The sequence below is a fragment of the Arthrobacter sp. SAFR-044 genome, assembly GCF_051965175.1.
In the GTDB taxonomy this organism is placed as follows: domain Bacteria; phylum Actinomycetota; class Actinomycetes; order Actinomycetales; family Micrococcaceae; genus Arthrobacter.
The window spans coordinates 170,205-227,875 of record NZ_JBQCMK010000009.1; the positions used below are offsets into that span (position 1 = coordinate 170,205).

Annotated in this window: 44 protein-coding genes (2 of these 44 cut by a window edge); 15 read left to right on the forward strand and 29 right to left on the reverse strand. The window is 67.4% G+C overall.

The features are described from left to right. The 11 genes from ACTHQS_RS15205 to ACTHQS_RS15255 all read right to left on the reverse strand — a co-directional run. Positions 1-1,403: the 5' portion of an ABC transporter ATP-binding protein gene (locus ACTHQS_RS15205; protein ID WP_440170621.1), read on the reverse strand. Its footprint begins 139 nt before the window's first position; 1,403 of the gene's 1,542 nt are visible here — the first part of the coding sequence; its start codon is at positions 1,401-1,403; the stop codon falls past the left edge of the window. An 85-nt stretch (positions 1,404-1,488) separates the two neighbouring features. Next, entirely contained in the window at positions 1,489-2,277 is a 789-nt protein-coding gene (locus ACTHQS_RS15210; RefSeq protein WP_440170496.1) for an energy-coupling factor transporter transmembrane component T, read from the reverse strand. A 10-nt stretch (positions 2,278-2,287) separates the two neighbouring features. Next, positions 2,288-3,199 (reverse strand): ECF transporter S component, encoded by a 912-nt coding sequence (locus ACTHQS_RS15215; RefSeq protein ID WP_440170499.1) that lies wholly within the window; start codon positions 3,197-3,199, stop codon positions 2,288-2,290. Positions 3,200-3,385: 186 nt separating this feature from the next. After that, positions 3,386-4,411: a nucleoside hydrolase gene (locus ACTHQS_RS15220; protein WP_440170500.1), complete on the reverse strand. Its 1,026-nt coding sequence runs from the start codon at positions 4,409-4,411 to the stop codon at positions 3,386-3,388. Between the two features lie 6 nt (positions 4,412-4,417). Next, positions 4,418-5,395 (reverse strand): aldo/keto reductase, encoded by a 978-nt coding sequence (locus ACTHQS_RS15225; protein WP_440170502.1) that lies wholly within the window; start codon positions 5,393-5,395, stop codon positions 4,418-4,420. A gap of 9 nt (positions 5,396-5,404) precedes the next feature. After that, positions 5,405-5,965, reverse strand: a complete 561-nt coding sequence (locus ACTHQS_RS15230) for a hypothetical protein (RefSeq protein ID WP_440170505.1) — start codon at positions 5,963-5,965, stop codon at positions 5,405-5,407. After that, on the reverse strand, positions 5,962-6,582 hold the full coding sequence (locus ACTHQS_RS15235) for a DUF402 domain-containing protein (protein WP_440170507.1): 621 nt from the start codon (positions 6,580-6,582) through the stop codon (positions 5,962-5,964). Before ACTHQS_RS15235 ends, ACTHQS_RS15230 begins: the two co-directional genes overlap by 4 nt. Continuing rightward, positions 6,579-8,552 carry a 1-deoxy-D-xylulose-5-phosphate synthase gene (dxs, locus tag ACTHQS_RS15240; protein ID WP_440170510.1) on the reverse strand — a complete coding sequence of 658 codons (1,974 nt, stop codon included), beginning with the start codon at positions 8,550-8,552 and terminating at the stop codon, positions 6,579-6,581. The genes ACTHQS_RS15235 and dxs overlap by 4 nt, the downstream gene beginning before the upstream one ends. A gap of 144 nt (positions 8,553-8,696) precedes the next feature. Beyond that, positions 8,697-11,522 carry an aconitate hydratase gene (locus ACTHQS_RS15245; protein ID WP_440170513.1) on the reverse strand — a complete coding sequence of 942 codons (2,826 nt, stop codon included), beginning with the start codon at positions 11,520-11,522 and terminating at the stop codon, positions 8,697-8,699. 166 nt (positions 11,523-11,688) lie between these two features. Further along, positions 11,689-13,077 (reverse strand): class I SAM-dependent RNA methyltransferase, encoded by a 1,389-nt coding sequence (locus tag ACTHQS_RS15250; RefSeq protein ID WP_440170516.1) that lies wholly within the window; start codon positions 13,075-13,077, stop codon positions 11,689-11,691. Continuing rightward, complete coding sequence (locus tag ACTHQS_RS15255) at positions 13,074-15,050, reverse strand: APC family permease (protein WP_440170518.1); 1,977 nt, start codon at positions 15,048-15,050, stop codon at positions 13,074-13,076. Before ACTHQS_RS15255 ends, ACTHQS_RS15250 begins: the two co-directional genes overlap by 4 nt. Before the next feature lie 118 nt (positions 15,051-15,168). Here ACTHQS_RS15255 and ACTHQS_RS15260 point away from each other — a divergent pair, with 118 nt between their 5' ends. Together ACTHQS_RS15260 and ACTHQS_RS15265 are read left to right on the forward strand one after the other, a co-directional pair. Continuing rightward, entirely contained in the window at positions 15,169-15,843 is a 675-nt protein-coding gene (locus ACTHQS_RS15260) for a potassium channel family protein (RefSeq protein WP_440170520.1), read from the forward strand. Next, positions 15,840-16,598, forward strand: a complete 759-nt coding sequence (locus ACTHQS_RS15265) for a potassium channel family protein (protein WP_440170523.1) — start codon at positions 15,840-15,842, stop codon at positions 16,596-16,598. Before ACTHQS_RS15260 ends, ACTHQS_RS15265 begins: the two co-directional genes overlap by 4 nt. 118 nt (positions 16,599-16,716) lie before the next feature. On the opposite strand, the gene ACTHQS_RS15270 is transcribed toward ACTHQS_RS15265, so the two are convergent. From ACTHQS_RS15270 to dut, 4 genes are all read right to left on the reverse strand, one after another. Beyond that, the gene (locus tag ACTHQS_RS15270; RefSeq protein ID WP_440170526.1) at positions 16,717-17,487 is read right to left on the reverse strand and encodes a DUF3159 domain-containing protein; all 771 of its coding nucleotides are present in this window, start codon (positions 17,485-17,487) and stop codon (positions 16,717-16,719) included. Next, positions 17,484-17,735 carry a hypothetical protein gene (locus ACTHQS_RS15275; RefSeq protein ID WP_440170528.1) on the reverse strand — a complete coding sequence of 84 codons (252 nt, stop codon included), beginning with the start codon at positions 17,733-17,735 and terminating at the stop codon, positions 17,484-17,486. Before ACTHQS_RS15275 ends, ACTHQS_RS15270 begins: the two co-directional genes overlap by 4 nt. A gap of 100 nt (positions 17,736-17,835) precedes the next feature. Beyond that, positions 17,836-18,549: a DUF3710 domain-containing protein gene (locus ACTHQS_RS15280; protein WP_440170531.1), complete on the reverse strand. Its 714-nt coding sequence runs from the start codon at positions 18,547-18,549 to the stop codon at positions 17,836-17,838. A gap of 108 nt (positions 18,550-18,657) precedes the next feature. Next, positions 18,658-19,176, reverse strand: a complete 519-nt coding sequence (gene dut, locus ACTHQS_RS15285) for a dUTP diphosphatase (protein ID WP_440170533.1) — start codon at positions 19,174-19,176, stop codon at positions 18,658-18,660. Between the two features lie 115 nt (positions 19,177-19,291). On the opposite strand from dut, the gene ACTHQS_RS15290 reads away from it, so the two are divergent. From ACTHQS_RS15290 to ACTHQS_RS15300, 3 genes are all read left to right on the forward strand, one after another. Next, positions 19,292-19,780, forward strand: coding sequence for a DUF3093 domain-containing protein (locus ACTHQS_RS15290; protein ID WP_440170536.1), 489 nt, complete (start codon positions 19,292-19,294; stop codon positions 19,778-19,780). Between the two features lie 129 nt (positions 19,781-19,909). After that, on the forward strand, positions 19,910-21,241 hold the full coding sequence (sepH, locus tag ACTHQS_RS15295; protein WP_440170538.1) for a septation protein SepH: 1,332 nt from the start codon (positions 19,910-19,912) through the stop codon (positions 21,239-21,241). A 129-nt stretch (positions 21,242-21,370) separates the two neighbouring features. Further along, a complete protein-coding gene (locus tag ACTHQS_RS15300; protein WP_440170540.1) occupies positions 21,371-21,955 on the forward strand; it encodes a dihydrofolate reductase family protein in 585 nt (194 codons plus the stop codon). A gap of 111 nt (positions 21,956-22,066) precedes the next feature. On the opposite strand, the gene ACTHQS_RS15305 is transcribed toward ACTHQS_RS15300, so the two are convergent. The 5 genes from ACTHQS_RS15305 to ACTHQS_RS15325 form a co-directional block, all read right to left on the reverse strand. Further along, positions 22,067-23,722 carry a DUF222 domain-containing protein gene (locus ACTHQS_RS15305; protein WP_440170542.1) on the reverse strand — a complete coding sequence of 552 codons (1,656 nt, stop codon included), beginning with the start codon at positions 23,720-23,722 and terminating at the stop codon, positions 22,067-22,069. Positions 23,723-23,819: 97 nt separating this feature from the next. Next, the gene (locus ACTHQS_RS15310; RefSeq protein ID WP_440170545.1) at positions 23,820-24,569 is read right to left on the reverse strand and encodes a thymidine kinase; all 750 of its coding nucleotides are present in this window, start codon (positions 24,567-24,569) and stop codon (positions 23,820-23,822) included. Next, entirely contained in the window at positions 24,562-25,788 is a 1,227-nt protein-coding gene (locus ACTHQS_RS15315) for an alkaline phosphatase family protein (protein ID WP_440170548.1), read from the reverse strand. Before ACTHQS_RS15315 ends, ACTHQS_RS15310 begins: the two co-directional genes overlap by 8 nt. Before the next feature lies 1 nt (position 25,789). Beyond that, entirely contained in the window at positions 25,790-26,533 is a 744-nt protein-coding gene (locus ACTHQS_RS15320; RefSeq protein ID WP_440170551.1) for a DUF5998 family protein, read from the reverse strand. A gap of 41 nt (positions 26,534-26,574) precedes the next feature. After that, a complete protein-coding gene (locus ACTHQS_RS15325) occupies positions 26,575-29,259 on the reverse strand; it encodes a bifunctional acetate--CoA ligase family protein/GNAT family N-acetyltransferase (RefSeq protein WP_440170554.1) in 2,685 nt (894 codons plus the stop codon). A 76-nt stretch (positions 29,260-29,335) separates the two neighbouring features. On the opposite strand from ACTHQS_RS15325, the gene ACTHQS_RS15330 reads away from it, so the two are divergent. Together ACTHQS_RS15330 and ACTHQS_RS15335 are read left to right on the forward strand one after the other, a co-directional pair. Continuing rightward, a complete protein-coding gene (locus ACTHQS_RS15330; RefSeq protein WP_440170556.1) occupies positions 29,336-31,864 on the forward strand; it encodes a DNA gyrase/topoisomerase IV subunit A in 2,529 nt (842 codons plus the stop codon). Positions 31,865-31,904: 40 nt separating this feature from the next. Next, a complete protein-coding gene (locus ACTHQS_RS15335; RefSeq protein WP_440170558.1) occupies positions 31,905-32,423 on the forward strand; it encodes a DinB family protein in 519 nt (172 codons plus the stop codon). A 55-nt stretch (positions 32,424-32,478) separates the two neighbouring features. Here ACTHQS_RS15335 and cydD read toward each other — a convergent pair whose 3' ends face one another. From cydD to ACTHQS_RS15350, 3 genes are read right to left on the reverse strand one after another with little or no spacing between them, the layout of a single operon-like run. After that, a complete protein-coding gene (cydD, locus tag ACTHQS_RS15340; RefSeq protein ID WP_440170560.1) occupies positions 32,479-35,922 on the reverse strand; it encodes a thiol reductant ABC exporter subunit CydD in 3,444 nt (1,147 codons plus the stop codon). A 1-nt stretch (position 35,923) separates the two neighbouring features. Further along, positions 35,924-36,973: a cytochrome d ubiquinol oxidase subunit II gene (gene cydB, locus ACTHQS_RS15345; protein ID WP_440170563.1), complete on the reverse strand. Its 1,050-nt coding sequence runs from the start codon at positions 36,971-36,973 to the stop codon at positions 35,924-35,926. A gap of 33 nt (positions 36,974-37,006) precedes the next feature. Beyond that, entirely contained in the window at positions 37,007-38,605 is a 1,599-nt protein-coding gene (locus ACTHQS_RS15350) for a cytochrome ubiquinol oxidase subunit I (RefSeq protein ID WP_440170566.1), read from the reverse strand. A gap of 259 nt (positions 38,606-38,864) precedes the next feature. Between ACTHQS_RS15350 and ACTHQS_RS15355 the strand changes: the two genes are divergently transcribed. Both ACTHQS_RS15355 and ACTHQS_RS15360 read left to right on the forward strand, forming a co-directional pair. Next, positions 38,865-39,248 (forward strand): BlaI/MecI/CopY family transcriptional regulator, encoded by a 384-nt coding sequence (locus ACTHQS_RS15355; RefSeq protein WP_440170568.1) that lies wholly within the window; start codon positions 38,865-38,867, stop codon positions 39,246-39,248. A 6-nt stretch (positions 39,249-39,254) separates the two neighbouring features. Beyond that, complete coding sequence (locus ACTHQS_RS15360) at positions 39,255-40,247, forward strand: M56 family metallopeptidase (RefSeq protein ID WP_440170570.1); 993 nt, start codon at positions 39,255-39,257, stop codon at positions 40,245-40,247. 41 nt (positions 40,248-40,288) lie between these two features. Here the strand turns inward: ACTHQS_RS15360 and ACTHQS_RS15365 are convergent, their stop codons facing one another. Further along, entirely contained in the window at positions 40,289-42,397 is a 2,109-nt protein-coding gene (locus ACTHQS_RS15365) for a DNA gyrase/topoisomerase IV subunit B (protein ID WP_440170572.1), read from the reverse strand. 256 nt (positions 42,398-42,653) lie between these two features. Here ACTHQS_RS15365 and ACTHQS_RS15370 point away from each other — a divergent pair, with 256 nt between their 5' ends. Further along, positions 42,654-42,875 carry a DUF7455 domain-containing protein gene (locus tag ACTHQS_RS15370; protein ID WP_306633037.1) on the forward strand — a complete coding sequence of 74 codons (222 nt, stop codon included), beginning with the start codon at positions 42,654-42,656 and terminating at the stop codon, positions 42,873-42,875. A gap of 240 nt (positions 42,876-43,115) precedes the next feature. Here ACTHQS_RS15370 and ACTHQS_RS15375 read toward each other — a convergent pair whose 3' ends face one another. The 4 genes from ACTHQS_RS15375 to ACTHQS_RS15390 all read right to left on the reverse strand — a co-directional run bounded on the left by ACTHQS_RS15375 (position 43,116) and on the right by ACTHQS_RS15390 (position 48,461). Further along, positions 43,116-44,432: an RNA polymerase sigma factor gene (locus tag ACTHQS_RS15375; protein ID WP_440170576.1), complete on the reverse strand. Its 1,317-nt coding sequence runs from the start codon at positions 44,430-44,432 to the stop codon at positions 43,116-43,118. Positions 44,433-44,675: 243 nt separating this feature from the next. Beyond that, positions 44,676-46,013 (reverse strand): DUF4192 domain-containing protein, encoded by a 1,338-nt coding sequence (locus ACTHQS_RS15380; protein WP_440170579.1) that lies wholly within the window; start codon positions 46,011-46,013, stop codon positions 44,676-44,678. Positions 46,014-46,124: 111 nt separating this feature from the next. Further along, positions 46,125-47,471 (reverse strand): MFS transporter, encoded by a 1,347-nt coding sequence (locus tag ACTHQS_RS15385; RefSeq protein ID WP_440170582.1) that lies wholly within the window; start codon positions 47,469-47,471, stop codon positions 46,125-46,127. A 51-nt stretch (positions 47,472-47,522) separates the two neighbouring features. Further along, the gene (locus tag ACTHQS_RS15390; RefSeq protein WP_440170584.1) at positions 47,523-48,461 is read right to left on the reverse strand and encodes a proteasome assembly chaperone family protein; all 939 of its coding nucleotides are present in this window, start codon (positions 48,459-48,461) and stop codon (positions 47,523-47,525) included. A 256-nt stretch (positions 48,462-48,717) separates the two neighbouring features. On the opposite strand from ACTHQS_RS15390, the gene ACTHQS_RS15395 reads away from it, so the two are divergent. The 5 genes from ACTHQS_RS15395 to ACTHQS_RS15415 all read left to right on the forward strand — a co-directional run bounded on the left by ACTHQS_RS15395 (position 48,718) and on the right by ACTHQS_RS15415 (position 54,819). Further along, positions 48,718-50,241, forward strand: coding sequence for a leucyl aminopeptidase (locus tag ACTHQS_RS15395; protein ID WP_440170586.1), 1,524 nt, complete (start codon positions 48,718-48,720; stop codon positions 50,239-50,241). A gap of 253 nt (positions 50,242-50,494) precedes the next feature. Then, complete coding sequence (gene lpdA / locus ACTHQS_RS15400) at positions 50,495-51,877, forward strand: dihydrolipoyl dehydrogenase (RefSeq protein WP_440170589.1); 1,383 nt, start codon at positions 50,495-50,497, stop codon at positions 51,875-51,877. Between the two features lie 114 nt (positions 51,878-51,991). Next, positions 51,992-53,752: a 2-oxoglutarate dehydrogenase, E2 component, dihydrolipoamide succinyltransferase gene (gene sucB, locus ACTHQS_RS15405; protein ID WP_440170592.1), complete on the forward strand. Its 1,761-nt coding sequence runs from the start codon at positions 51,992-51,994 to the stop codon at positions 53,750-53,752. A 147-nt stretch (positions 53,753-53,899) separates the two neighbouring features. Then, the gene (locus tag ACTHQS_RS15410; protein WP_440170594.1) at positions 53,900-54,253 is read left to right on the forward strand and encodes a hypothetical protein; all 354 of its coding nucleotides are present in this window, start codon (positions 53,900-53,902) and stop codon (positions 54,251-54,253) included. 137 nt (positions 54,254-54,390) lie between these two features. Next, positions 54,391-54,819: an OsmC family protein gene (locus ACTHQS_RS15415; protein ID WP_440170596.1), complete on the forward strand. Its 429-nt coding sequence runs from the start codon at positions 54,391-54,393 to the stop codon at positions 54,817-54,819. Between the two features lie 81 nt (positions 54,820-54,900). On the opposite strand, the gene ACTHQS_RS15420 is transcribed toward ACTHQS_RS15415, so the two are convergent. Then, positions 54,901-57,671, reverse strand: the 3' portion of a protein-coding gene (locus ACTHQS_RS15420; RefSeq protein WP_440170597.1) for a S41 family peptidase. Its footprint extends 772 nt past the window's final position; only the last 2,771 of its 3,543 coding nucleotides appear in the window; the start codon falls outside the window, past its right edge; the stop codon is at positions 54,901-54,903.

Consider the following 57,671-nt stretch of genomic DNA (forward strand, 5'->3'; position numbering starts at 1 on the left):
AGCCCGTCGCCGTCCAGCGCCACGGTGGGTTCATCCAGGGCCAGGACGGCGGGCCTGCGTGCCAGGACGGTGGCCAGGGCCAGCAGGCGTTGGGCGGAGGCCGGCAGTTCAGCTGGATGTTCTTGGGCTGCATCTGCCAGGCCAACAGCCTGCAGTGCCGCTGCGGCGTGGCCGGCCGCCTTGGCCGGACCGACCAGGCGGTCCAGCCCGAACCCGACTTCCCGCAGCACGGTCTGCTCGAACAGTTGGTCACGGGGCTGCTGGAAGAGCAGGCCCACGGACGCTGCTGTTTCTCCCACCGGGACCCCCGCGATGTTGCCGCCGTGGACCAGGACAGTCCCTGCGGTGGGACGCAGCAGGCCGTTGAAGTGCCGCAGGAGTGTTGATTTCCCTGTCCCGTTGGGGCCGGTGACAGCTACGATTTCCCCCGGATGGACTGCCAGATGGACATCCCGGAGCACCATTGCCCCGCGGCCTGGTCCCGGCTCCTGCCTGCGGCTCCTGCCGCGGCGTACCGGCTTTTCCGGGTATCCAAAGGACACCCCGCGCAGCTCCAGCGCGGCGGGGCCCGTGGACGGCTTCTCCACCCGGGGGCTGGAGGGGCGGGGCGCGGGCGTCACAGCGGCTTCCAGGGCGTCAAGGGCGTCAAGGCGCCGGATGGCCGGCGGCAGGAGACCGGAGCCGGGTCCGAGGTCAGCAGGAGGTCCGCCGGCGGTGAGCGTGCCGTCCGCGAGCACCAGCCACGTGCCGGCCTCCAGCAGCAGCGGGTCAACCGCCTGGTTGAGGATCACGACGGCGGTTCCCTGTTTGAGAAGGTCCCGGACCACAGCGGCAAGATCCCGGGCCCCTGCCGCGTCCAGGGAGGCGAGGGGCTCGTCCATGACCAGCATCGGAGGCCCGGGGATGATTGCGCAGCCGATGGCCAGCCGCCGCAGCTGGCCGCCGGAGAGCCTGGCAGGGTCCTGGTCCAGCTGGCCGTCCAATCCCAGCAGGCCGGCGGTGCGCTCCACGGCGGCTTTCATGCCGGCCCGGTCCATGCCGGTGTTTTCCAGGCCGAACGCGAGTTCCTCTGCCACGGTGGCACGGACGGTGGACAGGACGGCAGCCGGGTCCTGCGGGACGAAGCCTACATGCCGGCCCCACTGTGCGGGATCGATCCGCGGGTCCCCCGTGCCGCCGTCGAATTCAAGCCGTGTACCGGCCAGCTCAAGGAATCCCGCCAGCGTTCCGTGGCCGTTCGGTGGCAGCCAGCCGGCCAGCAGGCGGCCCAGGGTGGACTTGCCACTCCCGGATGCGCCCAGGACGGCTGTGAAGGACCCGGGTGCGAAGGAAACAGTGACACTGTGCAGGGTGGGAGCATCCGCCTCGTGGAAGGTGAAACGCCGTATGCCGGCAGCCAACACAGGCGCGGCTGCATTGCTGTCTTTTCCTGAACTGCCGGCATTCCTGTCACTGCCTGGCTTCTGTGGGCCGCCCGTGACCGTGTGTTCAGCCACTCGCGCCTGCCTGCACAACGCGGAGAACCACTGCTGCGAGGGCCATCACCGCCAGGACGGCCCGCCCTGCCCGCTGGGCGGTGGAATCGGGCACCTCCCGGTAGACGGTCCGCGGCCCGCGGCTCGTCAGTCCACGCGCTTCCAGCGCAGCAGCCCGGGTACCGGCGTCCTCGATGAGGGACAGGACCAGGGGAACAGCCTGCAACCTGAATGCGGCCGCCCTGGAAACCAGGCTCCGGGAGATGACCAGGCCACGCGATTCCTGGGCCTGCCTGATCCGGCGCGCCCGCTCGGCGATGGCCGGCAGCAGGGTCAATGTGGACGCCAGCACGAACGCGAACCGGCCCTGCACGCCGCGGGCAGACAACGCCGCCACAAGGTCCGGGACGTTGGCGCTGAAGGAAAACAGCAGGAGGACCAGGACCACTGCGGCCAGCTGCAGAATGCGTTGCCCGGCGAAGTCCAGGCCCTCCGCCGTGATGCGGGCAGGTCCCCACTCTGCCAGGACTGTCCTTCCTTCCGGGAAGAACAGGCCGTGCAGCACCAGCAGGGACAGGCCAAGCGGGACCAGGACTGCCGCAGCGGCGGGCACCATGCGGCGGGCCGTGCCGGCTGCCAGTGACAGGGCAAGGCACGCCGAGACCACGGCGGCTGACAGCACCCAGCTTGCTGCCGCCGTCGTGATCACCGCCGTACTGCAGGCAGCGGCAAGCGAGGTCAGCGGATTAATCCGCTCCCGCCTGGCAGGGGCCGCGGTCCTGCCCGCCGGGGATGCTGTCACGGTGCCCGGCTCAGCCGTTCAGCGCTGAATCGTTGGCCGGTCCCGAAGCACTCCCCGGGGCAGGCGCCTGCGCTGGAGCGTCGGACCGGACGCCGGCCTGCGTGTTTGCCTGCGTCGCCGGGGCCGGGCTGTTTCCGGCGAGTACCCGGTGGTGCCGGATGAAGGGGAACTGCTGGCGCGCCCGGCGGGGCAAAGCGTAGGCCAGGACGGCGACGATGGTGAACACAATCGCCTTGTCCATGGGGTCGGACAGGAGTGCCTGCTTGGTGATGGCGGCCAGGAGGCTGTCCCCCATGGCCCGGAAGGCGCTGACGATAGCACCGGTGGCCACGCCCGACGTTCCGCCATAGACGAAGGCAGCCACAGGGGCGGACACGACACCGGCGATGATCCCGGTGAGGAAACCCGCAACGGGAGCCAAGTAGAAGCGGCGGAAGAGACCGTACCGTGCGGCGAGCCCTGCCAGGCAGCCGATGAGCGCGGCGCCTGCTGCGAACGGCAGCACGGTGGGGTTGAAGAAGGACCAGACGATGCTGCTGAGGGCGCCTGTGGCCGCACCGGCGGCGGGGCCTGCCAGGACGGCGATCAGCACTGTGCCGATGGCGTCGAGGTAGAACGGAACAAGGGTGCTGCCGACAAACTGGCCCAGCACGATGTTCAGGACCAGCGCCACCGGGATAAGCACCAGGGTGGAGGCCGGAAGGGTTGGCAGCACGGCGACGATCAGCAGGACCGCCCCGGCCAGGAAGCCGGTGAGGGCGATCAGGGCCGAGGCGCTGCCCGGACCTCCGGTGATGTCCGCCGGCTGGTTGAGGACCAGGTAGACGTAGGTGGCGGCGATGGCCAGGGCGCCGAGGATCTCAAGCAGCCGGCGGCGCGCTGGGCGTTCCTGGGACGGAAGCGTCAAAGAGGGCGATGACATGGGGACTGTTCCTTCGGGGTGCAGGCAGTGGCCCGGCAGTACCTGGCCGGGATGTGGCTGCCTATGTCACCTCGGCAGCAGCCGGCGGCAACTGCGCCGGGCCGGTCCGGAACACATTCTACCGGCCATCCTCCGGCAGCGTCCCCTTCAGGATTTTCCTGCCGCGCCGGCCGTGGATCCTGCGCCTTACCCCGTCTTCCGGGCCAGGCGCCCCACGGCGGAGACCAGCTCACCGAAGGCCTGCTCCGGGTCGTTGCCGGACACGATCCGGGCGTTCGGGGGTGCGCCCCAGAGTCCCCGATAGTCTGCCACTGTTGTTCCGACGAGGAGCGGCGAGTCCGTTTCGACGTCAACGGTGGCGGGGCGCGCGGTGTATTCGAGCGTTCCGGCGGCCACCCCCGCGGCAAAGACATCGTGGACGTGCGCCAGGTAGCCCTGGTCGTAGAGCCTGTGGAACTCGAAATAGAAGCGCAGGGCGTCCGAAAGATGCCTGATGAGGGTGTTGTCGGAGGTGCTGCGGCGGCCCTCTGGGTCCTCCGGGAGCACCAGTTCCGGAACGGCGGCGCCCGCAGCCCGCGCCAGCGCCTCCACGTGGGCCGGGTGCAGTTCCATGCGTTCAGTGGTGTCCAGCGAGCAGACGATGGGGAGTTTCTCCAGCGGCCGGCCCCGGTACGCGGCGTAGACCTCCTTGGCCGCGTGCGGATCCACGTGGGTGTTCCACTCGGCGGTGGGGGTGGTGTTGCCCTGATGGTAGAACGCACCTCCCATGATCACCACCTTCGCCAGGAGGTCTGGAAGTTCCGGCTCCTGCCGCAATGCGAGGGCGAAGTTGGTGAGCGGGGCGGTGATGAGTGCGGTCAACTCCCCCGGCCTGGCCCTGGCATGTTCGATCCACAGGTCAACGGCGTTCCGCGGGCTGGGTTCGCCTGACGGTCCAGGCAGCACCGCGTAGCCGATGCCCTGCGGCCCGTGGGTTTCAGGAGTGGTGACCAAGGGAATGGAGAGGGGCTTCCGGGCACCCACAGCAACCTGGACACCCGGGCGGCCGCACAGCTCCAGCAGCGCCAGGGTGTTGCGCGCCACCTGGTCGGCATCAACGTTGCCCGGGGTGGCTGTGACCGCCACGATCTCCGTGTCCGGGAGGGCGGCAAGATAGGCAAGGGCCAGGGCATCATCGATGCCGGTATCGACATCCAGCAGGTAGGCGGGCACGGCTGCCTAGAAGAGTGCCACCTTGGGCACGGACGGGAAGATATCGTCCAGGGCGGCGAGATCTTCCGGGGTGGGGGCCCAGTTGGCCGCTTCCGCGTTCTGCCTGACCTGCTCCGGCCTGGTGGCACCCGCGATGACGCTGGCTACCGAGGACTGGGCGGCGAGCCAGGAGAAGGCCACCTCGATCTCCGTCAGGCCGCGCTCTTTTGCGAAGGCGCTGTACCTGCCCAGCTGGTCCCAGTCGGCGTCGTCCACCATGTTGGTGCGGGTGTGGCTGAGGCGGGACCCTTCGGGAGCATGGCCCGGCGCGTACTTGCCGGTGAGCAGCCCGTTGGCCAGCGGGAAGTACGGCAGGACGCCCAGGCCGAATTCCTCCGCAGCCGGGGTCACCTCCAGCTCGGCGCGCCGGTCCAGGAGGTTGTAGTGGTTCTGCGAGGAAATGAACCGGGCCGTGCCCAGTTCGCGGGCCACGTATTCCGCCTGGGCGATCTGCCAGCCGGAGCGGTTGGAGTGGCCGATGTAGCGGACCTTGCCGCTGCGGACCAGGGTGTCCAGCGCTGCCAGGGTTTCATCGATGGGCGTGAGCGGATCCGGGGTGTGGAACTGGTAAAGGTCGATCCAGTCCGTGCCGAGCCGCCGCAGCGAGGACTCAACCGCCTGGATGATGTACCGCCGGGAACCGCGGGCGCCGAAGTCGGGACCATTGGCGCCCTTGGCGTCCATCCCGAACTTGGTGGCAACCACCACGTCGCCCCGCCGGCCGCCGAGGGCCTTGCCCAGCATGGTTTCGCTGAGTCCCGGTTCCTTGCCGTAGTTGTCCGCCACGTCGAACAGCGTGATGCCGGCATCGATCGCGGCGTTGACCACCGCGTCCGTGGCTTCCTGCGACTCCGTGGCGGTGTTGGCCCGGCCCAGGTTGTTGCAGCCCAGGCCAACTGTGGAGACGGTCAGTCCTGATTTTCCAACGCGGCGGTAACTGGTCACGGACGCCTCCTAAAGGCTGAAGCTGCTGGCGGTCTTGGCGGAATGCTTGAGTTTGAAGTGGTCCGGGTCGCTGTACGGGGCAGCCCCGATGCTGAGCTTGGTGAAGTCGAGGTCCTCGCCGCGGGCGCACACCTTGATGGCGTTGACTGCCTTGTTCACGTCCGGGCACAGGCAGAAGATATTCAGCTTGTAATCGGTGAATTCGGACCGCTCCACGGTTCCCAGGCCCCGCCACGCCAAGTGGCTGATGAGCGCGTACTTGGCCTTCTGCTCAAGGCGGCGGTCCCGGTCGGTGCCTTCCTTGGTCTTGAGGGCGAACTGCGCCACCACCCAGAACTGTTCCTCGTTGGGGACCTCCGCGTATCCGTCCTCCGCGCACTGTGCGGCAAAGGCGTCCAGGAGGCCCTCGGCAGCGCCGGCATCGGGGACATCGGTCTCCTCGGTCTTGCTCTGGTGCCCCACGGCACCGAAGTTCATGACGAACTGGGAGTATTCCTCGTCGAACCAGGCCTCCCGGAACTGGAGGACGCCCTCGTCGTCGCGCTTGTAGACCCTGACAATGCCGCTCATGTGGTGCGTCCTTTGGTAAACCATTCGACGTCGGTGCCGTCGAATGGCGCGTGCTGTGCCTTCACGGCGTGGTAAAGCCCGTCCGCGGCAGCCTGGATGTCCTCGATCAGCCGGTGCGGGTAGTGCATGGAGACGCTGTGCTCCGCGAACTCGTCCTGGTCGTCGATGAAGACGCCGCGGGCCGCGGTGCGGATGACATCAAGGTCCATGTCGATCACATGGAACTCAGTCACGGCGGGCCGGATGTGGGTCCACTCGTGGCCTACCGCCAAGTCGATGTAGACCCGTACTCCGCCGGGGTGGGCTGAGTCGTAGAACGTGGCCACCCAGTCGCCCTGGCGCGGCACCAGCAGGACAGCGTCCGAGCGGGTGTAGAACGCGGCGCCGGGGCGGGAACAGAACTCGTTGGTGCCCTGGAAGATCCACCACCCGTGCTGGTCCTCGCCAAGGTAGCGCCCGGGGACCACCCAGTGGGCCTTGCCGTTCCATTTCCGGTTCCGGGAGACCACCAGCTGGCCCGGCTGCAGCCCGTTGGGGACTCGGGTGGTGGTGGTGTGCAGGACTGCTCCGGACTCCCCCGCAGGGCCGGGGTACTTCAGTTCATCCTCGTCCCTCACAGGATCGGAAGGCTGCCGGTGGTGGGGTGCTGCTGGCCCGGCAAGGGCCGCGCAAACGGAACCTTCGTGCCCAGGACCTGCGCGACGACGTCGTGCGTGATCTGCTGGGCGGTCAGCCCAACGCGCTCCAGCACCTGGTTGCGGGTGCCGTGGTCAAGGAACTCAACCGGCAGGCCCACCTCGTTCAGGGCGGTGTCGACGCCTGCGGCACGCATCTCCTGGCGGATGCGCGAGCCAACGCCGCCCGCACGGACGCCGTCTTCGATGCAGACCACCAGGCGGTGGTGTGAAGCCAGCGCAATGATGGAACGGCGGACAGGAAGGACCCAGCGCGGATCAACCACGGTGGTGCTGATGCCCTGGGCGCCGAGCCGGTTCGAAACGTCGAGGGCCAGTTCGGCCATGGCACCAACGCTGACGATCAGCACGTCGTTTTCCGTGGAGCCCGAAGGCCGGCGGGCGAGGACGTCCACGCCGTCACTGAGGCGTTCCAGTGCCTCGACGGCGGGGCCGACGGACCCCTTGGAGAAACGCACCACACTGGGGGCGTCGCTGATGGCAACGGCCTCGCGGAGTTCCTCCCGGAGCCGGGTGGCGTCACGGGGTGCGGACAGGTGCAGGCCGGGGACGATCTGGACCATGGCCATGTCCCACATGCCGTGGTGGCTGGCGCCGTCCGGGCCGGTGACGCCGGCACGGTCCAGGACGATGGTGACGCCGGCCTTGTGGAGGGCGACGTCCATGAGCAACTGGTCGAAGGCCCGGTTCAGGAACGTTGCGTAGACGGCAACCACCGGGTGCAGGCCGCCAAATGCCATGCCCGCGGCAGCCGTGAGCGCATGCTGTTCGGCAATGCCGACGTCGATGACGCGCTTGGGGTGCTTGGCCGCGAACTTGTGCAGGCCCACCGGGATCAGCATGGCGCCGGTGATGCCGACAATGTCGTCGCGTTCGTCGGCGATGGCGGCGATCTCGTCCGCGAACACGGAGGTCCAGGACTGGGCGCCGCCGGTGCCGGTGGGTTCGCCTGTTTCGGGATCGATGATGCCGACGGCGTGGAACTGGTCGGCTTCGTGGGCGCGGGCCGGAGCGTACCCGTGGCCCTTTTCCGTCATGGCGTGCACGATGACGGGACCGCCGTAGTTCCTGGCCGTGGAGAGCGCGTGCTCCATGGCCTGGAGGTTATGGCCGTCCACCGGGCCGATGTACTTCATGCCGAGGTCCTCGAACATGCCCTGCGGCGCCCACCAGTCCTTGATGCCTTTTTTCATGGCGTGCAGGCTCTTGTAGGTGAATTGCCCCACGGGGCCGCCGTCCTGCAGCTTCTTCTTCCACCAGTCAAGCGCGCCCTCGTACGCCGGGGCGGCGCGGAAGGAGTCGATGGTGGGGCGCAGGGAGGCAAGGTAGTCCGCGAAGCCCCCGACCGTGGGGGCGTAGGACCGGCCGTTGTCGTTGACCACGATGACCACGCGGCGCTTCTTGTCCGCCGCAATGTTGTTGATGGCTTCCCAGGCCATGCCGCCGGTGAGGGCACCATCGCCGATGATGGCCACCACGTGCCGGTCGCCTTCGCCGGTGAGCTGGCGGGCCCGGGAAATGCCGTCAGCCCAGGACAGGGACGACGACGCGTGGGAGCTTTCCACAATGTCGTGTTCCGATTCGGCCCTGTCCGGGTAGCCGGAGAGGCCGCCTTCCTGGCGGAGCGTGCTGAAGTCCTGGCGCCCGGTGAGCAGCTTGTGGACGTAGGACTGGTGGCCTGTGTCAAAGACGATGCTGTCGCGGGGGGATTCGAAGATGCGGTGCACGGCAAGCGTCAGTTCCACGACGCCGAGGTTGGGCCCGAGGTGGCCACCCGTCTGGGAGACGTTCGTGATCAGGAAATCCCTGATCTCCGAAGCCAGCTGTTCCAGCTGTTCCTCGGTCAACTCGTTCAGGTCCTGCGGATTCCGGATGGTGTCCAAGATTCCCAATGACCCCTCCTTCGGGTGGTAGACATGCCGTTTAACTCTAACGCCTCGGTCCGCAGGGCCGGACGTGGCTGCAAAGCCGAAGCCCCGGCTGGTCGGTGACCGGCCGGGGCTTCGGGGAGGTTGGTGCCTGAGCGGCAGTTCCCGCTAGTTCGCGGAGATCTGGCGCAGCACGTACTGCAGGATGCCGCCGTTGCGGTAGTAGTCCGCTTCACCCGGGGTATCGATACGGAGCACGGCGTCGAAGGACTTCGAGGAGCCATCCTCGGCGGTGGCGGTGACCTTCAGGGTCTTGGGCGTGGTGCCCTCGTTAAGGGCGGTGACGCCCTCCACCGAGAAGGTTTCCGTGCCGGTCAGGCCCAGGCTGGCAGCGTTCTCGCCGGCCGGGTACTGCAGCGGCAGGACGCCCATGCCGATGAGGTTGGAGCGGTGGATGCGCTCGTAGCTCTCGGCGATGACGGCCTTGACGCCCAGCAGCGCGGTGCCCTTGGCTGCCCAGTCGCGCGATGATCCGGAACCGTACTCCTTGCCCGCCAGGACCACCAGCGGGGTGCCGGCCGCCTGGTAGTTCTGCGCGGCGTCGTAGACGTATGCCTGCGGACCGTCAGCCTGGGTGAAGTCGCGGGTGAAGCCACCCTCAACGCCGTCCAGGAGCTGGTTCTTGATGCGGATGTTCGCGAACGTGCCGCGGATCATCACTTCGTGGTTGCCACGGCGTGAACCGTAGGAGTTGAAGTCCTTGCGCTCCACGCCGTTGGCCAGCAGGTACTGGCCGGCGGGGGTGTCGGACTTGAAGGAACCGGCCGGGGAGATGTGGTCGGTGGTGACCGAATCGCCGAGCTTCAGGAGCACGCGGGCACCCGAGATGTCCTTGACGGGCTCCGGCTGTGCCTGCATGCCCTCGAAGTACGGGGGCTTCCGGACGTAGGTGGAGTTCGGATCCCAGGCGAAGGTGTCGCCGGCCGGGGTGTCCAGTGCCTTCCAGCGGTCGTCGCCGTCGAAGACGCCTTCGTAGCCCTTGGCGAACATGTCCTTGTCGATCGAGGAATCGATGACCTGCTGGACCTCAACCGGGTTGGGCCAGATGTCCCTCAGGAAGACGTCGTTGCCGGCCTCGTCCTTGCCGAGGGCGTCGGTTTCGAAGTCGAAGTCCATGGAACCGGCCAGGGCGTACGCGATGACCAGCGGCGGGGAGGCCAGGTAGTTCATCTTGACGTCCGGGTTGATGCGGCCTTCGAAGTTGCGGTTGCCCGACAGGACGGCGCTGACGGCGAGGTCGTTGGCCTGGATGGCCTCGGAGATCTCTGCTTCCAGCGGGCCCGAGTTGCCGATACAGGTGGCGCAGCCGTAGCCCACGATGTAGAAGCCGAGCTTCTCCAGGTACGGGGTCAGGCCGGACTTCTCGTAGTAGTCGGTGACTACCTTCGAGCCAGGTGCGACGGAGGTCTTGACCCAGGGCTTGGCGGTGAGGCCCTTTTCGACGGCGTTGCGCGCCAGGACGGCGGCGGCCAGCATGACCGAGGGGTTGGACGTGTTGGTGCAGGACGTGATGGATGCGATGGTCACCGCGCCGTGGTCCAGCTCGAACTCGCGGCCGTCAGCCATCTTGACCGGGACCGGGCTGGTGATGCGTCCTGCGCCGCCGTGGGCTGCGGAGTACTTGGGCGGTTCGCGGTCCGTGTCCGAGACGTGCGTAGCGCCGGAGGTGAAGGACGGGGCGTCGGAGGCCGGGAAGGTCTCCTCCAGGGACTCGTCCAGGGTGCCGGCGTTGGCGTCGTGGGCAACGTAGTTCTTGAGGTCGTGGCGGAACTCGTCCTTGGCCTCGGTCAGTTCGATGCGGTCCTGCGGGCGCTTGGGGCCGGCGATGGACGGAACAACCGTGGACAGGTCCAGTTCCAGGTACTCGGAGAACTTGATGTCGCGGGAAGCATCGTGCCAGAGGCCCTGTTCCTTGGCGTAGGACTCCACGAGGGCCACGTTCTGCTCGGACCGGCCGGTGAGGCGCAGGTAGTCAAGGGTGACGTCGTCGATGGGGAACATGGCAGCGGTGGAGCCGAACTCGGGGCTCATGTTGCCGATGGTGGCGCGGTTGGCCAGCGGCACGGCTGCAACGCCCTCGCCGTAGAACTCCACGAACTTGCCCACCACGCCGTGCTTGCGCAGCATTTCGGTGATGGTCAGCACCACGTCGGTTGCGGTGGCGCCGGCGGGGATGCTGCCGCTGAGCTTGAAGCCCACGACGCGCGGGATGAGCATGGAGACGGGCTGGCCAAGCATGGCAGCCTCGGCTTCGATGCCGCCCACGCCCCAGCCCAGCACGCCCAGGCCGTTGACCATGGTGGTGTGCGAGTCGGTGCCGACGCAGGTGTCAGGGTAGGCGCGGAGCGCACCGTCCACTTCGCGGGTCATCACCGTGCGGGCCAGGTATTCGATGTTGACCTGGTGCACGATGCCGGTTCCCGGCGGAACCACCTTGAAGTCGTCAAACGCGGTCTGGCCCCAGCGCAGGAACTGGTAGCGCTCACCGTTGCGCTGGTATTCGATCTCCATGTTGCGCTCCAGTGCGCCGGAGTTGCCGAAGGCGTCGATCTGCACCGAGTGGTCGATCACCATTTCGGCGGGTGCCAGCGGGTTGACCCGCTTGGGGTCGCCGCCCAGGTCCTTGACCGCTTCACGCATGGTGGCCAGGTCAACCACGCAGGGGACACCGGTGAAGTCCTGCATGATCACGCGCGCCGGCGTGAACTGGATTTCTGTATCGGGTTCCGCATTCGGATCCCAGCCTGCCAAAGCGCGAACGTGATCGGCAGTGATGTTCGCGCCGTCCTCGGTCCTCAGCAGGTTTTCAAGCAATACCTTGAGGCTGAACGGAAGGTTTTCTGCACCTTCAACGGAGTTCAACCGGAAAATTTCGTACTCGGTTCCGGCTACATTAAGTTTGCCTTTTGAACCGAAGCTGTCCACAGTGCTCATCGCAGGACTCCTCTCGCAACAGTTTCATCTTTGTCGCGCGGTTGACCGCCTGCTAGTTAGGAAGCCCTAAGTAGTTCCAGGGCCCGAAAATTTGCACACGGCCGGCCGAGAATTCGGGCGCGACGTGGGACTACCACGGCCATCGTAGTCGAAAACCGTGGCGGCATCATGGAGCCGGAGTCAGCAGTGCCACCGTCTCGAGGTGGTGGGTGTGGGGGTACAGGTCGAAGGCCCGAAGCCCGACGAGCCCCCACCCTGAGCGGCGAAAGTAACCGAGGTCACGTGCGAACGACGCCGGATCACAGGACACATAGGCAATGGCCCGGGGCTGTGACGCAACGAGTTGTCCGACGACGGCCTTCCCGGCTCCGGCCCGGGGCGGGTCAAGGACCAGGGCGTCAAAGTTCCGTGGTTGCTGGCGCAGGACCCGCTCCACGCGCCCCTGGACCACCTCCACCCGCGGTGCGGAGTGCAGGTTCTTCCGGGCATCGCGGCTGGCGCCCGGCGCCCCTTCGACCGAAAGCACGGACCCGGTCCCGCCCACGGCGTCGGCCAGGACGGCGGTGAAAAGCCCGGCGCCCGCGTAGAGGTCGGCGACCACCGCACCGGGGTGGAGGAAGTCCCCCTCCGCCAGGAATTGTGTGACAGCCCCCACAAGTGTCCCGGGCGCGTCGCGGTGGATCTGCCAGAACCCCTCGCCGGTCACCCGGTATTCGTGTCCGGCGGCGGATTCCTGCACCCAGGTGCGTCCCCGGAGCTGCGTAACCGTGGAAGTCAGCGGATCGAATGCCGCCACCGACGCCTCGGCGGACAGTGCCGCGGCGATGGCCCGCAGCCGCTTGTCCTTGGTGCCGGGCGCGGGGGCCAGGAGCACCAGGGGCCGGGAACCGTTGGCCGGCGCGGCCACCTCAACCCGTTCGATGCCCTGCAGGTCCAGGTCCCATAGGCGCAGGGCGTTGATGGCTTCGCTGGCCAGGGGCATCTCGCGCACCGCAACAATGTGGTTGGAGCGGTGGGCGTGCATCCCGAGCCTGCCGCCGGGGGTGACCGAAAAACTGGCCCGCGTGCGCCACCCAAGGCCGCTGCCGCCGTCGTCCTTCTCCCCCACTGCTTCCACTTCGCCTGTCCAGGCGGAGGGCAACTGCTCGAAGCCGGCCAGGCGGGTGAGCTGTTCGGCAACCACCTCCGCTTTCAGGCTGCGCTGCCTGGCAAGGGTGACGTGCCCGAATTCTGCGCCGCCAACGGGAGGGTGGCCGTGGCCCCAGGCGCGCGGGGAATCGGCCACGTGCCAGAAGTGCTCGACGCGGTCGGGGGACGCTTCGAGCACCTCGATGACGTCAGCCCGCCAGAACTTGGCGCCGTCCGCGGCGTCGGTCAGCCTGACCCGGACCTTCTCCCCTGGAATGGCGTGCCTGACAAAGACCACGCGGCCTTCATGGCGCGCCACGCAGTGCCCGCCGTGGGCAACCGGCCCGACGTCGAGCACAGCCTCTTCCCCGGTGTGGCCGGCTTCGTCGGTTGCGGGCTGCGTGGTGGCAGAGCTTCTGGCGGTCACTGGACGTCCTGGAGGTTCTTGGCTTCTTCGGAGGATTTGAGCTGCCAGGGAACGCTGGCCACCATGACTCCCGGTTCGAAGTGCAGCCGGGTCTTGATGCGGAGGGCGGTCTGGTTGTGCACCAGCTGCTCCCACCACTTGCCCACCACGTACTCCGGGATGTAGACCACCACGAGGTCCCGCGGGGAGTCCAGGCGCATCTGCTTGACGTACTCCATGATGGGCGTCACCGTCTCGCGGTAGGGGCTGGCGAGGACGGTCAGCGGCACAGGGATCTCGAGCTTTTCCCAGTCCGCGATGGTGTGTGCCGTCTCGTCCGGATCGATGTCCACCGTGATGGCGTCGAGCCGGGAGGGCCGGGACGCGCGGGCGTAGGCCAGTGCACGCAGCACCGGTTTGCGGACGTGCGACACCAGCAGTACTGCGTGGACCCGGGTGGGCAGCGCGCGCGGCGAGGAGTCCTCGTCCACGGCGAGCTCCTTGGCGACGTTGTCGTAGTGGGCCCGGATGCTCCACATGATCAGGAACAGGATGAACATGGCCAGCAGGGCGATCCAGGCGCCCTGCTGGAACTTGGTGATCAGCACGATGACCAGCACCAGCCCGGTCATGCCGAAACCAATGCTGTTGATGGTCCGCGACTTGATCATCTTGCGCCTGACGGCCTTGTCCTTGGCAAGTTTCAGCTCGCGGCCCCAGTGCCGGATCATGCCAAGCTGGCTGAGGGTGAAGGAGATGAAGACGCCCACGATGTAGAGCTGGATGAGCTTGGTGACGTCCGCATCGAACGAAATGATGAGCACCAGGGCGCCGGCGGCGAGGGCCAGGACGCCGTTGCTGAACGCGAGCCGGTCGCCGCGGGTCCGCAGCTGGCGGGGCAGGTAGCCGTCCTGGGCCAGGATGGAGCCCAGGACCGGGAAGCCGTTGAAGGCGGTGTTGGATGCGAACACCAGGATGACGCCGGTGGCGGCCACCACGATGTAGAAGGGGATGGAACCGGCGCCGAAGATGGTTTGCGCAATCTGGCTGATGGCCGGGTTCTGGATGTAGCCCTCGGGCAGCGGGCTGCCGTTGAGCAGGAATTCCTTCGCGGGGTCCAGCACGATGTGGACCTTGGTGGCGTTGGCCAGGTAGATGATGCCGGCCAGCATGGCGGCGCCGATCACCCCGAGGAGCAGCAGGGTGGTGGCGGCGTTTTTGCTCTTGGGGTGCCGGAAGTTGGGGACGCCGTTGCTGATGGCTTCTACGCCGGTGAGTGCCGCGGCGCCGGAGGAGAAAGCGCGCAGCAGCAGGAAGGCGCCGGCGAGGCCCACGAGGCCCTGGTCGAAGCCCTCTGCGGGGACGATGGTGAAGGCAGCCGACGGCGCCTGCCCCAGCTGCCCCGTGGTGGCCTGGAACACGCCCACCGCCGTCATGCCCAGGATGGACGCCATGAAGATGTAGGTGGGGACGGCGAAGACGCTGCCGGCTTCCTTGATGCCCCGGAGGTTTACCAGGGCAAGGATGACGACGCCGATGGTGGCGATGACGGCCTGCTCACCGTGCAGTGACGGTACAGCCGTGGTGAGGTACGCGGCTGCCGACGACATCGATACGGCCACCGTCAGGACGTAGTCCACCAGAAGGGCCGACGCCACGGTCAGGCCGGCGTACTTGCCCAGGTTCTCGTTGGCAATCTCGTAGTCGCCGCCGCCTGACGGGTACGCGTGCACGTTCTGCCGGTAGGAGGCCACTACGGTCAGCAGCACCACCATCACGGCCAAACCAACCAAGGGCGAAATCGCTACCGCACTGACCCCTGCCAGGGCCAGGGTGAGCAGGATCTCGTCGGGTGCGTAGGCTACGGACGACAGTGCGTCGGACGCGAAGATCGGCAGTGCGATCTTTTTGGGGAGCAGGGTATGGGACAGGCTGTCATTGCGGAAGGGCCTGCCTACCAGCACGCGTTTGACGGCGTTCAGTATTGTCAACACCCCACAAAGCTAGTCTGATTCGCGGAGGATGTCATGACGGGCCCCGGCCACGCCTGCCAGGGGCTATGCCGGTAGAGTTCTAGCTGCACGATCGTGACATAAATACAGAGGAGATACGGTGGCGCATTTCGTGATCATGGGATGTGGCCGGGTGGGGGCAACCCTGGCGCACACACTGGAGGATGCCGGCCATTCGGTGGCCATCATCGACCAGGACGACCGCGCTTTCCGCCGGCTCCGCCAGGGCTTCACCGGCAGGAAGGTCACCGGTGTGGGCTTTGACCGCGACACCCTCAAGCAGGCAGGGGTCGGCGAAGCGTATGCCTTCGCTGCCGTCTCCAGCGGTGACAACTCCAATATTCTTGCCACCCGGGTAGCCCGCGAAACCTTCCATGTCCCGCATGTCGTCGCCAGGATCTATGACCCGGGACGCGCCGAGATCTACCAGCGCCTGGGCATCCCCACGGTGGCCGCCGTCCGCTGGAGCGCGGACCAGGTGTTGCGCCGCATCCTTCCCGAACAGCATCTCGCAGGCGACTTCCGTGAGCCTTCCGGCCGGCTGGTCCTTGCTGAACTGGACCTCGACTCCGGGTGGATCGGACACCGGATCGGCAGCATCGAAAAGGCTGCCGATGTCCGCGTTGCCTACCTCACCCGCTTCGGAGAGGGCCTGCTGCCGGACGCCGGAACGTCCTACCAGGACGGCGACACCGTGCACGCCATGCTGCAGGTGGACCGCAGCGCCCAGATCGCACAGATCCTCGCCAAAGCCCCCGCGAAGGAGAACCATTGAAAGTCGTTATCGTCGGCGCCGGCAGCGTCGGATCGTCCATCGCCAGGGAATTGCTGGCACATAAGCACGAGATCCTCCTCATCGACCTCAAACCCGAGGTGATCGGGCGCAGCGGCCTCCGGGGCGCCCACTGGCTGGTGGGCGACGCCTGTGAGCTTTCCACGCTGCAGGGTGCGAAGGTGGAGGACGCCGACGTCGTGGTATCCGCCACGGGCGACGACAAGGTCAACCTGGTGGTGTCCCTGCTGGCAAAAACGGAGTTCGGCGTTGGCCGCACCGTGGGCCGGGTAAACAATCCGAAGAACGACTGGATGTTCAACGACTCCTGGGGCGTCGACGTCGCCGTCAACACTCCGCAGCTGATGACCGCCCTCGTGGAGGAGGCAGTGGAGATCGGTGACCTTGTCCGCCTGCTGACGCTGCAGACCGGCGTGGCATCACTGGTGGAATTCACCGTGCCCCACGATTCCCACGTCATCGGCATGACCGTCGGTGACATCCACTGGCCCGAGGACGCCACCCTGGTGGCCATCCTGCGGGACCAGGCACCCATCACGCCCAGCCGGGACGACGTCATCGACGGCGGCGACGAGCTCTTCTTCGTGACCACCATCGCCGCCGAGGACGGACTGCGGGAGCTGCTCTCCTCCGCCCCGGGCAGCATCGACACCGGCGAACAGGCTGCGGGTAACGGCCAGCCGGCCACAGCCGGCAGCCACGGCCATGCCCTGGACGACGACGGCTTCGACGGCTAGGCCGGCCGCCGCGCCCAGGGCATAAGCTGCTTGGGCATCAAGCAGCTTGTGCGCCGGGTGGCTGGTGCGTCCGGTAGCTGGTACGTCCGGTAGCTGGTGCGTCAGGCGGCCTGGTTTGTCAGGCGGTGCGGTCCGCGCCGGTTTCAGGGTCGGCCGGAGCCGGCCGGGTCACCAGCCAGGCCACCCATACCCCGAGGATGTACAGGGGTGCGCCCATGATGAGCCGGGTGGTGGCCAGTGCGGCGAGGCCTTCGGTGCCCATGAGGTACAGCGGCACCTGCACGATGAGCCGGAGCGCCAGGACGGCCACGATGATCCAGGTACCCAAGCGGTATGCCTTGACCCGTGCCGGTTCCTTGCGCCACTCAACGCCCTCGTTCCGGATAAAGCCGAACAGGAGCCCCGCCACGGGCCACTTCACCGCGATGGACAGGACCATCGCCAGGATGTAGGCACCGTTGGCAAAGAAGCCGGGAAGATAGAAGTCCTCCGCCTTGCCGGTGGTGTTGGCCAACCAGGCCGAAATGCCGACGCCGGCAACACCCGCCAGCGCCTGGGTCAGGGGGCGCCGCTGGACCAGCCGCACCACCGTGAAGACTGCTGCGGACGCCAGGGCCGCAACCAGGGACAGGGTGAGCTCGCGGGTGATGGTGAAGGCCACCAGGAAGACGAGGCCGGGAACGATGCTCTCGGCGATGCCCTGCACTCCCCCGGCGCTCCGCAGGACGTCCACCCTTCCGTCGTGGGTGCGGTGGAGCCCGGCCTTCGCCGCATACTCAGCGGCCAGCCCGGCCACGGGGGACGTACCCCCGGCCTGCGGCCCGCCCTGCTGTGCGCTCCGGCCGGGGTTCTCGGGGCCGGTTGGCTGTTCGGGCTGGTGCGGGGTCATTCGTTCTCCTGGCGGGACAGTATCTCGTAGCGCGGATTGAAGATGGTAGGGATGTCCTTACCGCGGGCAAGCATCCCCTCGACCCGGATTTCCGCGCCTGCTTCGATGCCCGGCACGCGGCGGCGGCCCAGCCAGACGACACGGAGCCGTGGCGGCCTGCCCTGTCCCGGGCCGGCGGGACGTGCGGCGTCGTCCTCGGAGACGATCGCGCTGAATTCAGCAGTCCGGTCGGCAGGAACAAACGTCACCGATTCAATGTGTCCCTGGCACATGATGCGGCCCCGGTCCGGCAGTTGGCCCAGGGGCGTGATCCCACGCGGTGGCTGCGCGGTCCCCTCCTGCGGGGGCTCAGCCGATCTGGGTAATTTCGGGACCACGTTCGGGCTCCTCCAGGGTGGGCGCGGCGGGCGGAGGAGTGGCTGATGCGTCCTTGGGCAGCCTCAGCTGCAGAAGGTCGCGCGGCGGCATGGGGCTGTCGCCGCGGACCACGATGACCTGCCGGAACAGGGCCTCGAGCGGTTCGGCGGCGGGGCGTTCCAGCGCCGCAGGCCCGCCCAGGACGCCGCGCAGGAACCAGCGGGGGCCGTCAACGCCGATGAAGCGGGCCACCCGATAGCCCTGGCTGCCATCGGGAAGTCCGGCAGGAAGTTTGGCCACCAGTTCGGTACCGAAAGCGCCTTCCACCTCTTCAACCTGGCCGCCTTGCGCCCCGACCGACTGGCCGATCTGTTCGCGGATCTCGTCCCACAGCGTCTCTGTCTTGGGGGCGGCGAAGGCCTGCAGCTGGAGGCTGGAGCCGTTCAGGTCCAGGGTGACTGCCACTACCCGTTGCGTTGCCTCTTCCACCTCGAGTCGGAGCTGGAGGCCCTCACTGGGGGTAATCAGCAGGGCGCCGAGGTCGACGAAGCCGTCACGGCTGCTGATCTCGGCTTCGTCGAAGGGGCCGTCCTGGCGGCGGGCGGCGGTGCCCGGTGTGCCTTCTCCGGCCTCCGCGATCGTCAGCTCTTCGGCTGGCTGCGCCGGCTCATCGTTCTTTGCTTTCCTGCCGAGTCCAAAGACCATGGGTGACTCCTTAATCCTGAAAAAGTGCCAGTTCTGAATGGTGCCGGCGGGAACCGTGGAGGTCCCGCCGTCGTGCGTGCTGGCGTGGCAGCGGGTGCGTCCCCGGGGTCAGGCTCCGGGAACGTTGAAGCCGCCAGTGGACCCAAAGCCGCCCGTGCCGCGCACGGAACCGCTCAGTTCGCTGACAGGAATGAACTTGGCGTACTCCACCCGCTGGATGACCATTTGGGCAATTCTATCGCCGCGCCGCAGCTCTATCGGCTGGGACGAGTCGGTATTCAGCAGGGTTACCGAGATCTCGCCGCGATAGCCCGCATCCACGGTGCCGGGGGCATTGACGATCGTGAGTCCGTGCTTGGTGGCCAGGCCGGAACGGGGGTGGATCAGGGCCACGAATCCCTCGGGAAGTGCGATCGCGACACCGCTGGGGACCAGTTTGCGCTCTCCCGGCAGCAGGACCACGTCTTCGCGGGCACGGAGGTCCGCCCCGGCGTCGCCCGGGTGTGCGTAGGACGGTGCTTCCAGCTCCGGGTCCAGCATTTTCAACTGGACCTGCAGGGTGGGGGCGGCAGGGGCAGGAGATGCTGCGTCCGGAACAAGGTCTACCGTGGCGGGATGATCAGTCACAGTCACTCACTCTAACCCGCGCCCCCGAGTCAGTCCTAAGAAGCCCGCAGCAAGGAGTTCGGCGGAAGGCCTGACCCAAGGTGAAATGGCGCGACAAAGGTGGAAAGCTGGGGCTATGCCCGAATCAAGCTCCCCTGCGCCCGTCCCCAGTACACCCTCCACCGGGGGACCTGTCATTTACAGGGAGAAGCTGTGGCCCAACGCCTGGATCTGGGTTATAGCGGCCGGTGTATCCGCAGCCGGGATCCTGGTCTTCGCCCCCATCAGTATGGCCGCGGGCTACACGGCGGCACTGGTGCTCCTGGCCATCATCACGGTCCTCCTGGTCCTTTCCACGCCTGTCATCACTGTGACAGCGGACGCCCTCACCGTGGGCCGGGCCACCATCGAGCGCCGGTTTGTAGGCAGTGTGCAGCAATTCACGTCGGAGGAAGCGACGGCAGAGCGCGGCACGCGGCTGAACGGACTGGCCTATCTCTGCATCCGCGGCTGGATCGATCCCGTGGTGAAGATCGAAATCAACGACCCTGCCGACCGGACCCCCTATTGGCTGGCCTCAACCCGTCACCCGGACCAGTTGACAGCAGCCCTGGCCCGGCGCTGACACTGCCCCCTTTCTCCTTCCGGCCGCGGATGAAGCGGAAAATCACGGCGCGCCCTGCTTCTTGAGCCAAATCGGCGCCGCCGGGTGGCAGAGTTTCGATTGATAGTAATGCCAGGGTGGAGGATTTGTATGCAGGATCTACGGCTTGTAGGCGTGCACGACGACGGGACGCATCTCCTGTTGAGCGGGGCCGGCGGCGAGATGTTCCAGCTGCCGATCGATGAGGCCCTCAGGACGGCCAGCCGGGGCACGGCCAAAGTGCGGACGGAGCGGCCTGCCGTTCCCATGTCTCCCAGGGACATCCAGGCCCGGATCCGTGCCGGCGCCACCGCTGCCGACGTCGCGGAATTGTCCGGGATGCCGCTGGCCAAGGTGGAGCGCTACGAAGGCCCGGTCCTGGCGGAGCGTGAGTACGTTGCGCAACAGGCACGGAAGGTTGAAGTGGCGGCGCCCTCCCCCGGCCACGACGCCTACCGATCTGCTTTCGGTGACAACCCGGCGACGCTGGACGACATGGTGGCCCATCGTCTCTCCGCCCACGGCATCGACCCCGCAACGGTGGAATGGGACTCGTGGCGGCGCCAGGACGGCACCTGGACTGTCTCGGCAAGCTTCGAGGCCAAGCCCGGCGGAACCTCCGGAATCGGGGAGGAACCGCCCGCGCTGTGGACCTTCAGCCCCGGACGCAAATCACTGCAGAACACCAACCGCTGGGCGCAGCAGTTGAGCGAACTCGAACCGCTGGACGGTCCTGTTCCCGCCCGCCGGCTCACAGCGGTTTCCGACCGTCCCTTTGATTTTGAGACTGACGCGGATTCCTCCAAGGCTTCCCCCGTCGCCCAGGGTGCCGGCCAGGACTCCGGGAAGGAATCCGACGGCCTCCTGGACATGCTCCGGTCACGGCGGGGCCAGCGGCTCGGCGTCGATGAGGATTCGGACGACGCCCTGGCGTTGCTCCTGGCGCACGGCGTCCCGGCAGCACACCCGAGGCCTTCCGAAGTGGTGGCAGAGGCCTCTGCCCAGCCTGAAGCAGAGGACCCCGAAGCGCAGGACGGGCAGCAGGAAGCACCGGCAGCGCAGGGGGATTCGTTCATCCGGCGGAGGGACGCCAGGCCGTCCATGCTGTCACGGCTGAGCCTGCTTCCGCCCCACCGGGACGGCCATGATGACGCCTTGCGGCTTCACGACGGCGTCAGCACCGACACCCGGGAAATCACCATCGCGGCGTCCCCACAGAAGCCGACCGGTGCCACGCCTGCAGCCGGGTCCGGCAACTCCGGTGGCGCCGGCCTGGATGAACTGCTGGGAAGCAACCCCCGCCGCCCCGCACCCAAGCAGTCCGATGCATCGCCCGCTACCGGACAACTGCCCGAGACCGAGGCGCCGGAACGGCCTGCACGCCCCAAGCGTTCCAGCGTCCCGTCCTGGGACGAAATCGTCTTCGGCACGCGGAGCGACTAGAAACACTTGCCTCCGGCCGATGCGCCGAGGGTCGATCCTGCCCCTCCTGCATGCTAGGCTCCCCGCACCCAATCGGTCAGAAGCTGCAATCATCCCGGGAGGTTTGCTGTGCCGGATACCACCTGCCACATGTCAATGTCACTGGACGGCTTCGTCGCCGGGCCTGACCAAAGCCGAGAGAACCCGCTGGGCAAACGGGGACTCGAACTGCACGGCTGGCATATCGGGGATCCCCGCGCCAACGAGGCCAACGGTATTGCGGCCGACTGGCTCATGCGCCCGCGCGGCGCATATGTGATGGGCCGCAACATGTATGGGCCCGTCCGTGGCGACTGGGACGAGGAATGGAGCGGATGGTGGGGCCCCGAACCTCCCTACCACGCACCCGTGTTCGTCCTCACCCATCACGCCCATGATCCGATCCAGATGGAGGGCGGGACAACCTTCCACTTTGTCACCGGTGGCTTCGACGCGGCCTACGCCGCGGCCCTCGATGCCGCCGGGGACAAGGGGGTGGATATCGCCGGCGGAGCCTCCACTGTCCGTCAGGCGCTGGCCGCCGGCGTCATCGACGAGCTCACCCTGGACATCGCTCCGGTCCTGCTCGGCTCGGGTGAACGGATTTTTGACGGGATTGAGTCCTTTGGCTTCGAACCCGTCGAGGTGCTCCACTCTCCCTTGGCCACCCACATCCGTTACCGCCGGCTGGGCTGACAGCAGGCTGGGCTGACAGCAGGCTGGCAGCGCGGCCGCTGACGCGAGGTTCAGCACGCAGCGCATCGCGGAACGGCGGCTCGCGCATGTCGAACCCGCGCGCTTGGACTGTCACGAGGCGAGATGCTGGCAGAGCGCGTCTTCGAGAAGGCTTCGCTGTTCAAGGAGGGCTGGTTCTTTGCTGAAGCCCAATTTTTCGGGCAAGCTCCGTTCTTCGGGCAGGCTCCGTTCTTCGGGCAGGCTCCGTTTTTCGGGCAGCTGCGGTTCACCTTGCAGGCTGAGCTTTTCGGGTCGGCTCCGTGCACGTTGCAGGAACCCGGCAGGCCATCGGACTGGTTCCCAGTCTTGGTGTTCGCTCGGGTAGTGGCGGCCGGAGGGTGAGGTCCAACCGGGTGGTTCATTCTTCGTGGCGGGGGTAGGATTCCAGCCGGTGCTGTGGCGAAGTTTGTGATGTTTCGGGCAGGGCTGTCCCAGGTTGCTGATCCCTGTGGTGCCGCCGTTGGCCCAGGCGAGGATGTGGTCGGCGTCGTTGTCCAGGGAGTTGTTGCTGCAGCCGGGGAACGGGCACTTGCCGTCCCGCATCCGCAACCAGGCACGCATCGCGCCGGTCACCCTGTAGCTGGTCCGGCCGATCTCCAACGGTGCCCCATCCCGCGGGTCCACCAGGACCCGGTAGAACGACCCCGCACCGTTGGCCACGAGCTCCCTGGCCATTGATGGCGGGATGGGACCGTACCCGTCCAGCATCGCCGGCTCTTCGGTCAGCCCCATCATTGAGTACACCGGGACCGTGACCAGAACCTGGGCCCGGATGGGCGAAGACCAAGGCTGCCGCCCGGCATCATCACTGGGACTAGGGCGGTCGGCGCCACCCGCGCCGTCCCCGCAGCCGTCCTCGTCGTCGCTGTTAGTGTCGCGTGCACGCGCGGCACAGGTGCCGCTGCCTTGCGTGAGACTGCCGCTCCCGAGGATCGCATCGGCAAAGTTATCCGCCCGCCGCTGGGGCATGCTGCGGGACTCTTCCGGCCCCTGCTGGAATCTGGCGATAGCGGTGAGCCGATTCCAGCCGGCCAGCGCCTGAGCCGCGGGCAGATACGCCGACAGCCACGCCATCCCGTCCTGGTCCGCCCGGAACTCCACCCGCCGCTCAGCCACCCCCTTGGCGTGGCGTTTCTCGATACTCTCCGCCTGGTGGCGTTCCCGCCACGTCCGGGCCTTGGCCCTGAACCGGTGCGCCGGCATCTCCCCCGGAGGGCATCCCCTTGCCGGGTTTGGTGCGTCCGGGTCCAGGAAATGCGCCTCCAACGCCGCCGCCCCCACTGCATCAAGGCACGCGGTCTCGTCCGCCATGACCACCGCATGGCCCCAGGACAGAACCCCGGCCTGCAACCCCGCCAGCGTCCGCGGCAACATCGTCGTCACGGCGTGGGAGGTCGCCAGGAACGAGGACGCCGCCCGCTGACCCAAAGCCAGCACGCACCCGATCTCCGCGGCCACCGCCATCTCCTGCGCCCGCACCGGCACCCGCGGCCCGGCCACAGCATGGGCGCTCTCCGCATACGCCACAGCAGCCCTGGCCTTCAACGCAGCGATCCCTGCTTCCACCTCACGGGCACCGGCAAGAATGTCCAGGCAACCATCCGCCAAACCAGCCAACGGATCACCCACAGAAAACGGCTCCGGACCAGAACCGTCCACCTCTAAAACGAGCACGGCAAGGGCAGCGCGCATGTCCGCTAACGCCTTAGTCACCGCTGCTTTCCCCATGAACTAATCATGACAAGGGGGTACGACAATTAAGATCGGAGGTGGAACAGAGCGCTTCTTCATCCCGGATTGAAATGCCGGCGGGTGCCCGGCAGGGTCAGCCTTTGCTGCCCTGGCCGTGGATCCCCCGGCCCTCGCCAGGTCCGCCGGAGCCGTGCCAAAGGCATGCGTCAACGTCGAACGGCAGCAACTGGTCCTGCTGTGCCATCAAAGACGCGCCATGCGCGGTCACCCGCCGCATGAAGTGGCGCCGGCACAGCGTCTCGTATCCCACCACGGGTACATGCCCGGCCTCGGGGACAGCGGCTTCAACCACCATGTCCACGTCCCCCACCACAACCTGGGCACCCTCGGTAACCATCACGCCGTCGACCGTCCTGGCATTGTGCGTGGCGCGCCGGCCGCACCAGCACAGCGCCTCCACCTGGAGCACCTGCACCCGGTCCGCGAGTTCGATCAGGCGTTGCGAGCCGGGGAACAGCCTGGTGCGGAAGTCAGCGGTGATGCCGAACGCGAAAACGTCGACGTCGATCTCGTCCACCACCTTGGCCAACTGCTCCACCTGTTCGGGCGTGTAGAACTGGGCCTCGTCGCAGATGAGGTAGTCAACGCGCCGGCCCTGGGTGCGGCGGAGCATGACTTCCTCCCAGAAGTCGGTGCTGTCCAGCACCTCCACGGCGTCCGTCTCCAGGCCCAGGCGGCTGGAGATCCGGGACTCACCGGCGCGGTCGTTGCGGCTGAAGCGCACGCCGCCGCGGCCGCGGGCCCGGTGGTTGTAGTCCATCTGCAGGGCCAGGGTGGACTTTCCGCAGTCCATGGTGCCGGAGAAGAAGATGAGCTCAGCCACGCCGGCGGTTCCTTCCTTCGGCCGTGAAGCAGAGCAGCGGGACCTCCCGCTCGGCCTTGGTCAGCGAGCCGTGCTGGCCCACCACTTCCATGGCGGTTGGCCGCATGCGCCGGCCATCGTAAAGCGCGACGGCGTCCCGCGCCGCGATCATGACGTCACCGATCCTGCCTTCAACAGCCGGCCGGACATCGTCGCCGAAGAGTCCCCCGGCAACGGCCTCGTCCCGGGTGAAAGCCCAGACCCGGTCACCGAACCTAGCCTTCCACGCGGCCACCAGCCGGTCGCGGCCGCCGGCCAACAGGTGCGTTTCCGCCAGGTACAGGTGCACCATCCGTGGCTCACCTGCAGTATGGCGGACACCTTCCACCAGGGCAGGGTCCGTGGAGAAATCAATCCGCTGCGGTTCGGCCACGTCCAGCATCCCGTGGTCCGCCGTGAGCAGGATGGTGGTGCCCGCGGGAAGGGCGGAGTTGAGCCGCTTGACGGTGGCGTCGAGCTCTTCCAGCTGGTGTTCCCACTGTTCGGAACGGCAGCCGTAGCGGTGTCCGGCCTTATCCAGGTCGTTGACGTAGAAATACATGAGCGATGGGCCGGAGGCTGCCATGGCTTCGGCAGCGGCGGCAGTCCGGGCATGGGGCGTGGCCCCGGGGATGAACCTGCCGCCCCGCAGTGCGGCCCGGGTCATGGGTGAGCCGTCGAACTGGGCGAGACTGACGGTGCTGACCTCCACCTGTCCGGCGATCCGTTCGAACACTGTGGGGAAAGGCTGCCACTCGGACGGGTTGACGCCTGGATCCCAGTTCCCCAGCAGGTTGACCACCTTGTCCTGGTCCGGGTCCAGGACGTCGTAGCCCACCATGCCGTGCTGGCCGGCAGGAAGTCCCGTCCCGAAGCTTGACAGTGCCGCTGCGGTGGTGGAGGGGAAGGCGGAGTCCAGCCACACCGGGACATCCCCCTGCCCGGCCTGCAACACCGAGCGCAGGAAGGGCGTGTGCGCGGACTTTTGCTTGAGGAGGTTCCGGCCCAGACCGTCCGCCAGCACCACGCACACCCGGGAGGCAGCCGGAAGTCCCAAGGTATTGGTGAAATCCTCCATGCCAAGGCTGGCCGCCGCGCTGGTCAGGACTTCGGCGATGGAGCGGTGCCCATAGGCGGGAGCGGGCGGAAGGTCGGGAGTGCGTCCGGAGGTTTGTACGGCGTGGTGGCGGTCTTCCGGCATCTCAGCGCTGCTGGTGCCCGCGGCTGAGCCGGTTGCCGAACACCCCGGACCGCGGCCGCGGCGCCATGGACTGGGCGTGGGATACGGGAGCGGCGGAACCGGTGTTGACCGCCCGCAGGGCCCGGGCAAAGAGTTTGGCGTCCTGCACGGCCTGGAGCCCGTCCGCCTCGGCGCTGATGCGGAGCACGATGTCCTCCTGCGCAATGGTTCCGGTGTAGCCGTGGTCCGCTTCGCACTGCGGATCGCCACAACTGGCCGGGCCCATGTCCAACCGCTGGCCGCCGGACCACGCGATGGACAGCGTCAGTTCCCGGACGGGATCGGACGGCTTGTAGTTCTGCGGCTGTGCGTACATGTAGCTCAGGACCACCGACCGGATCTGGGCCACGGGAACGGACTCGGTAGAGATCTGGGCGACGATCTGCTCCCCTGCCTCGTCCAGCTGCTGGTCGTCCACATGGGTGATGACCAGCATGTCTGCGGTCAGGACCAGGACGGTGATGTGGCGGCGCACTTCTGCCCTGTCGAAGTGGGTTTCCAGGTGCACCAGGTGGGCCACGCAGTCCCGGTCATCCAGTGCATCGTCGACGACGTCAGACACCAGGCGCGGATAGAACCCTGCCTTCTGCAGCGCATCCTCCAGGCTCTGGCCCTGGGCCCCGTGGTTGTGTGAGCTGTGCTGGCGGACTGCCTGGTTTTCATTGCCGGGCGTTTGGGGCGCCGACGCGGGAGGCTGGAAGCTCATGCCCCCATTTTCACAGATCGTCCGGTCACTTGCTAACCGCCTCAGCCCAGCATGGCCCGGCGGGCACTGTCCGTGCGCTGTGCGGCGTTGCCGATCCGCACGTCGGCGGCGAGGATCGTGACGCCTGAGGTGCCGCACAGGACAGGGTTGAATTCCGCCAGCGCAATCTCCGGATGGTTGTCCTTCATCCACGCCAGCCGCCCGGCCAGGTCCTCGAGGGCCTGCACATCCACGGCGGGCAGGCCCTGGTAACCGAAGAGCTTGCGGGACGCCCGGGGCGCCCGGATGAAGTCGTGCACGTCCGCCGCGGAGAGCGGTGGAACCCGGTGGGACCAGTCGTCCAGGAGGTTGACGGCGTCACCGGCGAGGCCGAACGAGATCACCGGCCCCAGCAACGGGTCCTCGATGGCCCGGAACGTGCATGCCTGCCCCACCGGCGCCATGGCCTGGACTTCGAGTGCCGGGTTTCCGTAGGCAGCGAGCGCGCGCCGCATCTGCAGCACGTTCAGGCGCAGCGATTCGGCGTCCTCGATGCCAAGCCGCACGCCGCCGAGGTCCAGCCGGTGGCGGAGGGCAGGTTCGGTGGTCTTCAGCACCACCGGCCAGCCCAGTGAGTCTGCGGCGGCAACGGCCTCATCCGGGGTGGTGAACGGGGCCGAGGGCAGGACAGTAATGCCGTAATGCCGCAGCAGCGAGGCCGTTGCCGCGGGGTCCAACTGCTTGAGCTGTTCGCCCGTGACGTCCCGCAGGAGTTCGTCGAGCTCTGCCGCAGCCTGCCGGGGGTCGCAGCCGGCAGGCTCCACGAAGTGCCCCTGGTCGCGCGCGGCCCATTCGGCGTACCGGACCACTGCGGCGAGGGCGGCGACGGCGGCGCCGGGATTTGAGAAGCAGGGGACGGTGCAGCCCTCGACGCCCAGCAGGCCCTCCACGTTGATGGCGGGGTCAAGGATTCCCGTGAAGGCTGCCACCACCGGCTTCCCTGCGCTGGCGGAACATTCCGCGAGGACCCTGGCCACCGTGTCGACGGTCAGCCCCCGGGCGGGCAGCAGTGCGGCGACCGCGGCGTGGACCGAGTCCGAGGCAAGGGCGTCAAGGAGGGCCGTCCGCAGCGCGGGCAGGGCCACCGACTGGCCGGAGTCCAGGTCGAGTCCGGACACCACTTGCGCCACTCCCAGCCCGTGCGCTGCCGCACTGTCTGCCACCACGTTGCCCAGCGCCTGGGAGTTGCTGAAGATGGCGACGTCGGCTCCGGCAGGCAGCGGGCGGCCTGACACCACCTGGGCGACGTCCACGAGCTGTTCAACGGTTTCGACGCGGATCACCCCGGACTGGCGAAGCATGGCGTCCAGTGCCCCGGCCGGCGCCTGCGTGGTCCGCACGGCGTGCCCCGGCGGCAGGCGGAGGCCCATGGTGTCCGATTTGGCCACGATGACCGGCTTGGTGCGTGCCAGCCGGCGTGCGATGCGGGAGAACTTTCGGGGGTTGCCGATCGACTCCAGGTACAGGCCGACGGCGGACGTATCGGCGTCGTCCTCCCAGTACTGCATCATGTCGTTGCCGGAGACGTCCGCCCGGTTGCCCGCGGAGAGCAGGCTGGACAGCCCGAGCCGGCGCCGGCTGGAGGCGGCATACAGCGAGACGCCGATGGCCGCCGACTGGCTGAACAGGCCCAGGCTGCCGCGCAGCGGCATGCTGGGCGCCATGGAGGCGTTCAGTGACACGTCCGGGTGGGTGTTGGCGATGCCCAGCGATGCGGGCCCGATAACGCGCATCCCGTTGGCCCTGGCCTGGCGCACCAGGGCGCGCTGCCGCTGGAGCCCGCGTTCGCCGTCGTCCGCGAAGCCTGCTGAGGCGATCACCACACCCTTGACCCCTGCCGCGGCGCACTCTTCTACCACGCCGGCCACTTCCTCGTAGGGCACTGCGATGATGGCCAGCTGGACGGGCTGGGGAACCTCGGAGAGCTTGCCGTAGGACAGCATGCCCGCCAGTTCCAGCGCCTCCGGGTTGATGGCGTAGACCGGGCCGTGGAAACCGCCCTCGATGATGTGCTCCAGCAGCTGGTACCCCACGGTCCCCCACTTGCGGCTGGCCCCGATGACGGCAACGGACGACGGCGCCAGCAGCTCCCGGACGCTCCTCGCCTCCGCGCGGTGCTCGCGGGATTCCATCACGGCACGGGATTTTTCGGTGGGGTCGACGTTGAACTCCAGGCTGACGACGCCGTCGTCGAAGTGGCGCTTGACGTCGTAGCCGGCGTCGGAGAAGACCATCAGCATCTTGCGGTTCTCCGGCAGGACCTCGGCGGTGAACTTCCGGATCCCGTTTTCGTGCGCTGCGGCGGCTAGGTGCTCCAGCAGGATGGACCCGATGCCCCTCCCTTGGTGGGCGTCGGCGATGTTGAAGGCGACCTCCGCCTCGGTGGGATCGGTCAGCCGGTCATAGCGGCCGATGCCGATGATTTCGCCGCCGATGGTGATGACGAACGCCACCCGGTCCTTGTAGTCCACCTCGGTGAAGCGCTTGAGCTCCTTGGCGGACAGCCTGGCCTTGAACGCAAAGAAGCGCATGTAGATTGAATTCTGCGACTGCCCGGTATGGAAGGCCTGGACGGCGTCCGCGTCCGACGGGTGGATGGGCCGCAGATGCGCTGTCCCGCCGTCACGCAGGACGACATCGGCTTCCCAATGTTCCGGATATTCGCCGTCCCCGGGCTGATCCACCATAGGCTTAGCCTAGCCAAAAACTATCGCAGCACACCCAAAGGCTGCGCAGTAACCGCAGAAGGATTCACCAAACCCCATGGCCCGCCGGCAAAGTTCAAAACCCATCGTGGACGACAGCTACACGGAAAACATCGTCGATATCGACGTGACGTCCGAAATGCAGGGCTCCTTCCTGGAGTACGCGTACTCGGTGATCTACTCCCGCGCCCTGCCTGATGCCCGGGACGGCCTGAAGCCGGTGCAGCGCCGCATCCTGTACATGATGAGCGACATGGGCCTGCGCCCGGACCGCGGCCACGTCAAGAGCGCCCGTGTGGTGGGCGAGGTCATGGGCAAGCTGCACCCGCACGGTGACGCCGCCATCTACGACGCCATGGTTCGCATGGCCCAGGACTTTTCGCTGCGGCTGCCCCTGATCGACGGGCACGGCAACTTCGGCTCGCTCGACGACGGCCCGGCAGCCCCGCGGTACACCGAGGCCAGGCTGGCGGCGGCCGCCCTCACGCTGACCAACCACCTGGACGAAGACGTGGTGGACTTCGTTCCCAACTACGACAACCAGCTGACCCAGCCGGACGTCCTTCCCGCCGCCTTCCCCAACCTGCTGGTCAACGGCGCCACGGGCATCGCCGTCGGCATGGCCACCAACATGGCCCCGCACAACCTGGTGGAGGTCATCTCCGCTGCCCGGCACCTGATCGCCCACCCTGGCGCAACGCTGGATGACCTCATGCGGTTCGTGCCGGGACCGGACCTGCCCAGCGGCGGCCGGATCGTGGGCCTGGACGGCATCCGGGACGCCTATGCCACGGGCCGCGGGTCCTTCAAGACCCGCGCCAAGGTGGAAATCGAACAGCTCTCTGCACGCCGCACCGGCCTGGTGGTTACGGAACTGCCGTACATGGTGGGCCCGGAGAAGGTGATCGAGAAGATCAAGGATGCTGTCAACGCCAAGAAGCTGACCGGCATCAGCGACATCGTGGACCTGACCGACCGCAAGCACGGGCTGCGGCTGGTCATTGAGCTCAAGAACGGCTTCAACCCGAACGCGGTCCTGCAGCAGCTTTACCGGTACACGCCGATGGAGGACTCCTTCGGCATCAACAACGTCACCCTGGTGGACGGCCAGCCGCAGACGCTGGGCCTGGTGGACCTGCTGTCCGTCTACGTCAACCACCGGATCAACGTGGTCCGCCGCCGGACCGTCTACCGACTGGGCAAGAAGAAGGACCGCCTGCACCTGGTGGAGGGCCTCCTGATCGCCATCGTGGACATCGACGAGGTCATCCAGATCATCAGGTCCTCGGACGAGGCCGCGGCGGCCCGCGAGCGGCTGATGTCCATCTACGACCTCACCGAGATCCAGGCCAACTACATCCTGGAACTGCGGCTGCGCCAGCTCACCAAGTACTCGCGGATCGAGCTGGAGAAGGAGCAGGACGAGCTGCGCCGGGAGATCGCGGAACTGCAGGCCATCCTGGACTCGGAGGAACTGCTGCGGACGGTGGTCTCCGACGAGCTCGCCGTGATTGCCGAGGAACACGGGACGCCGCGCCGGACCGTGCTGCTGGAATCCGAGGCCGTGTCCCCCACCGTCGCTGCTGCCGATCCTGCGGCGGCCGACGGCAAGAAGGGCAAGGCCGTGCCGCTGTCCCTGGAGATCGCGGACGACCCCTGCTGGGCCATCCTCACCGCCTCCGGGCAGGTGGCGCGCACCGGCAACCAGGAACCCTTGGCCGAGGCAGGTCCCCGCAGCAGGCATGACGTGTACACGTCGGTGGTCAAGACGTCGGCCCGGGGCGAAATCGCTGCGGTCACCTCGCTGGGCCGCATGCTCCGGCTGCAGGTCATGGACATGCCGGTTTTGGCCCCCGTGGCTGGCCTCCCCAACCTTGCGGGGGGCGTTCCGGCCAAAGAGTTCCTGACCCTCGTCAAGGGTGAGTCCCTGGTGGCGTTCGTACGGCTGGACGAAGTCCTGGCCATCGGCACCGCCCAGGGCGTGGTGAAGCGCGTCCAGCCGGACTACCCGTTGAACCGTGAAGACTGGGAGGTCATCACCCTCAAGGACAAGGACGTGGTGGTTGGAGTGGCTCCTGCCGGTGGCGATGACACCGAACTGGTGTTCCTCACCCGGGAGGCCCAGCTGCTGAAGTTCACCGCAGCCGTGGTCCGCCCCCAGGGCCGCACTGCCGGCGGCATGGCTGGCATCAAACTCGCCGCGGGTGACCAGGTGATCTTCTTTGGTGCCGTGAAGCCCCAGGATGAGGCCGCCGTCGTGGTCACCATCGCCGGTACCAACGGCGCCCTCCCAGGCACCGCCCCGGGCACGGCCAAGGTCACGGCCTTCTCCGAATACCCTGCGAAGGGGCGTGCCACGGCCGGGGTCCGGGCGCACCGGTTCCTGAAGGGTGAGGACATGCTGCTGCTGGCCTGGGCAGGGCATGGACCGGCCAAGGCCTCCTCCGCCGGTGGAGTGGCGCGGTCGCTGCCGCAGGAGCACGGCCGCCGCGACGGCTCGGGCGTCCCGCTCTCCCAGGCCGTGGACGTGGTGGGCCCGGCCATGGCGTGGACGGACGGGGCCGCAGCCGGGGAAACCGCCGAGTAGCGGCTGCCTCCACTGACGGCGCACAGCTTAGACTGCTCCCATGCCTATCGTTCCTGATGAAAAGAACTGGACCTGGGTCCTGTCCCGGCCCTGCCCGGAATGCAATTTCCACGCCTCCACGGCCACCCCCGCCACGGTCCCCGGAAGCATCGAAAGCATGATCCCCCGGTGGCTGGCGGTCCTCCGCCGGCCGGACGCGGCAGAGCGCCCCGACGGGCAGACGTGGTCGGCGCTGGAGTACGCATGCCACGTGCGGGACGTCTTCGCCCTTTTCAACCAGCGCCTGAACCTGATGCTCACGGAGGATGACACCCGCTTCGCCGACTGGGACCAGGACCGTACAGCCATCGAGAAGGACTACGCCAACGCCGACCCGTCGGATGTGGGTCCGGAACTGGCGGCGGAAGGGCACGAGGCCGCCGAGTCCTTCGCCCGTGTCCCCGAAGACGACTGGGGACGCAAGGGGCTGCGCAGCAACGGCTCGGAGTTCACCGTCCTGACGCTCTCCCAATACTTCCTGCACGACGTAGTCCATCACCTCCACGACGTCGACGGCTGACGGCGGGGTTCCTGCTGCGGCGCCCTGGTTGGCGGCGGCGCACGGTAGCGGGGGCTCAGCGCGAGGGCGCCAGGGATCCCCGGGGCTGTCCGGAGGAGGCCGTGAGGTCCAGCCTGGCGTCACCGGCATGGATATCGGCGGGGTTGTGCGTGACCAGCACCACGGTGCGGTCCCCCAGCCCGGCACGCAGGTCCGCCAGCATGGCAGCCGCTGACTCCGCATCCAGGTGGGCGGTGGGTTCATCCAGCAGGATCACTTCGGCTCCGGTCAGCAGGGTCCGCGCCACAGCCAGGCGCTGGCGCTCGCCGCCGCTCAGGAAGGCACCACCGGGACCGATCCGGGTGTCCAGCCCCGCCGGCAGCCGGCCCACCAGTCCTGAAAGTCCGACGGCGGCGAGGACGGCTTCCAGCTCGCCGTCACCTGCCGTGGATGCGACGTTCCCTGACGGCCGTCCCAGCAGCAGGTTTCCCCGGATGGTGGAATCGAACAGGTGGGCCTCCTGCGGGCACCACGCTGCACGGCCCGTAACCATGGCCTGCCCCGCGGCCGGCGGCAGGAAGCCGAGCAGCACCGAGAGCAGCGTGGATTTTCCCGAACCGGACGGTCCCGTGACGGCCAGCCAGCGCCCGGGGCCGGCCACCGCATCCACGCCGGAGAAGACCGGAGAGCCGCCCGGCCATGCCGCGGCCAGGTCCACCAGTTCAACGCCTGGTGCGTCCCCGGCACTGGGGGGAACGTGCTGCAGGCCGCCAGGGCTTTCGCCTCCCTGAAGGGCGCCGGACTCCCCCACCCGGCGCATGACCGAGCGCAGCGCGGGAAACTGGCGCACCGCCGTCGTCATCGCTGCGTAGGGTTCCACCAGCGCGAGCAGCAGGAGGACCACCACGGCCGCCGTCGCGGGGGCCACCTGGGCCGTGAGGACCCCGGGGCCCGCCAACCAGGCGGCCGCCAGCGCGGCCGTGCCGCAGGCCGCGGTGGCGACGGCATGCCCCAGCCCGTCCGCCCAGGCCGAGCGCTGCGACGCACGGGTGGCGTCCCGGTCCTCCGCCAGCAGCGCGTCAAGCACGCGGGGCGCAACGCCGTTGGCGTGCAGTTCGGCCCGGGCATCGAGGGCAGCGGTGACGCGGCGCAGGACGCCGGAACGCAGGGACTGCTCGGCGGCGGCGGATTTGCGGTCGCCCCACAGGGCGGCGGCGGGCGCCACGAGCAGGCCGCTGATGGCTGCTGCCGCCACGGCTGGAAGGGCGTCAGGCACCAGGATGCCGGTGGCAGCTATGGCCAGGACAGATACCGCGAACGCCGTGACAGGGGGCAGGACCACGCGGGGCAGGAGGTCCCGGACGGTGTCGACGTCGTCGATCACCGTCCCCAGCACGTTTCCGCCCTGCAGGAGCCGGCGCAGCGACAGTGCCCTGCGGCTCAGGGATTCCCAGAGGCGGCCGCGGAGCCGGGTGAGTGCGGCGAACACGGCATCGTGCAGCAGCAGCCGCTCCCAGTAGCGGAACACAGCCCGGCCAATGCCGAAGAACCGGACACCGACAATGGCGGTCAGGAGATACAGGATGGGCGGCTGTTCACTGGCCCGGATGATGAGCCAGCCCGACAGGCCGGAAAGCGCCACGGCGAAGACGGCCGCCAGGGTGCCGACGAAGGCCGCAGCCGCGAACTTTCCCCGGACCGGCGCAAGGAGTGCGGCCAGGAGGCGGCCAGAACCGGGGACGGCCTGCGCAGGACCGCCGGCGGAGGAATTCCCTGTGGTCTGGCTGTCCGTGGAAGCGCTGGCGGCGCCCGCGTCCCCCGCACTGCTTCCTGCGGGGTCCGCCGAGCCGGCGGGCAGGGAGGCGGGCAGGGAGGTGGGCAGGAACGCCACGCCTCCGCCCGCCTGACGGGCTGTAGCCGTGGCCCGCGCCACCGGCACCAGCACGTCCGCAAGCTGCCGGGTGCGCTCGTTGTGGGCCACCAGGATCACGGTGACCTGGCCGCGGAGCAGGCGGATGGCGTCCTCGACGACGACGGCAGAAGCGTCATCGAGGTGTGCGGTGGGTTCGTCGAGCAGCAGGAGGGTAGCCCCGGCGTCGATCCTGGCAAGGCCACGGGCCAGTGCCACACGGCGGAGCTCGCCCGGGCTCAGCTCCGCCTGGTGCTTTGCTGCCAGGTGCCCGGCTCCGGCGCGTTCAAGGCATTGCCGGGCCGCGTCTTCGGCGGTGAACCGGTCCGGGGCGTGGCCCGGGTCCGGTGAGAGGTACAGCAGCACTTCGTCCAGGACGGTTCGGGCCACCATGACGGGGTGCTGCGGCACCCAGGCCACGGCACGGCGGTCCAGCCCGGTGATGGAGCCGGCGATGCTTGTTCCGTCTCCATGGCCAATGGTTCCGGCCAAGACGCCCAGGACAGTGCTCTTGCCCGCACCGCTGGGGCCCTCCAGTGCCGTAATCCTGTCCAGCGGTGCGGTGAAGGTGAGGGGTCCGACGGCGGTTCCGGACCTGCCGGCGTAGGTCACCGTGAGTCCGGTGACCTCCAGCGGGGCGCCCGGCCTGCCGGCCTTGGCCGCGGGCAGCGGTGTTGGCTCCGGCGCCCGGGTCACCGCGGTTGTTTCCGCGAGCGCCACCCTGCCGTCGTCGCTGGCGTGGTGGGCGGTGCCGAGTTCCCGCAGCGGGAGGTAGCAGTCCGGGGCGAGGAGGAGGGCCAGCAGGCCCGCCTCCAGCGGCATGTCGCCGTGGACCAGCCGGACGCCGATGAAGACGGCCACCACCGCCACGGAGATGGTGGCGATGAGTTCCAGGGCCAGCGCGGACAGGAACGCAGTGCGCAGGGTGCCCATGGTGCGCGAACGGTATTCCTCCGAGATGTCTTCGAGGGCCTTGCGCTGGGCGGTGGCACGGCCCAGCCCCACCAGGACCGGCAGGCCCTTGGCGAGCTCCAGCATGTGCGCTGACAGCCGCGCCAGCGAGGCCTGGGCCTCCCGCACGTTGTCCTCGGTGTACCGGCCGATCAGCACCATGAACACCGGGATCAGGGGCACCGTCAGCACGATGACCAGCGCGCTGACCCAGTCCGCGAAGAGGATCCGGGCCCCCAGCAGCAGCGGAACGGCCGCGCAGTTGACCAGCGCGGGAAGGAACTGGGTGTAGTAGCTGTCCAGTGCGTCCAGGCCACGGGTGGCAAGGACCGCCAGGCCGCCGTCGCCGGGCCCGGCTCCGCGCACGCCGGTACGCAGCGCCCGCTCCAGCAGCTCAGCGCGCAGTTCTTCCTTCACGCCCAGTGCGGCGCGGCGGGCAGCGACGGCCTGGCCCCACACGGTCAGGGACCGGAGGACGACGCCGAGGAGTCCGGCGGTCAGTTGGCTCCCCCAGGCCGGGTTCCCGGCAACCAGTCCGGCCAGGACGGAGGCCACCGCCTGGCCGATCAGGACCAGGGACAGGGCCTTGAGCGCTGCCAGCAGTCCCAGCCAGTAGATGGCTGAGCGGGTGGAGGGACCGGCGGGAAAAGTTGGGCGCACGTCAGCCCTTGGTGGTAAAGGCCTTGGCAGCCACCGCCGGGAGGAAGCTGTGGGCTTCCGGGATGTGCGCCGCGCTGACGCGGCGGCGGAACACCCAGTAGGTCCAGGCCTGGTAGGCAATCACCAGGGGAAGGCCAAAGGCCGCCACGATGCTCATCAGTCCCAGGGTGTAGTCGGAGGACGAGGCGTTGGAGATGGTGAGGTCAAAGGCGCTGTCCAGCGTGGAAGGCAGCACTACGGGGAACACGGCTCCGAAGATGGCGGTCGTGCCCAGCACCAGGAAGGCTCCCAGGGCCAGGAAGGCCCTGCCCTCAGAACCCTTCCGGGCCAGCAGCCAGGCAGTAAGGGCGGCACCGACTGCCAGGACAACGGCCGCCCAGGTCCAGGGCTTGCCGTCCATGAACTGGATGGCGAGGGCCCATGCTGCGATGGGAAGGAGCAGGACCGGCAGGAGCCGCACGAACCATTGCCGGGCCCGGTGCCGGACCTCGCCGTCGGTCTTGAGTGCCAGGAAGGCAAGGGCGTGCAGGAGCGAGAATCCCACCACTGCCACGCCGCCAAGGAGGGCGTAGCCACTGAACCAGGCCATGGGGCCGCCCTCGCGGTCGCCGTTGGCGTTCAGCGGCAGGCCGGTGGTGGTGAGGGCCAGGGCGGCACCCACGCCGAAGGCTGCGAAGAAGGAGCCCAGCGCGATGGCCCAGTCCCACCGGTTCCGCCAGCTGTCGGTGTCCACCTTGCCGCGGTATTCAAACGCCACGGCACGGAAGATCAGGGCCAGCAGGACCACCAGCAGCGGCAGGTAGAGCGCGGAGAACAAGGACGCGTACCAGAGCGGGAAGGCGGCGAAGGTGGCGCCGCCGGCGGTCAGCAGCCACACCTCATTGCCGTCCCAGACGGGTCCGATCGTGTTCAGCAGCACGCGGCGTTCGGTGTTGTCGCGGGCGAAGAGCTTCATCAGCATCCCCACGCCCAGGTCGAAGCCCTCCAGGAAGAGGTAGCCGGTCCACAGCACCGCGATGGCGATGAACCAAATGGTGGGAAGCAGTTCCATTGTGTGTTTCCTCTGCTCGGTCTGCGGGTGCGGTTAGTAGGCGAAGGCCAGGACGTCGTCGGCCGGTTTGGTGTCCCCGCTGCCGCCGGGTGTTTCATCCTCGTTCTCGTCCGCCGGCGCGTGGCCCAGTTCCGGCATCGCGGACACCACGCCGCCGCGGATGTACGTGACCAGCAGCTTCACCTCCACCACCAGCAGGACGGCGTAGACGGCGGTCAGGGCCACCAGCGAGGCAATCAGCTCGCCGGCGGAGACGCCCGGTGAGACGGCGGCCGCGGTGAACATGAATACCTGGTCGATGCCGCTGGGATCGGGGTTGGGCGCCACCACGAACGGCTGCCGGCCCATCTCGGTGAAGATCCAGCCGGCGGCGTTGGCGCCGAAGGGGGCCAGGATGCCGAAGACGGCCAGGCGCATGAGCCACCGGGATTCCGGGACCGTGCCCTTGCGGGTAAGCCAGAGTGCCACCAATGCCGCCAGCGCGGCGAGGCCGCCGAAGCCGATCATCATCCGGAAGCCCCAGTAGGTGACTTCCATGACGGGCACGTACTGGATTTCCTGGCCGGCCCGGTCACCGTAGATCGGGTTGTCCGGCAGGTGGGTTCCGTAGTTGGCCTTGTATTCGGGCAGCAGGCTGTTGACGCCCTGGACCTCGGTGGTGAAGTCGCCCTTTGCCAGGAAGGACAGGATGCCCGGAACTTCGATCACGGCCACCACGTCGTCGCAGTTCTTGGATCCCACGTTGCCGATGCTCAGGACGGAGAAGCCCGTGCCGTCGTGGCAGGCAGCCTCCGCCGCGGCCATCTTCATGGGCTGCTGCTGGAACATGAGCTTGCCCTGCAGGTCACCGGTGACGGCGGTGCCGGCGAACGAGATCATGGCCACCACGGCGCCGATGCGCAGGGACCGGATCCACACCTTGTGGTCGGCAAGGTCCCGGCCCGGGATCCGGGCGTCTTCACCCGGGATGACCCGGCCGTCGGCACCCACGGTGTCAACGCCGTCGTGCCGCCTCCGCCACAGGTGGTACCAGGCGATGCCCAGGAGGAAGCCGCCTGCCACGGCGAGGGCGCCGAAGAGGGTGTGCGGGACGGCAACGAGGGCGGTGTTGTTGGTGAAGACGGCCCAGGCGTCGGTCATGACGGGCCGGCCGTTGATCATTTCCACGCCCACCGGGTGCTGCATCCAGCTGTTGGCGACGATGATGAAGTAAGCGGAAAGCGCTGATCCAATGACGGCCACCCACAGGCAGGCAAGGTGGATGGCGGGCTTGAGCTGCTTCCAGCCGAAGATCCACAGGCCCAGGAAAGTGGACTCGACAAAGAAGGCGAGGAGGGCCTCGAGGGCCAGCGGTGCGCCGAAGACGTCACCCACGAAGCGGCTGTACTCGCTCCAGGCCATGCCGAACTGGAACTCCTGCACGATGCCCGTGGCGACGCCCATGATGAAGTTGATGAGGAAGAGCTTCCCCCAGAACTTGGTCATGCGCAGGTACTCGGGCTTGCCGGTGCGGTACCAGGCCGTCTGGATAACGGCCACCACCAGGCCCAGGCCGATGGTCAGCGGCACCATCATGAAGTGGTAGACCGTGGTGATACCGAATTGCCAGCGTGCGATTTCCAAGGCGTCCATGGCAGTCCCTACTGTTAGCCAATGCAGTTTTCTACGCTCCGTAGAACTGTAACTTCTACAAAGTGTAGAACATGGTCGGCGGCGGATGAAAACCAATTACCCTCCCCTAGGATCGCCCACGGGGGCGCGGCGCGCCAGATGTTCTACCCGATGTAGAAGGTTCGGCGGTTTCGGGGTAAATTTAGTGGTGTAGTTGAACAACCGCGTGACGTCACCGGGCGCCCAGGCGCATGGTGCGGGGAAATAAAGGAAAAGTGAAATGGCTAGTCTTGGTGAACTGGAACGGGCAGTGATGGACCTGCTCTGGGCGGGCCACGAAGCGGCTACGGCCAACACCCTGAGGGACCAGTTGGCGCGCACGTCGACTGCACAGGGCGGGCCGGGCCACGAAGGCAAGGAACTGGCCGTCACGACAGTACTTACCGTACTTTCCCGCCTGGAGAAGAAGGGGCTGGTGGAACGCGAACGCGGAACCCGCCCGCACCGTTACCAGGCGGTGTCCAGCCGCGCAGACCACACCGCTGAACTGATGCATGAGGTCCTGGGTTCAGCCCCGGACCGTGAGGCCGTCCTGGCCCGCTTCATCGGGTCAGTCTCCGAAGGTGAAGCCGAGACGCTGCGCAAACTGCTGGGCCACCTCTAGCACACCATGTTCTGGGCCTCATACCTGCTGGCGGTCCTTGCGATTATCCTGGCCTGGCCGGTGCCGATCCTCCTGTCGCGGGCACAATGGCCGGCCAGGTCGCCATTCACGGCGATGCTCTTATGGCAGGCGATCGCCTTGGCAGGTGGCCTCTCCATGATCGGCGCCATGCTGGTCTACGGCCTGGAACCTGTTGGTGACAACCTCATCGCGGGGCTGCGCGCCCTTGCCGGCATGGTGCTTTTCAACGCCCCCACCACGGCACTGGGGTTCTGGCATATTTTTGCCCTGTCTGCCGCCGCCCTGCTCACGGCCCACCTGGTGTTCACGCTGCTGCTGACGTACTACAAAATCCAGCGGCAGCGTCGCCGGCACCGCGAACTGCTCGCCCTCCTGGCCTCCCCATCCGGCCAGGACGCCGGAACCCTCGTCATCAGCCACGACTCCCCTGTCGCCTACTGCCTTCCGGGCGGCGCCCGGTCGGTGACCGTCCTGTCGGACGGCCTCATGGCGGCCCTTGAACCAGCCGAACTGCGTGCCGTCCTGATCCACGAGAACGCCCACCTGAGCCAGCGGCACCACCTGCTGCTCTGGGCCTTCGCAGCCTGGCGGCAGGCCCTCCCCTGGCTTCCCACCACCCGGCTTGCGCAGGAATCGGTGAACTCGCTCATCGAAATGCTGGCCGACGACGTCGCCCTCCGGACCGAGAGCAAAGCAACCCTCATCAAGGCCATCGCCATCGTGGCCAGCGGCTCCGCAGCCAGCGCGGGCACCGGCGACATCCGGCCCTCCACCCCCGCCCTGGCCCTGTCCGGGCTCGAGGCAGCAGCGGGCGGCCCGGGATCGGATGCCGTGAGGACCGCGGCCTCGAGGGTCAGCCGCCTCCTGACGCCGCAGCCCCAGCTTCCTGCCGCCGTCCGCAGTGCGGTCATGGCCGGCTGCGTCCTGCTGCTTGCCCTGCCCACGGCATTGCTCGTGGTTCCCGGACTGCTCGGCTGACGCCGGCGGCAATCGGGCTGCTGGGCTGGCGCCGGCGGCAATCAGGCGTCGATGCGCTCCCGGTCCAGGCTGGACGCGCCGGCGATGATGAAGTCCTTGCGCGGGGACACATCCGAGCCCATCAGCAGGTCGAAAATCTCTTCTGCCTGCTGCGCGTTTTCGATTCCCACCTTGCGCAGGGTCCGGTGCCGCGGGTCCATGGTGGTCTCGGCCAGCTGCTCGGCGTCCATTTCCCCCAGCCCCTTGTACCGCTGGATGGGCTCCTTGTACCGCTTGCCCTCCTTGGCCAATCGGGCCAGCAGCACGTGGAGTTCGGCCTCCGAGTAGGTATAGATCATCTCGTTGGCCTTCTGGCCGGCATTGATGACCTCCACGCGGTGCAGCGGCGGCACCGCGGCAAATACCCTGCCTTCGAGGATCATGGGCCGCATGTAGCGGAAGAAAAGGGTCAGCAGCAGCGTGCGGATGTGGGCGCCGTCCACGTCGGCGTCGGTCATGAGGATCACCTTCCCGTAGCGGGCGGCGCTGATGTCGAAGCTGCGGCCGGAACCCGCGCCGACCACCTGGATCAGGGCTGCACACTCGGCGTTGGAGAGCATGTCCCCCACCGAGGCCTTCTGGACGTTGAGGATCTTGCCGCGGATGGGCAGCAGCGCCTGGAAGTCCGAGGAGCGGGCCAGCTTGGCCGTGCCCAGCGCGGAATCACCTTCCACGATGAACAGTTCGGAGCGTTCGACGTCGTCCGTCCGGCAGTCGGCCAGCTTGGTGGGCATCGAGGAGGTTTCCAGCGCGTTCTTGCGCCGCTGGGTTTCCTTGTGCACGCGGGCCGAGATGCGCGACTTCATCTCGTTGACGATCTTTTCCAGCAGCAGCGCCGACTGGGCCTTGTCGTTCCGGTTGCTGGCGGACAGCTTGGCGGAAATTTCGCGCTCCACCACCTTGGCCACGATGGCGCGGACCGCGCTGGTGCCCAGGATTTCCTTGGTCTGGCCTTCGAACTGCGGTTCAGCGAGCCGGACCGTCAGCACTGCGGTCAGGCCGGCGAAGATGTCGTCCTTTTCGATCTTGTCGTTGCCGGCCTTGAGCTTGCGGGCGTTGGTCTCGACGGCTTTGCGGAAAGTCTTGATCAGGGCCTGTTCGAACCCCGACTGGTGCGTACCGCCCTTCGGGGTGGCGATGATGTTGACGAAGCTCCGTACGGTGCTGTCGTAGCCGATCCCCCAGCGGAGCGCCACGTCCACCTCGCAGTCACGCTCTACTTCGGCCAGCTGGCTGTGCCCCCGTTCGTCGAGGACCGGGACCGTCTCCTTGAACTTCCCTGACCCGTGCAGCCGCCAGACGTCGGTGACGGCCGGGTCCGCTGCAAGGAACTCGACGAATTCTGAAATGCCGCCGTCGTGGTGGAAGACCTCCTCGTGGGGGCCGGCTTCACCCGGCGTCCCGGGGACCCTGCGCTCGTCCCGCACCGTGAGCTTGAGTCCGGGCACCAGGAAGGAAGTCTGGCGGGCACGGGCCGCGAGGTCCTCGTAGGAGAATTTTGCGTCTGGGGTGAAGATCTGCCGGTCCGCCCAGTAACGGATCCTCGTCCCGGTGACGCCGCGCTTGGCTTTGCCCACCACGTCCAGTACGGAGTCGTTGACGAAGGGCGTGAACGGTGCTGCCGGATCCAGGCGGGAACCGGTGTCTTTGAAGCGGCCGGGTTCACCGCGGCGGAAGGACATCTTGTAGGTCTTGCCGCCCCGGTCCACCTCCACGTCCAGCCGCGAGGACAGGGCGTTGACCACGGAAGCGCCCACGCCGTGCAGGCCGCCCGAGGCTGTGTAGGAGCCGCCGCCGAACTTGCCGCCGGCGTGGAGCTTGGTGAAGACAACTTCGACGCCGGTGAGCCCCGTCTTGGGTTCCTTGTCGACGGGAATTCCGCGGCCGTCGTCGTGGATCTCCACGGAGTTGTCGGCGTGCAGGATGATCTTGATGTCATGGCCGAACCCGGCCAGGGCCTCGTCCACGGAGTTGTCGATGATTTCCCAGAGGCAGTGCATGAGGCCGCGCGAGTCGGTCGAGCCGATGTACATGCCCGGGCGTTTGCGGACGGCTTCGAGGCCCTCCAGGACGGAGAGGTGCCGGGCGGTGTACTCAGAGCTGGGTGCCACTGGTGATGAACTCCTTCAGGGACGACGGCGCGGCGCTGGGACCGCACCTTCTAGGGTAGTCGGCGGCAGCGGTCCCGGCCGCCTGCCACACCCGCGGACCGGTGTGCGGCGCGCCACGAACCCGGGTGACGGGCGGAACTGTGGAGTTCTTGACCGAACCTTGCGGATACGCGCACAGCGAACTTGCCCCATCCTTGCGATGGTTTGGATACGAATGCTGGTTATATAGATGTACTGATCTACTAAGGAGGCCGATATGACAACAGCAGTGGCAGACCGCACGCTGAATGCACTGGACCGGTGCGACCGTTGCGGAGCTCAGGCATATGTCCGGGTTGTACTCGAGTCCTCCGGCGGTGAACTGCTGTTCTGCGGCCACCACGCCCGTGCAGTCGAGTCGACGCTCAAGCCGTTGAGCTCCGACTGGCACGACGAGACGGGAAAGCTTCACGAGAAAGCTGCCGTTGAAATCGACTAGATGAGGCATCGGTAACAACGAATCCTGCGGGGCTCTTCCACACGGAAGGGTCCCGCAGGCGTTTAAGGACCCGCATCAGGGCTGATCCTGCCCCGCCCCCGCGGACTGCGGAAACCTTCCCGGGGGGAACTTGAAGACAATGGACCCGACAAGACAATGGACCCGACGACAACAGGGGCCGTCCCGAACCCACCCTTTTCGGTGGATCCGGGACGACCCCTGTTCAACCCTGCAGACGACTTAGTCCAGGTAGTCCCGCAGCACCTGCGACCTGGAGGGGTGGCGGAGCTTGGACATGGTCTTCGATTCGATCTGGCGGATCCGCTCGCGGGTGACGCCGTAGACCTTTCCGATTTCGTCTAAAGTCTTCGGCTGGCCGTCCGTGAGGCCAAACCGCATGGCAACCACGCCGGCTTCGCGCTCGGAGAGGGTATCCAGCACCGAGTGCAGCTGCTCCTGGAGGAGGGTGAAGCTCACGGCATCAGCCGGGACAACGGCCTCAGAGTCCTCGATCAGGTCGCCGAACTCGGAATCGCCGTCCTCGCCGAGGGGGGTGTGCAGCGAAATGGGTTCGCGGCCGTACTTCTGGACCTCGACAACCTTCTCAGGGGTCATGTCCAGTTCCAGTGCCAGTTCCTCGGGCGTGGGCTCGCGGCCCAGGTCCTGCAGCATCTGGCGCTGGACGCGTGCCAGCTTGTTGATGACCTCAACCATGTGCACCGGGATACGGATGGTGCGGGCCTGGTCGGCCATGGCGCGGGTGATGGCCTGGCGGATCCACCAGGTGGCGTAGGTGGAGAACTTGAAGCCCTTGGTGTAGTCGAACTTCTCAACGGCGCGGATGAGGCCCAGGTTGCCTTCCTGGATCAGGTCCAGGAACAGCATGCCGCGGCCGGTGTAGCGCTTGGCCAGCGAGACCACAAGGCGAAGGTTGGCCTCCAGCAGGTGGTTCTTGGCGCGCTTGCCGTCGTGGATGATGAATTCGAGTTCACGCTTGTACTTCGGATCCATGGACCCGTCGTCAGCGGCGATCTTCTCCTCGGCAAACAGCCCGGCTTCGATGCGCAGCGCAAGGTCCACTTCCTGCTCAGCGTTGAGCAGTGCCACCTTGCCGATCTGCTTCAGGTAGTCCTTGACGGGGTCGGCCGTGGCACCTGCAGACATGACCTGCTGCACGGGGGCGTCGTCGTCGTCTGCATCGGAGTAGACGAAGCCCTTGCCGCTGCCGGCGGCACCCTTGACGGGTTCAGCGTCGGCATCCTCAACTGCTTCCGCGCCTTCGAGGACGATGTCGTTGTCGTCGATGTCTTCCTCGACTTCTTCGACCTCGTCCGGGTCAACGTCACCGGACTTTCCTGCGGCCGCTGCTGCAGCCTTGGCGCCGGGCTTGGGCCCACGCTTTTTGGGCTCGCGCTTGCCGTCCGCTGCAGCCTCCCCGGCCGAAGCCTTGTTGGCTGCCCGCGTGGCTGCCCGCTTGGCATTGGTCGCGGCCTGCTTCTCCTCAGGGGACAAGACATCCTGGGCGGCGGAATCCTTCTTCGTGGAAGACGGGGTCACAGAAAACCTTTCTAGCGGTGGTCTGTGGAATCACCATACGGGCAACACCACTATGACCCTGTCAAGTCCGTGATGAAAACCGAGCGCCACCACGGCCGGCAGAGTCACTTAAGACAACTCCCGGAGTGGCTGTAATGTTCCCTTGCGGGACGCTGACAAGCACTCGGTACACGGACCCAACCGGGTCTCGGCATCCATTGTCTCATGATTTGCCGGAATCCGGCCTCTCCCGCCGCCATCCGCTCACAAACCTTCCTTCCCTGTTGCCTTCTCCCCCGCGCTTTCCTCCCCGAACTTCTGCCATGCCGCGTCCTTCCGGGCCGCCCAGCCACAGAGTGTTCCCCTGCCCACGAGGTCCAGCAGCAGTTCCGCGAGCCGGTAGCCCGGCTCAAGTTCAAGAGCCTGGTCCAGGTAAGCGGCAGAGTAGGATCCGCGGCCCCGGCACCACGCAACCCAGCCCTGAAGCGTCAGCGCCGCGGCCGCTGCGCCACCGCCCAGCACAGCCAATTGGCCAAGAACCCGGTCCAGCGCGTCCAGGCCCTCCCAGTCGGGAACGTCCGGCGCCAGCCCCATGAGGACCTCGCCGTAGCCCGCAGGCACAGAGCCGGAAGCGGCCGCGGTTCCCCGCAGCAGGCGCAACTCCCGTGGACGGGCCGCAGCCTGCCCCGCCGCACCGGACCTTCTGCTTCCCCTCCGCGGTTGGCGGCCCGCGAAGTCCGCCGGAGGCAACAGCGGCAGCGGCACCACGGAGACCCCGCTGGAGTCCCCACCCCCGTCGTGAAGGACGCCGAACTGCTCGGCTCCGGCCTCCGCAGCGTTCCGGCCTGCCGCTGCCATCACCAGTACCGCGTCGCGCCAGGTGGGACAGAGCAGCGTGGCACGGAGGAAGGCGTCGCGCTCAACATCCGCCATCCATGGCCGTGCCGGCGTCCTGTCCAACAGCATCTCCCAGAAGTCGAGCACGGCATCGAACTGTGCCCTGGATCCGGACCGTCCGGCAAGCTCTTCCTCCCAGCCTTTCTGCGCCTCCAGGACGGCGGCCAGGTGCATGGCGGGGACGGCTGTTGCCGGACCGCGGCCTGTCTTGGGAGCCGGGCCAACGCTGCTGCCCCTGTACACCATCTCCGTATTCAACATGCTGTCCGTGATCTGCTGCACGGGCCTACCTGGAAGCGGGCAACAGGAAGGATCAGCGCAGAATGCGTCGCGCCAGTATTCGCCGCCCACAAACCAGGCATCGCGGACCGGCATCCCGCCCTGGGCCAGGGCGGACTGCACCGCCGAAATCAAACGGTCGTAGTCGGACGGCGGAAGCATGCCGGCGTCGCTGGTGAACACTGCCAGCAACGCGCCGTCTGCCTCCTGGTCAGACTCAAGGTAGCGGCGGACGGCACGGGCGAACCCTGCCGGGTCTGCCTGTATGTCCGGTCCCGGGAGGTCGAGCCGCAACGTGGCCCCGAGCCTGGTGCCGTGCAGCGTCATGGCCACCAGGCTGGATTCAGGCCAGTAACCCAGGGAGTGGGGGATGAAGCCAAGGATGTCTTCCGGCCCGCGGACTGTTAATCGTTCTGAAGCTGTCATTGCTCCAGCATTCGCCCGGACCCAACCCCGCAGAAGGGCGTCCTTGGCCTAAGTGGAAAAGTCCGCCAACCGGCAGCCAAACCCGCGCCACACGGGCCTGTGCAGGAGTAGTCAGTCGTCGGTGGGCGTCGTCTGGCGACGGCGGGCCAGGCTTTCCCGGCGCTGCCGGGCCAGGGCGCTGCGCAGTGGCGGCACCACGATCCCCTGGTCGGCCATCTGCCGGCGCACCTTTCGCCGGGAGGCCAGGATCGCGGCGGCGCCGAAGGCCAGGAGCAGGAACTGGACGCTCAGGGCCAGCCGGAAGGGATCCAGCCCGTACAGCACCCCCTGCGAGAAACCGGAAGCGTAGAGGACGTCCAGCACCAGGCCGATCAGGAAGATGGACACGAGGGCGGCAATGAAGCCGCCAACATTGACGATCCCGGTGGCGGTGCCGATCCGGTGCGCAGGGTTGAAGGTGCGGGCGAAGTCGAAACCGATCATCGAGCCTGGGCCGCCGATTGCGAGCACCACCACCAGGCCGGCCAGCAGCCACAGCGGAGCCCGGCCGGGCAACAGCAGCACCGCCGCCCAGGCCGCGGCGGTGCCGGCGGCGATCAGCAGCACCATGGTGGAACGGCGCAGCGGGTGCCGTGAAACGAAGCGCCCAATGAAGGGGCCAACCGCCATCGCGGCGGCGACGTACAGCGCCATCAGGGCGGCGACGGTTCCGGCATCCAGGCCCTGGCCGGAAATCAGGAATGGATAGCCCCAGGTCATGGCAAATACGGTGCCGGAGAACTGGATGGTGAAGTGGCTCCACATTCCCAGCCGGGTGCCGGGCTGGCGCCATGCCCGGGCCAGCGACGCCCCGGTGGCCCGGAGCCCCTGCCGTGCATGCGGCCGTTCGGTGCCCGGCGGAGCGTCCTGCAACAGCAAGACGACGAGTACGACGGCGAGCGCGGACATCCCTGCCAGCATCAGGAAGGCGGGGGTCCATCCCGCGAGGTGGAGGACCAGCGCGAAGGGCAGGACACTGAACAGCTGCCCCAACTGGCCGGACATGCCCGTTAACTGGGTGACCAGGGGTACCCGGGCGGGAGCGAACCACAGCGGAATGAGCCGGATCACCGAGATGAAGGTCATGGCATCGCCCGCGCCCACCAGGACGCGGCCCAGGACTCCCCCGGGAATGCTTTCTGCAAAGGCCAGCTGCAGCTGCCCGAGTCCCATCAGGACGGCGCCGCCGGCAATCATGGCCCGCGATCCGAACCTGTCCACCAGCACGCCCACGGGAATTTGGAGGCCGGCGTAGACCAGCAGCTGCAGGACTGTGAAGAAGGAGATGGCGGACGCGCTGGCGTGGAACCGCTCTGTCGCCTCAAGTCCCACCACACCGAACGAGGTGCGCTGCGCCACGGCCACCAGGTACCCGAAAATTCCAATGGTCCAGATAAGCCAGGCGCGGGGTGCAGTCACCACTTCATTATGCCCGGCGGGACGCCGGTTTCCCGGAAGTTGTGACCAGCGCTACTGCCCCGGGTTCTCCCGCGCAAGGTAGGCCTCCACGGCGGCGCCGAGGTCGTCGGCGTCGGGAAGCTCATCGTTCTCGTTGGCCAGGAGCGACCGGCGCACGATGCCGTCCGACTTTTCGTCGTACCGGGTTTCGAGGCGGGACACCACCTGCTGGACTTCTTCGGACGCCTCGATCTGCTCGGCAATCTGGCGGCTGACCTCACGGCCCGATTCGCGGAGCCGGTCGGTGGGCAGCATGAGGGACGTGGCGGCGCCCAGGTATTCCAGGCCGGCGACGGCGGCGGTCGGGTATTCAGCCTCAGCCAGGTAGTGCGGGACATGGATGACGTACCCGGCAACGTTGCGTCCGGCCTCCACGAGGCGCAGCTCCAGGATGTGGCCCACGGCGGCAGGAACTTCGACGGTGGGCTTCCATACCGAAATGCCCTCGATCAGTTCAGGCCGGTTGCCGTGCACGGTCACGCCCACAGGCCGGGTGTGCGGCACCGGCATGGGAATCGAGTGGATCCAGGTGACCAGGTTGACGTCCAGTTTCTCCACGATGTTCACCACGGCGCGGGCGAACCGTTCCCATTGCAGGTCAGGTTCGAAGCCGGCCAGGAGGAGGAACGGCTTACCCAGCCCGTCCACCAGCCGGTACAGGGCCAGCCGGGGCTCCTGGTAGTCCTGGATGTGGTCTTCGACAAAGCTCAGGTGCGGCCGCCGGGACCGGTAGTCGATCAGCTGGTCGGCATCGAAGACTGCCACCGGCTGGGCATCAAGGGAGTCCAGCAGCTCGGAGTTAATCTGCTTCACCACGTGGCCTGCGTCGGCAAACCCGGTGAAACCCATGACCATGTTCAGCCCCTGGAGTTCGGGGCTGTGGAACAGCTCGATGTTGCTGGCATAGAGCGCGTCGGGGTCCAGCAGGGAGCCGGAAATCCGTTCAAGCACGGCATGTTCCTTTCAGGGGTGCGGGTGGACATCATTCATAACGCTGCAAGGGCACGCGGCATTCCACCGGCCGGTGTGGCGCACCTCTCAGGAAATTCTCCTGCGGCACCGGGGAAGGACTACGATCGGAACTGGCCTGCCAGGCGGGCTTGCACCCACCCGGTGACCGTCCAGAACGGGCGGATCCGGACCAGCATGGCAGAGCGCCCAACATGCATCCCTGCCCGAACGTTTCGAGAATTGAGGACTCATCCCTGTGGTCAAGAATACTGAAGTCAACCTTAGTACCGTCTCTCGGGACCTGAAGAAGAGCCCCAGCGACGCCGTGGTCATCGGGGTGGGGCAGGGAACCGATGGCCCCGTCCTGTTGGACAACCCGCTGACGGCGAAGTCCGCCGAGGCACTCGCAGACTCCCTCAGCGCACTGGGGGTAACCGGCGCTGCCGACCAACTGGTCCGCCTGCCGGGCCTGCCGGAAACCGGCGCCGGCATCCTGGTCCTCGCCGGCGTCGGCAAGGTTCCTGCCACGGGGGCGCTTACGGGTGAGGCACTCCGCAGGGCTGCAGGATCGGCCGTCCGGCAGCTGGCCGGCCTGGCCACGGTCACCCTGGCGTTTCCGACGGCGACGGTGCAGGACGTCACGGCCGTCGCCGAAGGCGCCGCGCTGGGTGCGTATTCCTTCACCGAGTTCCGATCCTCCGCGGACGGACTCAAGGATCCTGTCCGCAATGCCGTGATCTTCACCGGCCTGGCCGGCAGCGCGGACCTGGACGCGGGCCTGAAGCGTGCCGGGCTGGTGGCCAGGGCCGTGAACCACACCCGTTCCCTCGTCAACACGCCGCCCAGCCACCTGTACCCAGAATCCTTTGCGGAGGCAGCCAAGGACCTGGCCAAAGGCCTGCCCGTCAAGGTAACCGTCTGGGACGAGAAGCGCCTTGAAAAGGAAGGCTATGGCGGCATCATGGGCGTGGGCAAGGGCTCCACGCGCCAGCCGCGCCTGGTCAAGGTCGAGTACTCCCCCGCCAAGGCCACCGCCAAGATCGCCCTCGTCGGCAAGGGCATCACCTTCGACACCGGCGGCATCTCCATCAAGCCGGCCCTGAACATGGGCGACATGAAGAGCGACATGGCGGGCGCCGCCGTCGTCCTTAACACTGTCCTGGCCCTCGCCGGACTGGGCCTGCCGGTCAAGGCCACCGCGTGGCTCTGCATCGCGGAGAACATGCCCGGCGGTGGCGCCTCACGCCCTGCTGACGTCCTGACCATGTTCGGCGGCAAGACCGTGGAAGTCCTTAATACCGACGCCGAAGGCCGGCTGGTCATGGCCGACGGCATCGTCGCTGCCAGCCGCGAATACCCGGACGCCATCATCGACGTCGCCACCCTCACCGGTGCGCAACTGATCGCGCTGGGCAACCGCACCGCAGGAATCATGGGATCGGACAGTGTCACAGGTGCGCTCAAGGCAGCGGCTGACCGTGCCGGTGAACTGGTCTGGCCCATGCCCCTGCCCGAGGAACTGCGCCCCACCCTCGATTCACAGGTGGCGGACCTGGCCAACATCGGCGAACGGCACGGCGGCATGATGACCGCCGCCGTGTTCCTGCGCGAGTTCGTGGGTAAGGACAAGGCAGGCGAACAGATCCCCTGGGCGCACATCGACATCGCAGGACCGTCCTTTAATAACGGCAGCCCTTACGGCTACACCCACAAGCAGGGCACCGGATGCACCGTGCGTACCCTGGTTGCCTACGTGGAGGACATCCTGGCCGCTGCCTAGGAACGGCTGCAGCCCCGGTACCACGCGGCTCTGGGCACAGGTGATCCCTGTGCCACAGAGCCGCGTGACACTGGACACAAGCGCTCCACAAACGCAACGCCAAGGTGGAGCATGGATAGGTGGTTCGCTAAGGTGAACCACGGTAGTCACAAATGCAAGAGGGTTGCCCTGCTGACATAATCACGGCAGTGCAAGTTCCAAGACCAGATGATGCGCGCTGATCGCGTCATCGTTCACGCGAGGGAGCGTTTTAGTGGCCGATCAGGCAACTGCGCAAGAATTCGACATCCTGGTACTCGGTGGCGGCAGCGGCGGATACGCTGCAGCGCTGCGGGCGGTACAACTCGGCCTCACCGTCGGCCTCGTGGAGAAGGGCAAGCTGGGCGGCACCTGCCTCCACAACGGCTGCATCCCCACCAAGGCCCTGCTGCACTCCGCAGAGCTGGCCGACCACGCCCGTGATTCCGCCAAGTACGGCGTGAATGTCACCCTCGACGGCATCGACATCAATGCCGTCAACGCGTACAAGGACGGCATCATCGCCGGCAAGTACAAGGGCCTGCAGGGTCTCATCAAGTCCAAGGGCATCACCGTCATCGAGGGTGAAGGCAAGCTGCAGGGCACCGACACCGTCGTAGTGAACGGCACGGCGTACAAGGGCAAGAACATCGTCCTGGCCACCGGTTCCTACTCGCGCACCCTTCCGGGCCTCGAAATCGGCGGCAAGGTCATCACCTCCGACCAGGCGCTGACCATGGACTACATCCCCAAGAGCGCCATCATCCTGGGCGGCGGCGTCATCGGCGTCGAATTCGCCTCGGTCTGGAAGTCATTCGGCGTGGACGTCACCATCGTCGAAGGCCTGCCCTCCCTCGTTCCCAACGAGGACGCCACCATCGTCAAGAACTTCGAGCGTGCCTTCAAGAAGCGCGGCATCAAGTTCTCCACCGGCATCTTCTTCCAGGGCGTGGAGCAGAATAACGACGGCGTCAAGGTCACCCTGGTGGACGGCAAGACGTTCGAAGCGGACCTGCTGCTGGTCGCCGTCGGCCGCGGCCCCGTCACGGCCAACCTGGGCTACGAGGAAGCCGGCGTCACCATCGACCGCGGCTTCGTCATCACCAACGAGCGCCTCCACACCGGCGTCGGCAACATCTACGCCGTCGGCGACATCGTCCCCGGCGTACAGCTGGCCCACCGCGGCTACCAGCAGGGCATCTTCGTGGCCGAGGAAATCGCCGGCCTGAAGCCTGTGGTGGTCGAGGACATCAACATCCCGAAGGTCACCTACTCCGAACCCGAAATCGCTACCGTCGGCTACACCGAGAAGGCTGCCAAGGAAAAGTTCGGCGACGACCAGGTCCAGACCCAGGAATACAACCTGGCCGGCAACGGCAAGAGCTCCATCCTGGGCACCTCCGGCCTGGTCAAGCTGGTCCGCCAGAAGGACGGCCCCGTGGTGGGCGTCCACATGATCGGTGCCCGCATGGGCGAGCAGGTGGGCGAGGCCCAGCTGATCGTGAACTGGGAAGCCTACCCGGAAGACGTGGCGCAGTTGCTGCACGCCCACCCCACCCAGAACGAAGCCCTCGGCGAAGCGCACCTGGCGCTGGCCGGCAAGCCGCTGCACGGCTAGTTCCCCCCAGCATTACCAGGCCCGGTGCACCCGGCCGTACAGACCGGGTGCACTAGGCTTCCAACAAGGCAGCAATCATTCGCACTAAAGATCAATAAGGAGAACGGGGACGACATGTCTGAATCCGTTAACTTGCCCGCCCTCGGTGAGAGTGTCACCGAAGGAACCGTCACCCGCTGGCTCAAGCAGGTAGGTGACCGGGTAGAGGTGGACGAGCCGCTGCTCGAAGTCTCCACCGACAAAGTAGACACTGAAATCCCCTCTCCTGTAGCTGGCGTGATTGAAGAAATCCTGGTCGCTGAAGATGAGACCGCCGAGGTAGGCGCACCGCTGGTGCGCATCGGCGACGGCTCCGGCGGCGGCTCCGCGCCGGCCGAAGAAGCTCCCGCTGCCGCTCCCGCCGAAGAGGCACCTGCGGCTGCTCCCGCTCAGGAAGCCCCCGCTGAAGCGGCGCCTTCACAGGAAGCCCCGGCCCAGGAAGCCCCGGCTGCCGGCGGCGAGAGCCACGAAGTAACCCTCCCCGCACTGGGCGAGAGCGTCACTGAAGGCACCGTCACCCGCTGGCTCAAGGCCGTGGGCGACGCCGTCGAGGTCGACGAACCCCTGCTCGAGGTTTCCACCGACAAGGTGGACACCGAGATCCCGTCCCCCGTTGCCGGCACCCTGCAGGAAATCCGCGTCAACGAGGACGAGACCGCCGAGGTTGGTTCCGTGCTCGCCGTCATCGGCTCCGGCGCCCCCGCTGCCGCGGCTCCGCAGGCTGCGCCCGCAGCTCCCCAGCAGGAAGCCCCCAAGCCCGCACCGGCAGAGTCCGCTCCCGCGCAGACCGCGCCCGCCCAGGCCGTTCCCGCCCAGCAGGCTCCTGAGCAGGCTGCACCGGCCGCGTCGCAGGCTGCCCAGGCTCCTGCTCCGGCAGCCCAGGAAGCCGCACCGGCCGCAGGTTCGGAATCCGGCTACGTCACTCCCCTGGTCCGCAAGCTGGCCAACCAGCATGGCGTGGACATTTCCTCTCTGTCCGGCACCGGTGTTGGCGGCCGCATCCGCAAGCAGGATGTGATAGCCGCCGCTGAAGCCAAGGCCGCTCCCGCCGCGGCTCCGGCCGCAGCCCCCGCCGCTTCGGCCCCCGCCGCGTCGGGTGCAGCCGCCTCCTCGCTGCGCGGAACCACCCAGAAGGCTCCCCGCATCCGCCAGGTCATCGCCCGCCGCATGCGCGAGTCCCTCGAGGTCTCCACCCAGCTCACGCAGGTGCACGAAGTGGACATGACCAAGGTGGCCAAGCTCCGCCTCAAGGCCAAGAACTCGTTCCAGGCCCAGAACGGCACCAAGCTGACCTTCCTGCCCTTCATCGCCAAGGCAGTAGCCGAAGCCCTCAAGCAGCACCCCAAGCTCAACGCTGCGTACGACGAGGACAAGCAGGAAATCACCTACCACAACGCCGAGCACCTGGCGATCGCCGTCGACACCGACAAGGGCCTGCTGGTTCCGGTCATCGCCGACGCCGGCAACCTGAACCTCGCCGGCCTGGCCGGCAAGATCGCCGATGTTGCCTCCCGTACCCGCGACGGCAAGATCGGTCCGGACGAACTGTCCGGCGGCACGTTCAGCATCACCAACATCGGTTCGGTGGGCGCCCTGTTCGATACCCCGATCATCAACCAGCCGCAGGTGGGCATCCTCGGTACCGGTGCCATCGTCAAGCGCCCCGTTGTGGTTGCTGACGAAAACGGTGACGACTCGATCGCCATCCGCTCCATGATGTACCTGTCCCTGACGTACGACCACCGCCTGGTGGACGGTGCTGACGCAGGCCGGTTCCTCCAGACCCTGAAGGCACGCCTCGAAGAAGGCGCGTTCGAAGCGGACCTGGGGCTGTAACAGCCAGCCACGAACGACGGCGGCGGGCGCCAACGGTGGGATGACCACCGGCGGCGCGCGCCGCCGTCGCGGTTTAACGGGCAGCCGGCAGGGATGCCCAGCGTGGCTTTGCTACGGGCCGTAGAACAGACTGGCTAAGCTGGAGCCATGACTATCCTCTTTAACATCCTGGTATTCCTGCACGTGGTGGGCGCGGCCATGATTGTGGGCTACTGGATCGCCACGATGCGGACCCCCACCGTACATCCGCGCCAGCGTGATGGCGCCTTCCTGCAGCTCCTCACCGGCATTGCCATGATGGGCATCCTTCCGTTCCTGCCCGATTCGGATCCCAACTACGCCAAACTGGGCATCAAGTTCGTCATCGCCATCGTGGTGGCCGTCCTGGCCGTGATCGGAACGCGCAAGGTCAAGAACGGCCAGCCCGTCTCCACCGGCCTCGCCCACAGCGTCGGTGGCCTGGCCCTGGTCAACATCGCCATCGCCACCCTCTGGCAGTAACTTCCCAGGCCGGACAGCCGGTCATAATGCTCTGAGAGCGGATTATCCGTGCAAGTCATGGGCCGGATCCCTAGGATGGGGAGCGGTGGGCCCGGCCATGCTGCCGGACCCGGACCGAATCGACGTTGAGGAGAGACATGGCTACAACACGCAACGCCCACACCGTATGGACCGGAAGCCTGACCGAAGGCTCGGGCAACACCACCCTGGACAGCTCCGGCCTGGGCACCTTCGATGTCACCTGGAAGGCGCGCACCGAGGCTGCCGGCGGAAAGACCAGCCCGGAAGAGCTGATCGCCGCCGCGCACTCGGCCTGCTTCTCCATGGCTTTCAGCCACGAACTCAGCCAGGCGGGCTTCACGCCGGAAGAGGTCAACACCAAATCGGAGGTTGGCTTCCAGCCCGGAACCGGGATCACCGGCAGCCACCTCACCCTGAACGCCCGGATCCCCGGCATCTCGCAGGAAGACTTCCAGCGCATTGCCGAGGCCGCGAAGAAGGGTTGCCCCGTGTCCCAGGCCCTGGCCGGCATCGAGATCACCCTCGACGCCACGCTGCAGTCCTAGGCCACACCGCCGCGCCAAACGCCAAAGGCCCTGCCTTTCCGGAATCCCGGAAAGGCAGGGCCTTTGTTGTTCCTGGTGGCGCTAGCCTTCGTGCCTTCGGGCCGGAAGCGGAGCGGGCAGCACCTTGCGGTAGCCGGAGCGGGCCGGCGGCCGGTCAGTCGGCAGTTCCTGGATCATTTCCTTCAGTGCCCCAATGCCGTACTCCAACTGGGGATCACGTCCGGCAGCATAGGCATGCGGCGGGTACGCCACCTCGATATCCGGATCAACTCCGTAGTTCTCCACGCTCCAGCCAACGCCGCCGCTGAACCAGTTCGCATAGCGGGGCTGGGTGACGCCGGTGCCGTCCGCCAGCGCAAACCGGTTGTCGATGCCGACAACGCCGCCCCACGTGCGCGTTCCGATCACCGGCCCGATGCCCCGCAGCTTTGACACCTGGGTGATGATGTCGCCGTCTGAGCCGGCAAATTCATCCGCCAGGATGATGACTGGCCCCCTCGGCGCGTGGTGGGGGTAGGTGCGGGGCTTCTCCCCGCGCGGCATGCTCCACCCCGTGACCTTGCGGCCGATGAGCTCAGCCACAAGCTGTGATGTGTGGCCCCCGCGGTTGCGGCGGACATCGACGATCAGTCCATCAAATGCGGTTTCCGTGTCCAGGTCCCGGTGGAGCTGGGCCCAGCCGTTGGCCATCATGTCGGGAATGTGCAGGTAGCCGAAGGTTCCGTTGGAGGCCTCGCGGACGGTCCGCCGGTTGCCCGCCACCCATTCCTGGTACCGCAGGCGCTCCTCATCCTTGACAGGGACGACGGCGACCCGGCGCTGGGTGCCTTCAGCGCCGCCGTGTCCGGGACCGTTGAGGAGGGTGAGTTCCACAGCGCGGCCGGCGGCTCCCACCAGCTGCATGGCAGGGGTTACGTTTTCGGAGAGCGGGACGCCGTCGACGGCCAGCAGGACGTCCCCCGCCTTGGCACCGACGCCCGGCCGGGTGAGCGGGGAGGTGGCCAGCGGGTCAGAGGACTCGCCCGCCAGGATGCGGGTGATTTCCCAGCCCCGCGCGGTGTGCGAGAGGTCGGCGCCGAGCCTGCCCTGTCCGCGGCTGCCGCGCTCGGTGACCGCGGCGGGGCGCACGTACGCGTGGGACGTTCCGAGTTCGCCGTGCAGTTCCCACAGCAGGTCCACCAGGTCATCGTGGGAGCCCAGCCGATCCACCAGGGGACGGTAGCGGGCGTGGATGGATTCCCAGTCCTGGCCGGCCATGTCCTCGGTCCAGAAGAAGTCGCGCTGCAGCCGCCAGGCTTCGTCAAATGCCTGTCCCCAGACGCTGAGCGGGTCCATCAGGACACGGATCCGGCCCAGGTCCACCTTGACCACCTTGCCCGATTCCTCGTCCGCCTTGGCGTCCGACGGAACCACGGTGACCTGCTTGTCGGCAACCACCACCACCTTGCTGCGATCGCCGGAGAGGCGGTAGCTGTCCACAGCATCCACCAGGGTGGCCTGCTTGCGCCGGGTGATGTCGTACCGGACCAGGCTGGGACGGGCGTCCTTGTCCTCCTGGCTGGCCTTCCCGTCGCCGGTCACGCCTGCCAGGACGGAGTCGAGCCAGAGGAGCGCACCGTCAACCGTCTTCAGTGAACTGTAGTTGCCCTGTGGCACGGGGACACCGATCACGCGGTGGGCCAGGCCCTCCGCATCCACCTTGACCGCAGGCACGGGGCTTTCCCCTGCCTCGGCTGCATCCGTGGACTTCGCGTCCGTGCCGGTATCCAGCTCCGCGCCCGCGGGATCAACCGACGGGCCAAAGGGCGACGGCGTCTCAGCCGCGAGTGCCACCAGGTAGGGCTTGATGGGGCTGGGGAAGGAGAGATCGAACGAATGTCCGTCGTACACGGGGTCGAAGCTGCGGTTGGACAGGAAGGCGAGGAATTTGCCGTCCGGGGTGAACGCAGGCGACGCGTCGCGGAAGCGGCCGTCGGTAACGTCCACCGGCTCGGCGTCGAGCCGGTCCACGGTGGCCAGGCGCAGCCGGCTGCGCGAACCAAAGGAGGTGACGGGCTCCGACCAGGCCAGCCAGCGCGAGTCCGCCGACCAAGCGAGTTCGGAAATGCTCCCTTCCCCGATGCTGGCCACCTGGCTGAGGGCGCCGCTGCGGGTGTCCAGTATGTATACGTCGCCGAACGATGTTCCCAGGGCAACCCAGCGGCCGTCGGGACTTGCCTCCAGGGAACTGGCACGGGACGGCGTCGGTACGGTGATGCCTGCTTCCGCCGGGGTTGCCTGGGCAGCCGGGGCGGGAGCTGCATCCGTGGGCGCCACGTCGGCCTGCTGCTCCTCATCCGAGGGTACGTGTGCCGCGGCTCCCGCGGGCTTGCCACTGGACGCGGGAACAGGCCGGGGAAGGCTGACTGCGTCAGTGTCCTCCCCGCCGGTTGCCGCCTCCGCGGAAGCATTCGCGGGAGGGTTGGAAGGAGCGCCCGCGACGGCGGCCGGGACGCTGCCGGACTGCGGATCCAGCTGCGCTGCGGTGTGCGGAACGGGAGCGGCGATGTCCTTGATGTGCAGGGCTTCCACGCCGTCGTGGTCGGCAATGTAGGCGATGCGGCCGTCCCCGAGCGGCCTGGGCAGCCGGCCGCGGACGCCCGGGGTGGCCTCGATGATGCGGGATGGACCGTCTTTGTGCCGCAGCCAGTGGATGGTGCCGTGGGATTCAACGGCACTGGCGGCGCCGGCCATATCCGGCGCCACCGCCCCCAGGTGCTTGACGGCGTCGAGCAATGCGGGGCGCCTGGTCTGTGAGGCGGAGCCGAGGGTGATGTCCAGCTTTACCGCGTCCGAGCCCAGGTCATGGAGGA

Excerpts from the sequence above, each read along its gene's own strand:
- ACTHQS_RS15215 (WP_440170499.1), bottom strand. The coding sequence starts at position 3,199 with ATGTCATCGCCCTCTTTGACGCTTCCGTCCCAGGAACGCCCAGCGCGC.
- ACTHQS_RS15230 (WP_440170505.1), bottom strand. The coding sequence starts at position 5,965 with ATGAGCGGCATTGTCAGGGTCTACAAGCGCGACGACGAGGGCGTCCTC.
- ACTHQS_RS15245 (WP_440170513.1), bottom strand. The coding sequence starts at position 11,522 with ATGAGCACTGTGGACAGCTTCGGTTCAAAAGGCAAACTTAATGTAGCC.
- ACTHQS_RS15270 (WP_440170526.1), bottom strand. The coding sequence starts at position 17,487 with ATGACCCCGCACCAGCCCGAACAGCCAACCGGCCCCGAGAACCCCGGC.
- ACTHQS_RS15280 (WP_440170531.1), bottom strand. The coding sequence starts at position 18,549 with ATGGTCTTTGGACTCGGCAGGAAAGCAAAGAACGATGAGCCGGCGCAG.
- ACTHQS_RS15290 (WP_440170536.1), top strand. The coding sequence starts at position 19,292 with ATGCCCGAATCAAGCTCCCCTGCGCCCGTCCCCAGTACACCCTCCACC.
- sepH (WP_440170538.1), top strand. The coding sequence starts at position 19,910 with ATGCAGGATCTACGGCTTGTAGGCGTGCACGACGACGGGACGCATCTC.
- ACTHQS_RS15300 (WP_440170540.1), top strand. The coding sequence starts at position 21,371 with ATGTCAATGTCACTGGACGGCTTCGTCGCCGGGCCTGACCAAAGCCGA.
- ACTHQS_RS15305 (WP_440170542.1), bottom strand. The coding sequence starts at position 23,722 with ATGGGGAAAGCAGCGGTGACTAAGGCGTTAGCGGACATGCGCGCTGCC.
- ACTHQS_RS15315 (WP_440170548.1), bottom strand. The coding sequence starts at position 25,788 with ATGCCGGAAGACCGCCACCACGCCGTACAAACCTCCGGACGCACTCCC.
- ACTHQS_RS15320 (WP_440170551.1), bottom strand. The coding sequence starts at position 26,533 with ATGAGCTTCCAGCCTCCCGCGTCGGCGCCCCAAACGCCCGGCAATGAA.
- ACTHQS_RS15325 (WP_440170554.1), bottom strand. The coding sequence starts at position 29,259 with ATGGTGGATCAGCCCGGGGACGGCGAATATCCGGAACATTGGGAAGCC.
- ACTHQS_RS15330 (WP_440170556.1), top strand. The coding sequence starts at position 29,336 with ATGGCCCGCCGGCAAAGTTCAAAACCCATCGTGGACGACAGCTACACG.
- ACTHQS_RS15335 (WP_440170558.1), top strand. The coding sequence starts at position 31,905 with ATGCCTATCGTTCCTGATGAAAAGAACTGGACCTGGGTCCTGTCCCGG.
- cydB (WP_440170563.1), bottom strand. The coding sequence starts at position 36,973 with ATGGAACTGCTTCCCACCATTTGGTTCATCGCCATCGCGGTGCTGTGG.
- ACTHQS_RS15350 (WP_440170566.1), bottom strand. The coding sequence starts at position 38,605 with ATGGACGCCTTGGAAATCGCACGCTGGCAATTCGGTATCACCACGGTC.
- ACTHQS_RS15355 (WP_440170568.1), top strand. The coding sequence starts at position 38,865 with ATGGCTAGTCTTGGTGAACTGGAACGGGCAGTGATGGACCTGCTCTGG.
- ACTHQS_RS15360 (WP_440170570.1), top strand. The coding sequence starts at position 39,255 with ATGTTCTGGGCCTCATACCTGCTGGCGGTCCTTGCGATTATCCTGGCC.
- ACTHQS_RS15370 (WP_306633037.1), top strand. The coding sequence starts at position 42,654 with ATGACAACAGCAGTGGCAGACCGCACGCTGAATGCACTGGACCGGTGC.
- ACTHQS_RS15380 (WP_440170579.1), bottom strand. The coding sequence starts at position 46,013 with ATGACAGCTTCAGAACGATTAACAGTCCGCGGGCCGGAAGACATCCTT.
- sucB (WP_440170592.1), top strand. The coding sequence starts at position 51,992 with ATGTCTGAATCCGTTAACTTGCCCGCCCTCGGTGAGAGTGTCACCGAA.
- ACTHQS_RS15410 (WP_440170594.1), top strand. The coding sequence starts at position 53,900 with ATGACTATCCTCTTTAACATCCTGGTATTCCTGCACGTGGTGGGCGCG.
- ACTHQS_RS15415 (WP_440170596.1), top strand. The coding sequence starts at position 54,391 with ATGGCTACAACACGCAACGCCCACACCGTATGGACCGGAAGCCTGACC.